The following is a 56,750-nucleotide window of genomic DNA, read 5'->3' on the forward strand; positions in this document are numbered from 1 at the left end:
CGTGATGCATGCGCGCACGGGCAACACCGTCTTCCTGTCCGGCCACCTGGCCAAGAAGGATGGCAAGGTCTGGGTTGGTCAACTGGGCAAGGACGTCACGACGGAAGAAGGCAAGATCGCCGCGCGCGGCATCGCCATCGAACTGATCGCCACCCTGCAAGACGCGTGCGGCGGCGACTTGAACAAGGTCAAGCGCATCGTCAAGGTCATGAGCCTGGTCAATTCCACCTCCGAATTCACGGAACAGCACCTGGTGACCAATGGCGCCTCGGAACTGTTCGTCGAAGTCTTCGGCGACAGCGGCAAGCACGCGCGCTCCGCCTTCGGCGTGGCGCAAATCCCGCTGGGCGCTTGCGTCGAGATCGAGCTGATCGCCGAACTGGCCTGACGCAGTGGTCTGACCACATGAGCATGCCGGCGCTTGCCGCCGGCTCGCCTTTTCCTCCTTTCCAGCAAGAGCGGAACCGCCATTGGGGTGGAGGGATCGGTGTATTCAAGAAAAAAATGGAGACACGTAATGAAAACGAGTGAACAAGGCTTGCACCGCGGCCTGGGCGAGCGGCAGATCCGCCTGATGGCGCTGGGCGCCGCGATTGGCGTGGGCCTGTTTTTGGGTTCGGGTAACGCCATCAAGATGGCCGGTCCCGGCATCATGCTGTCGTACATCATCGGTGGCGCGGTCATCTTCATGATCATGCGCGCACTGGGCGAAATGGCCGTGCACAACCCGGTCGCCGGCTCCTTCAGCCGCTATGCCCAGGATTACCTGGGACCCCTGCAAGGCTATCTGACGGGCTGGAACTACTGGTTCCTGTGGCTGGTCACGTGCGTGGCGGAAATTACCGCCGTCGCCATCTACATGGGCATCTGGTTCCCCGACACGCCGCGCTGGATCTGGGCCCTGGCGGCCCTGGGTTCCATGGGCGCGATCAACCTGCTGGCCGTGAAAGCCTACGGCGAGTTCGAGTTCTGGTTCGCCCTGATCAAGGTCGTCACCATCATCCTGATGATCGTCGGCGGCACGGGCATGATCGTCTTCGGTCTGGGCAACGATGGCGTGGCCATCGGTATCTCGAACCTGTGGACGCATGGCGGCTTCTTCCCGAATGGCGCGCAGGGCGTGCTGATGTCGCTGCAGATGGTGATGTTTGCCTACCTGGGCGTGGAAATGATCGGCCTGACGGCTGGCGAAGCGGCCAACCCGAAGAAATCGATTCCAGACGCCATCAATTCCGTGTTCTGGCGCATTTTGATTTTCTATGTCGGCGCCTTGTTCGTCATCCTGTCGATCTATCCATGGAATGAAATCGGCACCACCGGCAGCCCCTTCGTCATGACGTTTGAACGCCTGGGCATCAAGACGGCCGCCGGCATCATCAACTTCGTCGTGCTGACGGCAGCCTTGTCGTCGTGCAATGGCGGCATCTTCAGCACGGGCCGCATGCTGTACAACCTGGCACTGCAAGGCCAGGCGCCGAAGGCGTTTGCGGAAACCACGGCCAGCGGCGTGCCGCGCCGCGCCATTCTCGTGTCCGTGTTTGCTTTGTTGCTGGGCGTGCTGCTGAACTACCTGGTGCCGGAAAAAGTGTTTATCTGGGTGACCTCGATTTCCACCTTCGGCGCCGTCTGGACCTGGGGCGTGATCCTCGTCACGCAGATCCAGTTCCGCAAGACCCTGACGCCACTGGAAATCAAGAACCTGGCCTTCCGCATGCCGTTCGCGCCGTATGGCTCCTGGATTTCGCTCGCTTTCCTGGCGCTGGTGATCGGCCTGATGGCGTATTTCCCCGATACGCGCATCGCCCTGATGGTGGGACCGGCCTGGCTGATCCTGCTGACGGTGCTGTACTACGTGCTGGGCCTGGCGCCGAAAGAGGGCCGCGACGACGTGCCGCAAGGCTACGAGGCAGGCTGGTCGCCGGCTGATGCGCCGCACGGCAAGAAGTAATTCAGCTGAACTGAGCTGAACCAGAAGCGCGCCCCTGCCCCTGCAGCGGCGCGCTTTTTCTTTCATCTCGGCAATCTCAGGCTCCGCTAGCGCCTATGCGCATTACGCGGCGCACGCCTGGCGTTGTTTCCATGCATCAAAGTTCTGTTTGGCTGTGCCGGTGAAAGCCCTATAATCGCTTAGTTTTGAAAATGGACGCGATCTTTCCGGTTTTTTGCCAGGTAGGGCCGGAGCGCTATTTGTTTTTACCCGTCATACGAATATGTGTGCCTCATAAAGGAATATTAGTGAGCCAAACCCTGGTCCAGAAAATTTGCCGCACCAAGCCGATCGATACCACGGTCGAATATGGTGAAGGCCTCAGCAGCAGTGGCTTGAGCCGGTCCATCGGCCTGTTTTCCCTCACCATGATTGGCGTCGGCGCCACCATCGGCACGGGCATTTTCTTTACCATGGTCGAAGCCGTGCCCAAGGCGGGTCCTTCGGTCGTCCTGTCTTTCCTGATCGCCGCCATCACGGCCGGCCTGACGGCCTTGTGCTATGCGGAGCTGTCGTTCCGCATCCCCGCCTCCGGCTCCTCGTATTCGTTTGCCTACGCCACCGTCGGTGAGTTTCTTGCCTTCATCATGGCCGCCTGTCTGCTGCTCGAATACGGGTTGGCGGGCAGTGCCGTGGCCATCGGCTGGTCGTCCTACCTGAACAATTTCCTGGAAAATGCGTTTGGCTGGCATATTCCCGAGATGCTGCGCACGCCGATGATCGTTTCCGGCCCGCATGGCATGGAGTTTCATGCCGGCCACATCAACCTGCCGCCGATCTTTTTGATCTGCATGTGCGGTTTCCTGCTGTTGCGCGGCGCCAAGGAATCGGCGCTGATGAACGCCATCATGGTCATCATCAAGCTGTCCATCCTCGTATTCTTCATTGCCATTGCCTTTTCCGGTTTCAACGCCGACAACTTCGTGCCGTTCTTCAATACCGACAATAGCAAGGGCTTTGCCGGCATGACGGGCGTGACGGCCGCGGCCGGCACCGTCTTCTTCTCCTTCATCGGCCTCGATACGGTGGCGACGGCGGGCGACGAAGTGAAAGACCCCAAGCGCAATGTGCCGCGCGGCATCCTGTATGGCTTGCTGATCGTCACCGTATTCTATTTGCTGGTGGCCGTGGCCGCCCTCGGTGCGCAACAGGCCAAGCTGTTCGAAGGCCAGGAAGCGGGCCTGGCGGTGATCCTGCAAAACGTGACGGGCAAGACCTGGCCCGCGCTGGTGCTGTCGGCCGGCGCCGTCATTTCCGTCTTCAGCGTGACCCTGGTGACGATCTATGGCCAGACGCGCATCCTGTTTGCCGTCAGCCGCGACGGCCTGATCCCGAAATCGTTCCAGAAGATCCACCCGCGCACCCTGGTGCCGGTCAGCAATACCATCATCGTTTGCCTCGTCGTGGCCGTGGTGGCGGGTTCCATCGATGCGACTTACCTGTGGGACATGGTCAGCATCGGCACCCTGACGGCTTTCATGGTGGTGTCGATCGCCGTGCCCGTGCTGCGCCACAAGCAGGGCGCGAACCGCATCGAAGGCTTCAGCGTGCCGTTCGGCCCGTACGTGATTCCCGGCCTGAGCGTACTCGCCTGCCTGTACATCATGCGCGATTTGCCGCATACGACGTTTGTCGTGTTTAGTATCTGGATGACGGTGACGGTGGCCATTTACTTCCTGTACAGCATGCGGCATTCGCACCTGGGCAAGAAGGCCCGCTAATGCAGTCTGTTCCATCCAAAACCGCCGCGCTTGCCGGCGGTTTTTTTTATTTCTAACCGGAATTTACATGATGAAAATAACTGATCTGGCCGCCTGCGGCTTGCTGGCAAGCAGCCTTCTGGGCACCACGGCACACGCCGCCGCTGCAACCGGGCCGGCATTGCGCGATTACCGCGCTGTGGCCCTGTCGGCCAATGGCCAGCGCATCGCCGCCATCGAATCGAACAAGGCCGGCGAGCAAGCGCAGCGCCCGCACGCTGCCATCGTCGTGCGCGACGCCAATGGCGCCATCGTGCAGCAATTCGACCCGTGTGCCGTGTGTTCCTACGATAAGCCCAGCTGGTCGCCAGATGGAAAACAGCTGGCCTTCATCGGCTACGACGCCAAGGCGGGCACGGCGCAGCTCTACCTGGCCACCCTGTCGCAAACGCCAGTCCGAACGTTGACCAGCATCAAGGGCGTGGCCAGCACGGCGCTCTGGTCGCCGGACGGCAAGCAGTTGGCCTTGCTGGCCACGGTGGGCGCGCGCAAGCTGGCCGGCGCCGTCGAGGCGGGCGCGCGCCAGGTGGGCGAAGTGGGCAGCGAAGACGATGCCCAGCGCATCGCCGTCGTGCCGGCCAGCGGCGGCGAGCCGCGTCTGCTGTCGCCCGCCGACACCTATGTGTATGAATACAGCTGGACGCCCGATGGCCGCGGCTTTGTCGCCACCAGCGCGCAGGGCAATGGCGACAGCAACTGGTGGGTCGCCAAGCTCAGCCATATCGATGCGGCCACGGGCGCCCTGCGCGTGATCGCGTCGCCGGCCATGCAGCTGAACCTGCCTTCGGTCTCGCCCGATGGCAAGACAGTGGTCTTCATCGGCGGCCTGATGAGCGATTTTGGCTCCATCGGCGGCGATATCTATACGGTGCCGCTGGCCGGCGGCACGCCGCGCAATGTGACACAAGACTATCGCGGTACCTTCAATGGCGTCGTCTGGCGCGGCGCCCGCTTGCTGGCAACGGCCCTGATCGATTCGCAGCTGGCGCTGGTGCCCGTCGATGCGCAGACCGGCCCCAGCCAACCTGTGCTGCTCGGAGAAATCAGCAGCAGCGGCAGCGATGGCCGTCTGTCGTTCAGCGCCGATGGCTTGCAAGCGGCCGCCGCACAGGAAGATTTTACGCACGCTTCCTACCTGGTGGCCGGGCCGGTGGCCCAGCTGAAAAAGATCACGCGCGACAATGACGGTTTTGCGCCGCAGCTGACGGTGCAAAACGTGGGCTGGAACAACGAGCAATACAAGGTGCAGGGCTGGCTGCTGGGGCCGTTGAAGACGGACGCCGGCAAGCGCCACCCGATGGTCGTCAACGTGCATGGCGGTCCTGGCGCGGCAGCTTCGCCCCGTTACGTGGGCGCGGGCACCCTGATCCACGAATTGACGCAAAAAGGCTATTTTGTCTTCCTGCCCAATCCGCGCGGCAGCTTTGGCCAGGGCCAGGCTTTTACGCGTGCCAACATGGCGGACTTTGGCGGCGGCGACTGGCGCGACATTCTTGCCGGCATCGACGCCGTGCAAAAAGTGGCGCCCGTCGATGGCGAGCGCCTGGGCCTGATCGGCCATTCATATGGCGGCTTCATGACCATGTGGGGCGTCACGCACAGCGACCGCTTCAAGGCGGCCGTGGCGGGCGCTGGCGTGTCGAACTGGATCAGCTATTACGGCCAGAACGGCATCAACCAGTGGATGATCCCGTTCTTTGGCGCCTCCGCCTATGACGATCCGGCCGTCTACCGCAAGGCGTCGCCGATCGAATCGATCAAGGCGGCCAAGACGCCAACCCTGATCTACGTGGGCGAGCGCGACGTGGAAACGCCGGCCGCCCAGTCGCTGGAATTCTGGCACGGCTTGCGCGCCATGGGCGTGCCGTCCAGCCTGTTCATCTACGACGGCGAAGGCCATTCCTTCCGCAAGCCCGAGCACCAGCGCGACTTGCAGAAGCGTACTATCGGCTGGTTTGAGCGCTACCTCAAGTAGCTCGCCTATACATCCAGGCGCAGCTGCAAGCCCGTTGCCGTGTACGTCGGCGTCACCTTGAAGCCCTCGGCGGTGATGCTGTCGAACTTGCCTTTCAGGCTGGCGGCCTGCAGCACGGTCAGGGTGTCGCCGGCGGCCGGCTTGTAGCCGTTCTGGAACGTCACCTTCAGGCTGCCGCCCGCCACCGTCATCTGGCCCGCCACGCTCAGGCGGCCTTGCTGTCCGCTGCCCAGCTTTAATTCCAGGTTGCCGTTGGCCAGCTGCGTGTACTTGCCGGCCAGCGCCAGGCCGGACGGTGCATTGCTGACCAGGGTGCCGCCGCTGACATACACGTCGCCCTTGCCGAAGGCCGTGGCCGACAAGCCTTCCAGGCGGCCCCCTTCCAGCTGCGTGCCGCCGCTCCAGCTATTGTTGCCGCCCAGCTTCAGGGTGCCCGTGCCTTGCTTGTTCAGCTTGCCCGTGCCGCCGATGTCGTTGCGCCAGCGGTCGACGGCGTAGAAGCCGCCCTTGGCCGCATCCATGCTGATGAGGACATTGCCCGTGAAGACGGCATAGCCGTCGGCGGCGGCAAACAGGTTCAAGCGGCCCCAGCCTTCAGCATCGTCCATCACCGGGTAGCCCGATGGCAAGGCCGTTGTTTTCAGCACCACGCGGCGCTGTGCATCGGACAGATACGGCAAACGCGTTTCCAGCAGCACTTCCGCGCCTTTCGGCACGACGGCTGGCGCGTTGGCGGCGCCCGTCTGCGCGAAACCGAAGGTCAGGCGGCGGATATAGGCGGCCTTGGTGCTGGCGTAGTCCGAAAAGCGGTCGTTGGCGCCGGTGCCCGAGTGGGCATAGTCGTAGAAGGTGTCGGCCGTGGTGCCGGTTTTCGCCATCAGGGTCGTGTGCGCCTGCGTCACGGCGGCGGCCTTGGTGGCGGCCGTTGCCGGGTCGAGCAGGTTGGCGGCGACGATGGCTTGCGCCTGCACGCGGCCGCTGATCACGTCGAGCGGCGAATGCATGCCGGCGATGATGCGGTTTTCACCGAGTTCCAGGCCCCGCGCCACCATTTCCTGGTAGCGCTCGGGCAAGGTATACGCCATGCCCAGCGCACCGCGCACGGCTTCGGCCGAGTGGCCGCTGGTAAAGCCGCCATCGGTGGCGGGCGTGGCGCTCCGGGCCGGCAGCAGGGCCGGGATCACGGCTACGTTGCTGCTCCAGCGGAACGGGCGCGCATATTTGTAGAAGCGCTTGGCCGGTTCCGTCGAGCCATTGTTGCCCATGGCGTTGACGAGGCCCACCACGTTGCCGAACTCGGCATTGGCGCTGCCTGCCACGCCCGTGTTGCTGCCGCTATCGTTGTAGAGCTTGCTTGTCGCGTCCGGCGCGATGTCGGTGATGCTGGTGGTCTGGCGCGCCGCGCTGCGCCAGGCGTCCGTCAGCGGACCCATGCCGTCGGTGATGCTGTAGCCCTTGCCGCGGCGGTCATCGAGGTAGGCGGCCAGTTCCTGCGCCGGCGTGCGGCTGGTGGTGGCTTTGACGACGAAATCGATGTTCGCATTGTGCACGCTGGCATTGACGATGGTGCCGCCCGGCGTGCCATCGTTGGGCACGCCCGTCCAGGCGGAAGGCACGACCGCAGGGAAGCCGTCCACGGCTGGCGCCGAGACGCCGGCATCGACGATTTCCGTCAACGGTTTCCAGATGTCGAGCATGCCGGCCAGTACGCGCACGCCCGCATTCGTGGCGGCCGTGGCGTAGCGCGCGTCGCCGCGCTGGTTGCTGGCGATATTGTCGACAAAGGGGATGGCCGTGGCCGATGGCGGCGCCGTGTCGGGCGCGCCCTGGTCGGCGGGCGCGGCGGGAATGACGAGCGCCGTTTCCTGGTGGTCGGAACCGCCGCAGGCGGCAAGGGCGAGGGCGGCGCTGATGGCCAGCGCCAGCGGCAGGCGCCGGCTCAGGGGAAATGCGTGCATGGATGACCTTGGCTGGAAGTGGAAAAACCATGGCAGCATAGAGAGGCCAGATGACCTCCTGATGACACCACTTGCGCCAGGGCATCCTCAGAAAATTATCTGGGGGCCACGATATGCACGATCGCCGCGCTATGCACCACGATCTTGTCGGCATCGGCCTGCAACAGGCGGATGCGTCTTTTGACCAGCGGCCAGCCCGACCAGTCCACTTCGCTCACGGGCGGTGCGGCAGGGGCCGCCAGCGGGGCGCTGATGGCGGCCTTGTTGTCGAGCTGGTCCAGCGCGCGCGACAGGGTCAGACACACTTGCGTATGGCTGTGGCCAAGCAGGGCGTTGACGGGCGCGACGGGCAGCTGGCTGGCATGGCGCCCCAGGATCGAGCGCAGCGCCGCCACGTGGGCGACCAGCAAGTAATTTTGCACGATGAACAGGTTGATGTCTTCCACGGCCCGCTGCTTGCTGGCCGGTTCGTCGAGCATGCGCACGAGTGCCGAGCTGAGCGCGGCCAGGCTGTCCATCAAGCGCTTGCGCTCGATGCGGTAGGCGAAGTCATCGAAACACTTTCCCTGCAGCAGCGCGAAGCTGGCCTGCATGTATGACAGGTTCACGTTCAGCACCTGGCGCACGAGGCGCGGCAGGCTCTGGTATTCCCAGTTGGCCAGCACGAAGCTGAACACGGTGGCCACCGCCGCGCCGATCAGGGTGTCGATCAGGCGCTCGCTGACGAGGTTCGGGTTGCTGGGCGCCACCAGATGCATTTGCAGCAGAATCATCAGGCTCACGGCAATGGCCGTGTAGCGGTAGCGCAAATAGATGAAGGTGGGCGTGGCCACGATGGAGAGGAACAGGATGGCCATCAGCACGATATTGCTGTGCACGTAGCGGATCACGATGGCCGTGACCACGCAGCCGATGATGGTGCCGATGATGCGGTCGGCGCGGCGCTGGCGCGTCATGCTGAAGGTGGGGCGCAGGATGATGACGATGGTGAGCACGATCCAGTAGCTGTGCGCCGCATACGGCAGCCAGTGGCCGATCAGCAAGCCAACGGAAATGGCCATCGACACGCGCAGGGCAAAACGGAATACGGGCGAGTCCAGGCGCAGATTCGACAGCAGGGTCTTCAGTTCGTATTTCTGCTGCGACAGGAATGGCGCCATGTCCGCTCCGCTCCAGAACGGCACGTTGTCGTAGACTTTTTGCGTGGCAAGGTGCAGTTCACCGATCATTTTCAGAATGGCGCGGATCTTGTTGCGCTGCGCGCGCAGGGTGGCCAGCGCTTCCTGCGCAGCGTCGCCCTTTGCCTGCAGTCGGGCAATTTCCGCTTCGATGTCGGCCCATTCCTTGTCGTAGCTGATTTGCGCATACGAGGCGCGCTTGCGCGTGATGGCGTAGGCGACGGCTTCGATGTCGCGCGCCGCCTTGTAGGCCAGGTCGTGCAGGGATTTCAGCACGTCGGAGTCGGCCAGGTGCTGGCGCAGCAGCGCGTAATCCGTGTGCGTCGAGAGTATCAGTTCATACAGATCGAGCATGCACACGTGCACCTGCACGACGATGGCGTCCTTGCTGTTCTTGTGGCTGCGCAAGATCAAGTCGCGCGACGCCTGCTGGCGGTCGGCTAGGATGCTTTGATGGCGCACCAGCTTGTTGAATTGCTCCGTTAAATTGAAACGCGTATCGTAGAAATCGGCCTTGATGTCGATGTAGGCGGCCAGTTCGAACAGGGCTTCGGCCAGCACTTGCTGCTTGATGCGGTGGCGCAAGACCCAGGCGATGGCCATGGCATAGGCCAGATAGATCAAGCCGCCCAGCATGAACAGGCCCGCGTGGTGAAACGATTGCTGCCACGTCATCTGATGCTCCATCGACATGGTCATGATGAACAGGGCGGCCAGTTGCAAGGGCATGGATTTCTTGCCGTACACCACCATCATGCTGGCGAGAAAACTGACGAGCACGAGCACCGTCATCAACAGCCACTGCACGGGCCCGCACAGGCTGATCAATAAGGTCACGGCGCTGCACAGCAGCACGGAAGCGAGCATTTCGTTGAACTTGTGGCGCAGCGGGCTGGGCATGTCCATCAGGGTCGTGCACAGGGCGCCGATGCACACGGTCATGGCCGTGGCGCTGTCGCTGATTTCCTGGGTCAGCAAGGCCAGGCCGACCAGGCCGACGGCCACGCGCAAGCCCAGATAAAAATAATGGCTGTAAATAAAGGTGCGCAGGTTCAGTGCGTAGTGCATGGGATTACCTTGTGGGCAGGGCACAGAAAGAGGCGCCGCACCGGGGTCTCCGATGCGGCGCCAGGATGTTGCAGTCGCTACAGCCCCGAGTTACATCAGGGCGATCACAGGATAGCGCCGCCATTCCGGCTCGGCAAAGCGCTGGCAGTGTGCAAAAATGAAGTCGAGCACGGCTTCCTGATTGCTCAGCAAGGCCGGGTTGGCCGCTTTCCAGTCGGCGAACTTGGCGGCCAGCGCCGGCTCGTCGCGCAGCAATTCGGATGCCATGTCTTCGAACACATAATCGGAAAACGCTTCTTTCTTCTCCAGCACGCTGTTGAAGAAGCCCCAGCGGAAGAAGCTGTCGTGCGCCTGCGGTTCCAGGGTTTCCACGGCGTAGCGCGCGTTGTCCTGGGCCAGGCTGATCACATAGTCGCCCGCTTGCACGGTGAACTGGCCCGTGCGCGCTTCCAGTTCCACCGTGTCGTGGAACATGTGGCCTTCGTAGGCCGTGGCGCGCGTACCGACGCTGGTGATGTGGTAGTAGCGCGCCGTTAGCGTCTGTTCGGCGGTGATGCGGCTCATTTCGACACCGTTCCAGCGCAAGCGCTCGATGACTTCGCGCCACGCTTGCGGCACGATATAGGCTTTCGGCGCGGCCACGGTGACGTCCGCATCGAAGCGGTTGTAATACTTGATATCGCGTTCCCACGGCTGCGAGCGGTCGTAGGACAGGCGCTGGTAATCGCCGAGGATACTTGGCGTGTATTGCGCCGCATAGCCCTTGAAGGGGAAGGTCGACGGCTGTTCTTCGTTCATGCTCCAGTGGATGGGCCACTCGGCTTGCGTGCGTCCCGCCGCCTTGGCTTGCGCGCGCAGTTGCTTGATCTGTTCGCCATGTTTGACCGTGAACGCCATGGTGATGTCGAGCAGGGCGCGCATGGAGGCGTAGCGGTCGGCAAACGGTTTCAGCATGTGCGTTTCCGGCATGAAACCGATGACGTGGTGCAAGGCCGCAAAGCCGGTCGAGAAACGCGGTACTTCGAGGAACTCGGCGATGCCGTGGTCGGGGCTGTCCTTGACGGGGTTCACATACGGGCAGGTGGGCCAGCCGGCCTGTTCCATCTGCGCAAAGATGTGCGGCAGCATGGTGTCTTGCAGGAAGGGGCCGAGGCCATTGCCCAGCTTGTCCGTCTGCGTGTGGATCAGGGTCATCGTGTACGGGTAGTCGGCGCCGTTCGACGTGTGCGTGTCGACCATTACGTCCGGGTCCCAGCTGGCCAGCAAGCGGTTGAACACTTGCGCGTTCAGGCTGTCGCACTTGATGAAGTCGCGGTTCAGGTCCAGGTGGCGGCTATTGCCGCGGAAACCGAATTGCTCCGGGCCATCCTGGTTCACGCGCGACGTGTTGGCGCGGTTCAGGCTGCCATCGACGTTGTAGATCGGAATGAACAGCAACACGGTGCTGCCCAGCGCCGCCAGGCGTTCCGGCTGCGTGCACAGGTCGCGCACGATGGCCATGCAGGCGTCGATGCCTTCCGGTTCGCCCGGATGGATGCCGTTGTTGTTGAAGAACACGGTGCGGCCCGCGCGCTTGATCTGTTCACGGTCGAACACGCCGTCCGCGCTGACGACGCCAGCATGGATGGGCACGCCCGAGTCGGACAGGCCGATCTGTTCGAAATGCAGCACTTGCGGATAGCGTGCGGCGAGATCTTGATAGAAGGTGATGCATTCCAGCCAGGTCGTGGTCTGGTTGTGGTTACCGAGTTCGTAGGTCGTGCGCAAGTCTGGTGGCATAGCGGTCTGAGTCTGGGAGGGGGAAGGCGCGCTGGGTAAGTACGCCCGCTAGGGGCCAATTGTAGCACCGGCGTTGGCGCCTTGAGGCGCGGCAGAGGGGGCGGGCCGCACTTGTGTTATGAATAGGTTTCACGCACGAGGGAGGCGGCATGGGCAAGATGGCGATGGCGGTGCTGCTGTGGTGGGCTTGGCTGGCGGCACAGGCGGCACCATTGCGCTTGCCAGCGGGCAAGGGACCCCTGGCGCAGGGCGGCTCCGTCACGGCCGCCGCGCAGGGTGCGCTGATACGCTACCGAGGCTGGCTGCTGGCCGTCGATGGGGCCGTATCGGAGGAGCGGTCCGATGTCGTGCTGACGTCGGCGCAGGCGGGCCACGCGCCGCAGCTGCAGGCCGGGGCCACACAGCGCAGCTTGCCCCTGTGGTCAGCCTTCGAGCTCGTCAAGGGTAGCGCGCGCCTGCGCATCACGGCGCTGCCGGGGCCCGATGAGCTGCCCGCGCTGCTGCTGGACTTTGGCGATGGCGACTACCGCATCGTGATTCCCGCCGCCCCCATCGCGCGGCAAGCGTATCCGCTGCTGGCGCCGCGTTTTCCCGGTGCCGACCTGGCCTTGCTGCTGCACGATGGCCGGCGGGTGATGCTGCCCTTGGGAAATGGCCGTGCGCAGGTGTTTGGCGAGGAACAAGCCGTGCCGTACCGCTTTACCAAGGTAAAACGCTAGGCGAAAAAAAGCCACTCCCGCAGGAGTGGCTCAGGCTAAAGCGCCCGTTGCCGGGTTATTGCTTCTTGTTATTCAGCGCCCATTTCTTTCAGCAGGTTGTCTGCGTGGTCGATGTGTTTCATGTTCCACAGCATGTAGCGCAGGTCGACCTGGATCGAACGGGTGTTGGCCTTGTTATAGTCCCAATCGGAGATGATCGAGTCCAGGGTGCCATCGAAGGCCAGGCCGATGAATTCGCCTTTGGCGTTCAGCGCAGCCGAACCGGAGTTGCCGCCGGTGATGTCCAGGGTCGCCAGGTAGTCGACCGGTACGGTTTTCAGCTTCGGATCGACGAATTTACCGAAGTCCTTGGCTTTGATCGCGGCCAGTTGATTTGCCGGTGCATTGAACTCGCCCTGGCCCGTGGCTTTGGCGGCGACGCCATTGACGGTGGTGAAGGCAGACCAGGTGGTGCCGTCGGCGCCATGGTCGCGGCCGGCTACTTTGCCGAACGTCACGCGCAGGGTGCTGTTGGCGTCAGGATAGACGGCTTGGCCCTTGCTCTTCATGAAGGCGATTTTTGCTTTCATGTAGTTGGCGTACGCCTGCTGGATCTTGCCGGCCAGTTCTTCGTCTTCCGCTTCGTTTTTCAGCGAATCCGGGTACATGGCGACGGCTGCCTGGATGAAGCTGTCCTTGCTGGCCTGGAATTCAGCTGGCGTGCGTTTCAGCCATGCTGCGCGTTCGGCCTTGTCGGCCAGCTTGCTGCCTGCATACAGTTTGTCCAGGGCGGCGGACAGGTCGGCTGGCGACATGCCATCCTTGATGCCGATGGCGGCGTCAAAGCTGGCGCGGCGCTGTGCTGCCGGCTGCGCGGCGTACTTGGTCAGGCTGTTCAGTACCAGCGCCTTGTCGACTTTTTCATCGTAGGTGCGCTCGACCGAAGTGATGCCCGCTTCCAGGCGTGGCAAGTCGCGCGTCTGGTAGCCGGACTTGCGTTCCGTATCGGCCTTGGTGCCTTCGTTCGACAGGCGGTACAGGCTGCGTGCCGTGTTCAGCAGGCGCGGCTGTGCGTAGCTGAGGAAGAAATCGCGCTTGGTGTCGGCATCGCGCTCGGCGATCAGCTTTTCCACTTGCTCGATGTCGCCGGCAAATTCGGCCTTGCGTGCCGGCGTGGCGTTGACCCAGGTCTTCAGGGCTTCATGTTCCGCCGTCTTGCGCGCCAGGAAGTCGCTGCCGGCGTACGAGTCCAGCATGCCTTGACGGTTCTTGTAGTAATTGTTCACGCCGGCAACTTGACCCGCGTATTTCAGGGCAACATCCTTGTTGTCCTTGGTTTCGCGCGCGATGATGGCCAGGGTTTCGCCCGACGCTTTCACGAAGGCCGGGTAGTTCCAGTCAAACGTGTACGCCACTTCCGATGGCAGACGATGACGGTTGGTGCGGCCAGGATAGCCCAGGACCATGACGAAATCGCCTTCTTTCAAGCCATCCTTGGCCAGTTTCAGCACGTGTTTTGGCTGGTACGGCACGTTGTCCTTGCTGAAGTCGGCCGCTTTGCCGTCCTTGCTGACGTAGGCGCGGTAGAAGCCGTAGTCGCCCGTGTGGCGTGGCCACATCCAGTTGTCGGTGTCGCCGCCGAATTTACCGACGCCCGCTGGAGGCGCGTGCACCAGGCGCACGTCGCGGATTTCCAGTTGCTTGATCAGGTAGAACTCCAGGCCGCCGTAGTAGGCCGACACGGTGCAGCGGAAGCCCGCTTCTTTTTCGCATTCGGCGACCAGTTTCTTCTGGTTTTTCTCGATCGCGTCGATGCGTGCCTTGCCTTGCAGCTTGGCCACGTCGGCGGTGATGATCTTGTCGCTGACATTCGTCACGGCCGAGGTGACGAAGATGCGGCTGCCTGGGGATGCTGGCAATTCTTCAGCGAAAGTCTTGGCCAGGAAACCGTTGGCCAGCAAATCGCGCTCTTTGGTCGAATTGACCGCCACGCTGTTGTAGACGCAATGGTGGTTGGTGGCAACCAGGCCTTGCGGCGAGACGAACGATGCCGAGCAGCCGCCCAGGCTGACGATGGCGCCCATCGGGAATTCGGTCAGTTTGGTCAGGTTGGTCGGATCGAGTTTCAGTCCGGCCGCTTTCAGTTCCTTGGCTACTTGTGGCAGCTGTTGGGGCATCCACATGCCTTCGTCGGCGTGTGCGAAGTTGCTCAGGATGGCGAGCGCGATGAGAGATTTTTTCATTCGAGTTCTGTTCTTTTACATTGTAGGGAAGTCGGAATCAGCGGAGTACCCGCTGATTGTGCAGCGGGCGACATAGAGTATCCGTATCGAACTCGCACTAGTCAATCACATTTTCCGGGCAGCATGTTCGTATGTGCTTGTTTGAATGATATTATTTTGAGTGGCGCAGGGGCGGGAACCGGCTGCCAGCGCGCATTTTTCCGTGCGCCGGCTGTGGTATTTGTACATACGTGTCCTGGCGGCAATGAAAAATGGCCGGGCGCTTGCGCGGCCCGGCCATGTGTTGCTGCGCTCTTTTTGACTGCTTAGCGTATTTTGCCGCGGCGCAAAAGATTCACGATGCCCAGCAGGATCACGGCGCCCAGGAACGAGACCAGCAGCGAAGCCAGGCTGAAATTGTCGCTATTGATGGTGCCCGTGCCGAACAGCGGGGCCAGCAGCCAGCCGCCCAGGAAGGCGCCGACGATGCCGACGATGATATTGAGGAAGATGCCCTGTTGCGCATTGGTTTTCATGACCATGCTGGCCAGCCAGCCAATGACGCCGCCAATAACGATCCAGATAATGAAATTCATGTAGTCCTCCGCGCGATGGATAAGTAGGTGTGCCATGTCAGAACAACATCATGCCAATGGATAGTGATGCCGCACGATAGAAAAGTCCAGCGGATTCGCATGGCGCATGCAAAAGCCCGCCTGGCTGCGGGCAGCGAGGCGGGCTTGTCATGCGGCAAGGCCGTGTTTAATCGGCCTTGATCGCTTCTACCTGGATGGCCAGCTTGACCTCCGGCGAGAACGCCGGCATGCCGTAGTTCAGGCCAAAGTCGCTGCGCTTGAATTCCGCCGTGGCGTCGGCGCCGCACACTTCACGCTTGTAGCGCGGGTGCATGATGCACTTGAACTTGCTCACGTTCAGCTTGACGGGCTTGGTCACGCCCAGCAGGGTCAGTTCGCCATCGACTTCCACCAGCTGATCGCCGTTGAACTTGAGCGATTTGCTCTTGTAGGTGATTTCAGGGAATTTCTCGACGTTGAACATGTCCGCTTTTTTCGCGTGCGTATTCATGGCGTCGAGGCCGAAGTCGATCGAATCGGCATCGATGACGAGGTCCAGGCTACCCGTCTTGGCGGCGCGGTCCAGGGTGACCGTCCCCTTGGTCTTGTTGAACTTGCCGCGCCACACGGACATGCCCATGTGATCGGCTTCAAAGCTGGGGAAGGTATGCGTCGGGTCGAGGTTGTAGGTGTCGGTAGCGGCCATGGCCGAACCCGCGCCGGCGGCTGCCAGCACGGCGATCATCAAGTGCGAAAATTTCATGCAGATCCTATAGTTGAACAGGTTTTGGGGTTGTTTTTCATAACGCATGAAAAACGTTCAGGGCAAGGCGCCTTGCCGAAGGCAGTACGAATGTACGACGAGGCAAGAGCAACGCAGCCATGGACGTTTTCTCAGGTGTTATTGAGCGGCAACGTGGAATTTAATTGTGACCTCGTCTGCAACCATGCTCGTGTCCTTCCACTCGCCTTCTCCGATGTTATAGGTCAGGCGCTTGATCGGCAGGGCGCCGTCAAATGCATATTTGCCGCCATCGGCTTTCACCGCCAGGGGGAAGGTCACGTCGCTGGTCTTGCCTTTGATGCTCAGCTTGCCGGTCACCGTCAGCTTGCCCGCGCCGGCCGCCTTGATGCTGCTCGAGACGAAGGTGGCTTTCGGGAACTGGGCCGAGTTGAACCACTCTTTCTTGGCCACTTCCTTGTTGTACTCGGGGTCGCCGATATCGATGCTGGCCGTCTCGATTTCCACCGATGCCTTCGAGGCGTCCGGCGCGGCCGGGTTGTAATCGATGGCGATATTGAATTTCTTGAACTTCGCTTCCACGGGCACGTTCATTTGCTTGAACACGGCCGACACGCTGGTCTTGGCGGGATCGACTTTCAGCAAGGTGGCGGCGGTGGCGGCCACGGACAGGCCCAGCAGGGAAGCGAGGACGATGCGTTGGGTGGTTTTCATCTTGTTTTTTTCCTGTAGTTTTTCAGTGAGCAAGGGGAAGTCGGTGCTACGGCAGCATGCGCTTGAGCACGCCATCGCGGTCGATGAACTGGTGCTTCAGCGCGGCCAGCACATGGGCGGCCACGGCGGCGGCCATCGTCATGTTCAGAACATAATGAATTTCTTTTAAAAGCGGCTTAAGTTCCGGGTTCGGCGCCATGATGACCGGCAACTGGAACAGGCCCAGGTAGACCACGGGCACGCCGGCGGCCAAGGTGTACAGGTAGCCGGAGACGGGCACGGCGAAGATCAGGATATACAGCAGCACGTGCATGGCGTCGGCCGCCTTCTTTTGCCAGGCAACCATGCTGGCCGGGTGCGGCGGCGGCACATTGGCCTTGCGCCACAGCAGGCGGATGGCGGCGATGGCCAGCACGGTCACGCCCAGCCATTTGTGCCAGGAGAAATATTTGAGCTTGGTGGGCGTCAGGCCGGGAATATCGACCATGACCAGGCCCATGACGAAGGCGCTGATGATCAGCAGGGCGGTCAGCCAGTGCAGGATGATGGCGGTGGTGGTGTAGCGTTGCATCGATGGCTTTCTTGAAAGTAGTACGTATTAGGACTAATTCGGCCTAATATACCAAAGAAAAGCAAATTGCGCTGCGTGCCGGAGATTCTACAAGAAAGATTGCCGGAAAAACCGCGGGGCGGGCAGCATTTGTGTGCTGGCCGCCCCGCGGGAGTGGGATAGCAGGATCCCCATGTGGAAACTGCTTAGATGGCTTTGGCCAATTGCGCCGCGATGCCGATGTAGTTCGCTGGCGTCATGGTCAGCAGCACGTCCTTGGCATCCTGCGGAATGGCCAGGCCATTGACGAAGGTTTGCAGCGCTTCTTTCGAGATGCCCTTGCCGCGCGTCAGCTCTTTCAGCTGCTCGTACGGGTTTTCGATGCCATAGCGGCGCATCACGGTTTGTACGGGCTCGGCCAGCACTTCCCACGTCGCGTCCAGGTCTTGCGCCAGGCGCGCGTGGTTCACTTCCAGCTTGTTCAGGCCGCGCAGGCAGCTGTCATAGGCGAGTAGCGTATAGCCCAGGCCCACGCCGATATTGCGCAGCACGGTCGAATCGGTCAGGTCGCGCTGCATGCGCGAGACGGGCAGTTTTTCCGACAGGTGTTTCAGCACGGCGTTGGCCAGGCCCAGGTTGCCTTCCGAGTTTTCGAAGTCGATCGGGTTGACCTTGTGCGGCATGGTCGACGAACCGATTTCGCCCGCTTTCAGCTTTTGCTTGAAATAGCCCAGCGACACATACGTCCAGATGTCGCGGTTCAGGTCCAGCAGGATCGTGTTGGCGCGCGCGAAGGCGTCGAACAGTTCGGCCATATAGTCGTGCGGCTCGATCTGGATGGTGTACGGGTTGAAGACCAGGCCCAGGCGCTGTTCGATGACGGCCTGCGAGAATGCCGGCCAGTCGAAGCCGGGGTAGGCGGACAGGTGGGCGTTGTAGTTGCCGACGGCGCCATTCATCTTGCCGAGGATTTCCACTTGTTCGATGCGTTTCACGGCGCGCTGCAAGCGGGCCACGACGTTGGCAAATTCCTTGCCCAGGGTGGTCGGGCTGGCGGTCTGGCCGTGCGTGCGCGACAGCATCGGCACGTCGGCATTGTCGTGCGCGATCTGCGTCAGCTTGGCCACCAGGCCGTTCAATGCCGGCAGCATCACGCCATCACGCGCGGCTTTGAGCATCATGCCGTGCGAGGTGTTGTTGATGTCTTCCGAGGTGCAGGCGAAATGGATGAATTCCGACGCCGCCACCAGTTCCGGCACGTCCGCCACTTGTTCCTTCAGCCAGTACTCGACCGCCTTGACGTCATGGTTGGTCACCGCTTCGATGGCCTTGATGCGGGCCGCGTCGGCTTCCGAGAAATCGGCTGCCATCTTGTCGAGCAGGGCGCTCGCTTCTGCCGAGAACGGCTTGATTTCAGCGAAACCGGCTTGCGACAGCGCTTGCAGCCAGGAGATTTCCACTTTCACGCGGTGGTGCATGAAACCGGCTTCGGACAGGATCGGGCGCAGCAGATCGGTCTTGCTGGCGTAGCGGCCATCGAGCGGAGACAGGGCCGACAGCGTGGAATACGGAGTAGTAGAAGTCATGAGAGCGGACGCAAGTTAAAGAAACGGTTGGCGTGTGGCGCGCGGGGAGGGCGGGGCTATTGCAATACAGCAACACTGACGGCGCCACAGTAAAGGGCGATTTTACCACCGCTGGCCGCTGGCCAGCCGTCCGTCGGCTGCGGATAGCCCCCATGTTGGCCGAATCCGGCCCCGATGCGGCGTGCCTGCCACACACTGGAGGCCGCCGGGCGCGTGCTGCCAAACACCGCTGCCGCCGATGCTATACTGCTAGCTGCTCCTTTACCTTAAAGTACCTATGAAACTGATCGGTTCCCTCGCCAGCCCGTATGTCCGCAAAGCCCGTATCGTGCTGGCGGAAAAAAAGCTCGACTATGTCTTCGAGCTGGAAAACGTGTGGGTGCCGGAAACCCGCATCGCCCAGGCCAATCCTCTGGGCAAGGTACCCTGCCTGGTGATGGAGGATGGCAGCACGCTGATCGATTCGAAAGTCATCGTCGAATACCTCGACACCCTCACGCCCGTCTGTAAACTGCTGCCGGCCGGCGGCAATGGCCGCGAGCGGGCCGATATCAAGAACTGGGAAGCGCTGGCCGACGGCATCCTCGACGCGGGTGTGCTGGTACGCCTGGAGCGTACGCAGCGCCCGCCCGAGCAGCAAAGCGCGGCGTGGATCGCGCGCCAGCTGGACAAAGTCACCCTGGGCCTGGCGGCGCTGGAAGCACGCCTGGGCGAGAGCGCCTATTGCGCCGGCAAGAACTACACCCTGGCCGACGTGGCCGTGGGCTGCGCCCTGGGCTGGCTCAGCTTCCGCTTCCCGGAAATCGACTGGCGCGCGGAACATCCGGCGCTGGCGCGCCTGTTCGACAAACTGTCCGAGCGCCCATCGTTCAAGGACACCGCGCCGCAGTGAGCGCACGATGACCGGCAACGATTCGAAGGCGCAGCAGCGCCTGCAGATGGCCGATATCGCGCGCCTGGCCGGCGTGTCCACGTCGACCGTGTCGCGTGCGCTGAGCGGCAGTTCGCTGGTCAATGAAGAGACGCGCGCGCGCGTCATCGCGCTGGCCCGTTCGCTCAAATATTCCATCAATATCGGCGCGCAAAACCTGCGCCTGAAACAGAACCGCACGGTGGGCGTGGTGGTGCCGTATGACGCGGCCACGCGCCAGCACCTGTCCGATCCTTTCTTTCTCAGCATGCTGGGCAGTCTGGCCGATGCGCTGACGGAACAGGGCTTCGACATGCTCATTTCGCGCGTGGATGCGGAAACGCTCGATGCGGCCGCCCTGTCCTTCGACAGCGGCCGCGTGATCGGCATCATCCTGATCGGCCAGTGGCGCCACCATGAACAACTGAACCAGCTGGCCGCGCGTCAGGTGCCCATCGTCGTGTGGGGCGCGCAATTGCCGCAGCAGCTGTATTGCACCGTGGGCGGCGACAACGTCGCCGGCGGCAGGCTGGCCACGGAGCACTTGCTGGCGGCCGGGCGCCGGCGCATCGCCTTCTTTGGCGACGCCAAGCTGCCCGAAGTGGCGCAGCGCCACGCCGGTTATGTGCAGGCGCTGGCCGCGCAAGGACTGGCGCCGGACCCGCAACTGTACGTGGCCGGCTCCTTCCTGCCGCAGGGCGGGGCGACGGACGTGCAGGAACTGCTGGACCGCCAGCTGCCGTTCGACGCCATCTTTGCCTGCAGCGACTTGCTGGCCATGAGCGCAATCAATGCCCTGCGCGCGCGCGGCGTGGCCGTGCCGGAACAGGTGGCCGTGGTCGGCTACGACGATATCGAACTGGCCGCGTATTTCCATCCGCCGCTGACCACCGTGCGCCAGCCGATTCGCGCCGCCGGACGCGCGCTGGTGGCTTCGCTGCTGGCGCTGGTCGATGGCGCGCCTGCGCCATCGCAGCAATTGCCAACCGAGCTGATCGTACGCGCCTCGGGCCGTTGAAACGCATTGGCAAGGCATTGCAACCGATTGCAATAATTTCAAATTTATCCGTGAATTTTCATGCTGCACAGCAGCATGAAAAAGCCTGGCATCACGTCGATCCCCGCCTGTTTCCCTCTATATTGCCCGTAATATTCCCTTAAAAACAACAACATTTTCATGTTGCAGTGCTCGATTGCAATCGATTGCAATAAATTCTTATTCGTTCAATAATGACGTACCGGCTCAGCCAGCGCGCCACGGCATGCGGCGGCCAGTACCCATAACAAGCGGATACCTCGATGTATCGGCATACAACACTGGAGACAAAATGAACGCACATACTGCACAACGCGGCTGCATGGCCGCCGCCGTCGCCCTGGCCATGCTGCAACTGGGTGCCGCCCACGCGCAATCGGCCGCCGACACCGCCAGCGCCGCTCCCGCCGATGGCCTGAACCTGGAACGCATCGTCGTCACGGGTACCACCGGCGGCACGTCCAAAATGAAATCGAGCAATTCCGTCAGCAGCATGGAGCTCGATACCATCCTGCACAACGCACCGACCAGCGCGGCCGAAGTCCTGCGCTCGGTACCTGGCTTGCGGGCCGAATCCTCGGGCGGCGAAGGCAATGCCAACATCACCGTGCGCGGCCTGCCCATTTCCGCTGGCGGCGCGCGCTATGTGCAGATCCAGGAAGACGGCTTGCCCGTGCTGCAGTTCGGCGACTTCAACTTCACCACGCCCGACAGCTTCGTCAAGATCGATTCCACGCTCGACCACCTGGAAGTGGTGCGCGGCGGTTCGGCTTCCACCCTGGCCACCAACTCGCCGGGCGGCATCATCAATTTCATCAGCAAGAACGGCAAGGAGAAGGGCGGCAGCGTGGCCCTCAGCCGTGGCCTGGGCTACGACCAGACGCGGGTCGATTTTGATTACGGCGCGCCGGTTTCGGAGCGCACGCGCTTCTTCATCGGCGGCTCCTGGCGCACGGGCGAAGGCATCCGCCACAGTGGCGTCAACAGCGAAAAGGGTGGGCAGATCCGCGGCAATGTCACGCATGAATTCGACAGCGGCTTCGTGCGCCTGTCGTTCAAGCATCTCGACGACCAGTCGCCCACGGCCTTGCCCGTGCCCGTCAGCGTGCGCAATGGCCGCATCGGGGAAATCGCCGGCATCGACCCGCGCAAGGCCAGTTTCTATTCGCCGTACTGGGTGCCCGACACGGTGCTGAACAAGAATAACCAGCGCGTGGCCACCCGCGTCAACGACGGCTTGCACGTCAAAAGCGATACCGTGGGCCTGGAAGCATCGTTCAAGCTGGGACAGGGCTGGAGCGTGAGCGAAAACTTCCGTTACGCCGACAATTCGGGGCGCTTCACCGGCGTCTTCCCGTCGAATAATGGCAGCGACGGCAGCTATGTGTTTGCCAGCGGCCCGAACCAGGGCAAGCCTTACACGGGCCGTGCGTTTTCCGCCGTGGTGTTCAACACCTCGATCGACGACGCCAGCAATACCCTGAGCGACACCAAGCTGGCCAAGACCTTTGTGCTCGACAGCGGCAAGCTGACCACCACGGCCGGCCTGTATTTGTCGCAGCAAAAGCTGGGCCTGACCTGGAACTTCAATGAATACCTGATGCAGGCCACGGGCGACCAGCCGGCGCTGCTGCAAACGGCCAGCGGCACGCCAGGCTATATCGGTCCGGCCTTCGGCGCCTGCTGCTCGCGCGCCGTCGACATGGAATACCGCACGACCTCGCCCTACCTGAATCTGGCCTGGGAAAGCGGTGCGCTGAACCTCGACGGCGGCCTGCGGCGCGACCGCCAGCATGCGAGCGGCACGGCCAACCAGGCCACCGGCGCGCAAGCGTATCTGCCGTCGACGGTGCAGCGGGTCGACTATACCTTGGGCCACACCTCGTACTCGCTGGGCGCGAACTACAAGCTGCAGGGGAACCTGGCCGTGTTTGCCCGCGTCAGCGAAGGCGTGGCCTTCAATGCCGACCGCATCCTGTTCGGCACACCGCTCGATGGCAGCGTGCCCGTGGCGATCAATACCGTGCGCCAGCTCGAAGGCGGCGTGAAATGGCGGCTGGGACCCCTGAGCACTTTTGTGACCGTGTTCCAGGCCAAGACCAAGGAAAGCAATTACGAAGCGACCACCCAGCTGCGCACGGCCAACAGCTATGAGGCGAAGGGCGTGGAGCTGGAAGCGGCCTACAGCGCCGGCGACTTCCGCATCAATGGCGGCCTGACGTTCACGGATGCCGAGATCACGGGCACGGCGGCGGCCGACGTGGCGCTGATCGGCAATACGCCGCGGCGCCAGGCGCGTGTCGTCTACCAGATCGCGCCCACCTATGAATGGGGGCAGGCTACCTTGGGCGCGAGCCTGGTCGGCACGGGCAAGTCGTGGGGCGACGATGCGCACACGATCACCTTGCCCGCCTACCAGGTGCTCAATGCCTTCGTCAATTACCAGCTCACGCCGCAATTGCAGGTAGCGCTGACGGCGAACAATCTGCTCGACAAGATCGGCTACACGGAAGTCGAGGGCGATGGCCATGCGGCCCGCTCGATCACGGGGCGCACCGTCAAGGTCAGCCTGAAATACGCATTTTAAGCAAGGATAGGATTCATGATGTCGATACGCAGCCCCCTGGCGCGCCTGCTGGCGCCGCTCCCCACGCACTTGCGCGACGATGCGGCGCACCGCTATGCGCGCCAGGAGGCGGTCTTGCTCGACCGCCTGGGCAGCCTGTATGGCCAGCGGCCGGACTTCCTGCCCTGGCTGGGCGACCTGATGGAAAGCGTGGGGCGGCTGTACGCGGCGCGCGCCCCCGAGCTGCGGCGCCAGGATGCGCAGCGCGAAGCGCAGCCGGACTGGTTTGTCAGCCAGTCCATGCTCGGTTACAGCGCGTATGTGCAGCGTTTCGGCGGCAGCTTGCAGGGCGTGGCGGCGCGCATTGCCCACCTGCGCGAACTGGGCGTGACGTATCTGCACCTGCTGCCGTTCTTGCGCCCGCGTGCTGGCGAAAGCGATGGCGGTTTTGCCGTCGCCAGCTTTGAGGAAGTCGATCCCGCGCTGGGCAGCAATGCCGATTTGCTGGCGTTGACGGCGCAGCTGCGCGCGGCCGGCATCAGCCTGTGCTCGGACCTGATCCTCAACCACGTGGCCGACGACCATGCGTGGGCGCTGGGCGCCAAGGCCGGCGATCCGCTGCTGCGCGATTTTTTCCACACCTATCACGACCGCGTGCAGCCGGACCGCTACGAGCGCACCGTGGGCCAGGTCTTCCCGCAGGCGGCGCCCGGCAATTTCACCTTCGTGCCGGAGCTTGATCGCTGGGTCTGGACCACGTTTTACCCGTACCAGTGGGATTTGAATTACGCCAATCCGGCCGTCTTCGCGGCCATGGCCGGCGCCATGTTGGGCCTGGCCAACAAGGGCATCGAAGTGTTCCGCCTCGATTCGACGGCCTTCCTGTGGAAGCGCGAAGGTAGCGATTGCATGAACCAGCCCGAAGCCCACAGCCTGCTGCAGGCGTTGCGGGCGATCGCCGCCATCGTCGCGCCGGGCGTGCTGCTCAAGGCCGAAGCCATCGTGCCCACGCCCAAGCTGCCCGCCTATTTCGGCAGCGATGCGGCGCCCGAATGCCATATCGCCTATCACAGCAGCCTGATGGCCGCCGGCTGGGGCGCGCTGGCCGAGGAAAGCACGGATTTGCTGCAGCAGGTGATCGCGGCCACGCCGCCGCTGCCGCCGGCCGCCAGCTGGCTCAGTTATGTGCGCTGCCACGACGACATCGGCTGGAACGTGCTGCTCAATGAAGCGGGCGCGAACGGGCCGGTGCGCCTGGCCCGCATCGCGCGGTTCTTTGCCGGCGCGCCCGGCAGCTATGCGCGCGGCGCCGCCTTCCAGAGCAGCAGCGCGGACAAGGCGCATGGCAGCAACGGCATGGCCGCCTCGCTGGCCGGCCTGGAAAGCGCCGCCACGGTGCAGGAGCAGGAATACGCGTTGCGGCGCCTGCTGCTGCTGCATGGCCTTGCCTTGAGCTTTGGCGCCTTGCCCGTGCTGTACATGGGCGATGAACTGGGCATGACCAACGATCACAGCTACACGCAGCGGGCCGACCGGGCGATGGACAGCCGCTGGCTGCAGCGTCCCGCGTTCGACGACAGCCTGCTCGCATGGCGCCACGATGGTGTGAGCGCCAGCGGACGGCTGTACCTGGCGCTGCGCCAACTGGTCGATGTGCGCAGGCGCTTGCCGGCCCTTGCCGCCGCCGCGCCACGCAGCGTGCTGCCCGCCGATACGCCGGCCGTGCTGGCGCTGTTGCGTGGCGACGCGTTTCTCAACCTGAGCAATTTCAGCGGCGCCAGCCAGCGCTACACTTTACCCCCGGGCGAATGGCGCAACAGCCTCGATGGCAGCGTGCTGTCCGGCACGGTGGGCTTGCAGCCCTGGCATATGCTGTGGTTGGAAAGGGAAGCAGCATGAGCGACGCCGGCGCGCACCGTCCGCATCTGTCGTTCTGGCAGATCGTCAACATGAATGTCGGCTTTTTCGGCATCCAGTTCAGCTTTGGGTTGCAGCAAAGCAGCATGAGTCCCATCTACAAATACCTGGGGGCCGATGAAGCGAGCCTGCCCTACCTGTGGCTGGCCGGTCCCATGACGGGCCTGCTCGTGCAGCCATTGATCGGCGCCATGAGCGACCGTACGGTGACACGCTGGGGCCGCCGCACGCCGTATTTCCTGATCGGCGCCATCCTGTGCAGCCTGGGCCTGCTGGCCATGCCGTTCAGTCCGACTTTATGGATGGCTGCCAGCCTGCTGTGGATACTCGACGCGGCCAACAATGTGACGATGGAGCCCTACCGCGCCTTTGTCAGCGACAAGCTCGACAAGAAGCAGCACTCGCTGGGTTTTCTCACGCAAAGCGCATTTACGGGACTGGGGCAGACGCTGGCCTACCTGACGCCGTCGCTGCTCGTCATGCTGGGCATGAACAAGGATGCCGTCAACGGCAGCCATATCCCGCACATCGTCATCGCCGCCTTCCTGATCGGCGCCGTGTTCTCGCTCGCCTCGGTGTTGTGGACCTTGAAGACGACGCCGGAAAACCCGCTCACGGCGGCCGAGCTGGCGGCCATTCGCAGCCGTCCGCCGGGCTGGCGCCACACGCTGGCCGATATCGGCGCGGCCCTGCGCGACATGCCGCCGACGATGAAGCAGCTGGCCCTCGTCAACCTGTTCCAGTGGTACGCCATGTTTTGCTACTGGCAGTACATCGCGCTGTCGCTGGCGGCCACGCTGTTTCACACGACGGACCCCGCGTCACAAGGCTTTCGCGACGCGGGCCTGCTGAACGGGCAGGTGGGCGCCTTCTACAATTTCGTCGCCTTTGTCGCCGCCTTCGCGCTGGTGCCGTTCACGCGCCGCTTCGGTCCCAAGCGCATGCACAGCCTGTGCCTGTGCGCGGCCGGCGTGGGCATGCTGGGCATCCCGCTGATCCACAGCCCGGCGCTGCTGTTGCTGCCGATGCTGGGCGTGGGCCTGGCCTGGGCCAGCATCATGGGCAATCCCTACATCATGCTGGCCGGCTGCATTCCGCCCGAACGCACGGGTGTCTACATGGGCATTTTCAATATGTTCATCGTCATCCCGATGATCATCCAGATATTCACCTTGCCGCTGTATTACCGCAGCTGGCTGGGAGGCAATCCGGAAAACGTCATCCGGCTGGCCGGCGCCCTGCTGCTGTGCGCGGCGGTGGCCGTACTGTTCGTCAAGCTGCGCCCGCCGCAGACCGGCAAGGCTTGACGGCAGGCGAAAAAAAAACCGGCGCTGCCGGTTTTTTTTATCTGCCTCGAAGAACAATTATTCTTCAATCGCCATCTGGCTTTGCAGGTAGTTCTGGATGCCGACCTTGGCGATCAGGTCGATCTGCGTTTCGAGCCAGTCGATATGCTCTTCCGTGTCTTCCAGGATCATCAGGAACAGGTCGCGCGAGACGTAGTCGCCCGCTTTTTCGCTGATGGCGATGCCTTCCTTGACGGTGGCGTGCGCGGCGCGTTCCAGCTTCAAGTCGCATTCCAGCATTTCCGGCGTGTTCTCGCCGATCAGCAGCTTGTGCAGCGCTTGCAGGTTAGGCAGGCCGTCGAGCATCAGGATGCGGTCGATCAGCTTGTCGGCGTGTTTCATTTCGCCGATCGATTCTTCGTATTCCTTCTTGCCCAGCTTTTCCAGGCCCCAGTGCTTGTACATGCGCGCATGCAGGAAGTACTGGTTGATGGCCGACAGTTCGTTGGTGAGCTGTGCGTTGAGCATGCGGATGACTTCTTTATCGCCCTTCATGGGATTTCCTTTGTTCTGTGTCGCGTTCGATGATGAAACCGCAGGCTGCTGGCGTTCACTGCCGGGTGGCGTTGGCTGCCTGGTGGCGCGCAGGTTGCCGGTTTCGCTATGCCCGCATGATAGCGCAAAATGCCGGCGATTTCCGGTGCTAAACGGCATTTTTCCGTCTTTTTAACGTAAATATCGTGCGAATAAAACCCATTCTCAAGTGGATTGCCCACTTGCGCCGTTTTTTATTTGTTAAGGAAAATGAAGGCCATTCTCATTCGCGTTTCCAGCGCTGTTTTGCCGCTGCTGGCGCGCGTGCATGGCCGTGCTGAAAAGGCGCGAAATGTTCGTCCGTTCTTGCTTTTGTGCCTTCTTGGCCGACGCTGGCGATGCGATAATCGGGCAGCGATATTTACCGAAAAAAGGATAGCAAGATGATGCTGCATATACCCGGCGTGCTGACGCCGGAACAGGTGACGCATTTCCGCCAGCGCCTGGCGCAGACGGACTGGGTCGACGGACGCGCCAGCGTCGGAGCGCAAGGCGCGCAAGTCAAGCGCAACCGCCAGCTGGCCGAAGGTTCGCCGCTGGCGCTGGAGCTGGGCGAGATCGTCAGCCGCGCGCTGATGGCCAATCCGCTGTTCTTTGCCGCCGTGCTACCGCTGCGCATCCTGCCGCCATTCTTCAACAGCTATGCGGGCGGCGAGCACTATGGCCTGCACATCGATGGCGCCATCCGCACGCCGAAAAACGGCATGCAGTCGATGCGCGCCGACGTCTCGTCGACCGTATTCCTCAGCGAGCCGGAGGAGTACGAAGGCGGCGAGCTGGTGGTGGTCGATTCCTACGGCACGCACGAAGTGAAACTGCCGGCCGGCGACGTGATCGTGTATCCGTCGAGCAGCGTGCATCAGGTGCTGCCCGTTACCAGCGGCGAGCGTATCTGCTCCTTCCTGTGGACGCAAAGCATGGTGCGCGAGGACTGGAAACGCAGCATGCTGTTCGAGCTCGATCAGAATATCCAGAGCGTGCGCGCGGCGCATGGCGATTCACCGGCGACGGTGGGACTGACGGGGCATTATCACAATCTGCTCAGAATGTGGGCGGAGATGTAAGGCTGGGGTCAGACCCCCGGCGACGTTGGCGCTGAACTGGGCGTTGGCGGTGTTGAGGGTCTGACCCCATAGCAGGCAAAAAAAAGTCTGCCTGGCCCGGGGATGTAGGCTGGCAGACTGAAACAAGCAAATCGCTTGACTAAAACGGGCGCAAAAAAGCAAGCAGGGCACAGGGTGCGGTGCTTGCGGGCTGGCAGCGGCGCAAGTGCCGCCGGAAGGCTAGCTCAGTTGGAAGGTCAGCGGCACGAGCACGTACACGGGTACGGGCTTGCCGTTTTCGATCATCGGCTTGAACAGCGCGCGCTGGGCGGCCTGGCGGCCCGCTTCATCAAGGTTGTTGTAGCCGGTCGATTTCTGGATCAGGATTTGCTCGGGCAAGCCTTTTTCATTGATCAGGATGCGCAGCACGACGGTGCCGCTTTCGCCCAGACGGCGCGACAGATTCGGGTAGATCAGTTGCGGCGCCTTGATGTATTCGACGCTGCTGACGGTGCGCGGTGTCGAAGGTGCTGGCGGCGTCGGCGATGGTGCCGCTGGCGCTGTTGGTGCGGCGGTGGCGACAGGTGCTGCTTCGGCGCGCGTCGGCTGCGGCGGCGTGATCGTCGGTTCGCTTGGCGCCACGGCGATCAGCGGCAGCGGCGGGATCACGGCGCGCGGCACGGGCGCGCTCAGTTCCACGGTTTTCGGTACGGACGGCGCCGGCGGTTTCGGCGGCGCCGGCGGGGCGATGATGCTGATGGTCGTGATGGTCGGCATGGCCGCCGTGACGACGCGGCTCAAGAGCCCGCTCTGGATCGCGTAAAAGCCGGCGATATGCAGGACGACGATGGCCATCAGCGGCGCGAATTTGTTGCGCTTCTTGTCGAAGTCGGCAAATTGCTGCACGGCCTGCACCGTTACGGGCGGGGGCATCATCGTCATGGCATTCATCGCTTTCTTAGTTTGTCAGTACAGCTCGCATCAATACGGTTTCTTGCAGCGCCACGGTGGCGTTCAGGTGATCGTTCAGCACTTCCCGCGCGCAGGTGTGGCATTTGCCGCAGCAAGTGGCCACGCCCAGGTCGCGGCGCAGTTCGGCCATGCTGGACAGGCCAAGATCGACGGCTTGACGGATTTCACGATCAGATATGTTGTTGCAGACACATACAATCATTGATACACCTTCTGGCTGGAGGATGAACAGACACTAGTGCTTGGAAGCATTGTTGCTAGTGTTTTAATGAGAATCATTATCATTACGTTTCATTGTCGCGCAAAGTGCGGGACAATGCAAGCGATTTTGATCAAGTGTGCGGCAGTTGGCGGCCTGGCGCGGCGCATCGATATGCCATTTTTTCGGATGGTGCAGCCCTTGATGGGGGCGGCTCTCCGGGCTAAATAAAAACTATTCGCATTCATGTTTATAATGCTGGTATTGTCTCGGACGGTCGCCGTCCGGACAGTTTGAAAGGCCGCTTGTCGGTAATGCGCAACAGTTGCGTTTTACCTCACAACACCCACGTCAAACACGATGCGCCACGCGCAGCAGTCTGTCCCCGGTGTTCTTAATTTGAACGGAATTTGCTCATGACTCTAGTTCCACCCATGATGACGCTCGACGCGCTGGCAGTTGGCCAGAGCGGCACGGTGTTGCATATCACGCCCCACACGGCAGGACAGACGGAGGACGGCGTCGACCTTGTCCGCCGCCTGATGGAGCTGGGATTCGTTCCCGGCGAACGCATCCGTATGCTCAAGCGCGGCATTCCCGGCGGCGATCCGCTGGCCATCAAGGTGGGCAATGCCACGTTCGCGCTGCGCCGCTTCGAAGCGGCGCTGATTACGATTCAACCGCTGCTTCAACCGGAATGACCATGGGTGCTGTCGAAACAATCGTCGATGCGGGCGTGCACAAGCCGCCGCATCAGCCACAAATTGCCTTGCTGGGCAATCCGAACTGCGGCAAGACCGCCCTGTTCAACCGTTTGACGGGCGCGCGCCAGAAAGTGGCGAACTACGCCGGCGTCACCATCGAGCGCAAGGAAGGCCATTTCACGTCGCCAAACGGCAAGCCCGTGCGCGTGCTTGACCTGCCGGGCGCCTACAGCCTGTCGGCCACCACGCCCGATGAAGCGATCACGCGCGACGTGGTGGGCGGCTTGCGCCGCGGCGACCCGCGCCCGGACGCCATCATCTGCGTCGTCGACGCCACCAATTTGCGCCTGAATCTGCGCCTGGTGCTGGAAGTCAAGCGCCTGGGCCTGCCCATGCTGCTGGCGCTGAACATGACGGACGTGGCGCGCAAGCGCGGCATGCTGATCGACACGGCCAAGCTGTCGGCCGAACTGGGCATGCCCGTGGTGGAAACCATCGCGGTGCAGCACGATGGCGAAAAAGCCCTGCTCGACGCCATCGACGCCATGCTGCCGCTGCCGGTGGTGGAAGCGAAACCGCTGGCGGCCATCGATGCCGTCAGCGTCGAAGAAACCCAGCGCGAAGTGCGCCGCATCCTGGCCGCCGTCAGCAACGACACGCGCGACAGCGGCAACCTGACGGAAAAGATCGACGACGTGGTGCTGCACCCGGTTTTCGGTCCCATCATCCTGGCCGTGCTGATGTTCCTGATCTTCCAGGCCGTGTTTGCCTGGGCCGCCACGCCGATGGAAATGATCACCGATGGCGTGGGCCACCTGGGCGCCCTGCTGACGGCAAACATGCCTGACGGCCACCTGAAAAGCTTGCTGGTGGAAGGCATCATCGGCGGCGTCGGCAGCGTGCTGGTCTTCCTGCCGCAGATCCTGATCCTGTTCTTCTTCATTCTGAGCCTGGAAGACTGCGGCTACCTGCCGCGCGCGGCCTTTTTGCTGGACCGCCTGATGGGCGGCGTGGGCCTGTCGGGCCGCGCCTTCATCCCGCTGCTGTCGAGCTTTGCCTGCGCCATTCCCGGCGTGATGGCGGCGCGCACCATCCAGAATCCGCGCGACCGCCTCGTCACCATCATGATCGCGCCGCTGATGACATGCTCGGCGCGCTTGCCCGTGTATGCGCTGATCATCGCCGCCTTCATTCCGGAACGCCAGGTGTGGGGCTATTTGAGCCTGCAAGGCCTGGTGCTGTTCGTCTTGTACTTTGCCGGCATCATCTCGGCCATGGCCGTGGCCTGGGTCATGAAGCGCAGCATGGGCGTGCGCGGCAACCAGCCGCTGCTGCTGGAACTGCCGGCCTACCACTGGCCGCATTTGCGCAACCTGGCCGTCAGCCTGTGGGAGCGCGCGAAGATCTTCCTCACGCGCGTCGGCACCATCATCCTGAGCCTGATGATCATCCTGTGGTTCCTCAGCACCTTCCCCGGCCCGCCGGACAACGCGATCCACCCGCCGATCTATTACAGCCTGGCCGGCATCCTGGGCCGCGGCCTGGAAGTGATCTTCGCGCCGATCGGTTTCAACTGGCAGATCTGCATCGCGCTGGTGCCGGGCATGGCGGCGCGCGAAGTGGCCGTCGGCGCCCTGGGCACCGTGTATGCGCTGTCGCAAACGGGCGACGCGCTTGCCACCACGCTGGAGCCGCTGATCGCCCATTCGTGGTCGATGGCCACGGCGCTGTCCCTGCTGGCCTGGTATGTATTTGCGCCGCAGTGCCTGTCGACCCTCTCCGTGGTGAAACGCGAGACGGGCGGCTGGCGCTATCCGCTGCTGATGGCCGGCTACATGTTCGCCCTGGCGTATGCCGCCTCGTTCATCACGTACCGCGTCGCCCTGTTGCTGGGCGCTTAGGAGAAAAGCATGTGGCAAACCCTCATCGTCGCCCTGATCGTCGCAGCCGCGCTGCTGCATTTTTCGACCAAGTACCTGCCGGCGGGCGTGCGCCGCGCCATCGTGCGCGGCCTCGTGCGCTGCGGCCTCGATGAGGCGAAGATGTCGACCTTCTTCAAGGTGGCGCCCGGTTGCGGCAGTGGCTGCGGTTCCTGCGGCTCCTGCGACAGCCCGCCGCCGCCGTCTGCCACGCCACCGGCCGACGGCAGCAGCAAGCGTGTGATCCTGATGCAGGTGCAGCGCTAGGGCTTGTATTTCAGTGTAGCCACGGGCGCGCCTGTGGGCTACACTGGGCTTTCCGCATGGCAAGGAGTGGCAATGGCGATACTGTTGATCTTCATGTTTCTGTTTGCGGTCGCCACCTGGCTGCTGGCCAGCCGGCGCGGCCGCCACGGGGGACTCTGGTTCGGCATCGGCCTGTTCCTCGGTCCGTTTGCCTTGCTGGCGGTGGCGGCCCTGCCGCCCGTTGCGCCAAGCTGAATGAAAAAAACCCGCGCATGCGGGTTTTTTTACGTCTGCAGCGCTGCGCTTACGCTTTGCCGGCCAGCTTGTCGACCACCGGTACCAGCGCGGCCGGGCGGCAGCCGAAGGCGGCCAGGCGGCCTTGCGCGTCGGGCGCCAGGTCCAGGTCATACGGCAGACGGCCCGCCACCAGCCACAGTTTATCGTGCGGCAGGGCCTCGACCAGGCGGCGCTGGCCGTCGACGAACATGGCGTTATACGTTTGCAGCACGATCTGCCGCGCGCCTTGCGCAAAGGCGATGGCTTCATTGACCTCGTCGTCCAGCGCCTCGGCCGACAAGGCATATTCGCGCACGTCCAGGCCCGCTTCGAGCAGCGCAGGCAGCATCGAGCTGCGCGCTTCCTTGTTGCGGCCCAGCGCCACTTCGTCGATTTCGCTGCGCGAGCGCACTTCCACCGTCAGCAGGGTCACGGGCAGGCTGGCGTCGAGCGGGCGGTAGTCGCCCTGCACGCGCAAGGCGGCCTTTTGCAGCAGCTGCGACAGGGCCATGGCGGCCGGCTGCATCAGCGCCGGCGGGGTGACGGGGCGTGTGCGCCAGTCGCGCACGGCGCGGTTGCGCTTGAGTTCCGCCACGCGCGCGCAAGCCGCGTCGATGCGGGCGATGGCAATGTCGCCGCGCTCCACGGCGGCGATGACGGCGTCGATGGCGGCCGTCTGCTGCGCTTCGCGGTGCGAGATGAGGACGATGTCGGCGCCAGCCTGCAAGGTGGCGATGGCGCCCTGGGCGATGCCGATGCCGTCGGCAATCGCCGCCATCTCCAGGCAGTCGGTGATGACGACGCCCTGGTATTTCAACTCGCCGCGCAGCAGGTCCGTCAGCACGCCTTTCGACAGGGTGGCCGGCACACTGGTATCGGCCTCGAAAGCGGGGAAGACCACGTGCGCCGTCATGATGGCATCGACGCCGCCGGCAATGGCCGCGCGGAACGGCGCCAGTTCCACGGCGCGCAGGCGTTCCTTGTCGTGCGGGACCAGGGCCATGGCGTAATGCGTGTCGGTGGCCGTGTCGCCGTGGCCGGGGAAGTGCTTGGCCGTGACGGCCACGCCGTTGGCGCGCTGGCCGCGCATGGCCGCCATGCCGTAGTCGATGACGGTGGCGGCATCCTCGCCATACGCGCGCACGCCGATGACGGGGTTGTTGCGGTTGTTGTTCACGTCCAGCACGGGCGCGAGCAGCATATTGATGCCCACCTGGCGCATTTCATCGCCACTGATCTGGTTCATGCGTTCGCAGTCGTCGATGGAGCCGGCCGCCTGGAAGGCCATTGCCGCAGGAATCGGCGTGACCCCCTGTTCGATGCGCATCACCATGCCGCCTTCCTGGTCGATGGAGATCAGCAGCGGGGTGTCGGACACTTCCGCGTTGATCTCCTGCAGTTCGCGGCACAGGGCGGACACTTGCGCGGGCGTATGCACGTTGCGGCGGAACAGGATCACGCCGCCCACCTTCTTTTCGCGTATCAAGGTCTTGATATGCTCGTCCGCCTGCAGGGCGTCGAAGCCCACCATGAATAGCTGTCCTATTTTCTCGCGCAAACCCTGTTCCATGCTGCAACTCCTCCGGTATTCATTCTGATGACGACAAGTCCGTATTCTGGCCCCTGGTGACGCGTCTGGACAATCACCGGAAAAGCTGCCTTGGTTTTATACTTATTTTGGTATTGTATTGGATTTGGATATTTGCGCAAGTGGTTATTAAGTGGTATTGCTAAACTTGCGCAACGGCGCCGTCAATCGAGGCGCTGGAACGAGACCGATTGCGCCTTTGGCCAATACAGGCCGAACACGGGCGGCAGTTGCGGCAGCTGGCTCGGGTCGAGCAGCTGACCCGCTTCCAGGAACGGCAGCAGGGCCGACGCCAGTTTCACCTGGTTCGGCGAAATGCGCCGCACCAGGTGGTGCGGGCGCAGCTCCTGCGGGTGCGCCAGGCCGGCGGCGGCGATCAGTTCGGCCAGCGCCTTCATGGTGTTCTGGTGGAAGTGCGCCACGCGGGCGATCTTGTCGGGCACCACCAGCGCGCGCTGGCGTTGCGGGTCTTGCGTGGCCACGCCTGTGGGGCAGCGGTCCGTGTGGCAGCTTTGCGACTGGATGCAGCCCAGCGCGAACATGAAGCCGCGCGCCGAATTGCACCAGTCGGCGCCCAGCGCCAGCAAGCGGGCGATGTCGAAGGCCGTGATGATCTTGCCCGAGCAGCCGATCTTGATCTTCGCGCGCAGGTTGGCGCCCACGAGGGTGTTATGCACGAGCACCAGCGCTTCCTGCAGCGGCGTGCCCACATGGTCCGTGAATTCCAGGGGCGCGGCGCCCGTGCCCCCTTCGCTGCCGTCGACGACGATGAAGTCGGGCGTGATGCCCGTTTCCAGCATGGCTTTGACGATGGCGAAGAACTCCCACGGATGGCCGATGGCCAGCTTGAAGCCCGTCGGCTTGCCGCCGGAGAGCGTGCGCAGGCGGTCGATAAAGTGCAGCATTTCCAGCGGCGTGGAAAAGGCGCTGTGCGCGGCCGGCGAGACGCAATCCTCGCCCACCATCACGCCGCGCGTGGTGGCGATCTCGATCGTCACTTTCGGGCCCGGCAGCACGCCGCCGTGGCCGGGCTTGGCGCCTTGCGACATCTTCAGCTCGATCATTTTCACCTGTTCCGAGCTGGCGTTGGCGATGAAGCGTTCTTCGGAAAACGTACCGTCCTGGTTGCGGCAGCCGAAGTAGCCGGAGCCGATTTCCCACACCAGGTCGCCGCCGTTTTCGCGGTGGTAGGGGCTGATGCTGCCTTCGCCCGTGTCGTGCATGAAGCCGCCGCTGCGCGCGCCGCCGTTCAGGGCCAGGATGGCGTTGGCCGACAGGGCGCCAAAGCTCATCGCCGAGATATTGAAGACGCTGGCCGAATACGGCTTTTCACGTCGGCAATCCGGATGGTTGCCGATCTCGATGCGGAAATCGTGGCCCGTCACCTTGGCGGGCGCGATGGAATGGTTGATCCATTCATAGCCCGCTTCATACACGTCGAGCTGGGTGCCGAACGGACGCTTGTCCGTCTGTTCCTTGGCGCGCTGGTAGACGATGCTGCGCTGGCTGCGCGAGAACGGCGTCGCTTCGCTGTCGCTTTCCAGGAAATACTGGCGGATTTCGGGGCGGATGCTCTCAAAAAAGAAGCGGAAATGCGCGAGGATGGGGTAATTGCGGCGCAGGGCGCGCTTCGTTTGCAGCAGGTCGCTGATGCCGACCAGGGTCAGCGCACCGGCCAGCACGGGCAGCCAGTAATGATCGTAGTAAAACAGGGACAGGACAAAGATGGCTGCCGTCGCAATGAAGGTCAGGTAGCGAAATGGTACTAGGTGCATGGGCACTCCGGTGAAGTCAGACTGGTAAAGCCGAGTCTACCTTCGATTCGCCGAACGTGCTGGAGGGAAAGAAAGCGGCGCCCGGTGGACGCCGCGTGAAGACTTAGCGCTGTGCGGCGCGGATACGCTCGACACGCTCTGCGCTGGCCGGATGGCTAGACAGGTAGGGCGTGCCGTGATCCAGCTTGCCCAGGGCGACAAACACTTGCGCCAGGTGTTCCAGTGGAATAGCGTTCTGGCGCAGCATGGCAATCGCGTAGTCGTCCGCCTCGCGCTCGACGTCCCGCGAATACTTCAAGTCCAGCAGCAACGGCGGCAAGGTCGCCACCACGGTTGACACGTCGCCGAACAGCAGCGCCGCGCCGGCGCCCACGGCCGACGTCTGGATCAGGCGGCGCGTCAGGTGGCGCTGCTGCAAATGGCCCAGTTCATGCGCCAGCACGCCCATGATGGCATCGTCGTCCGGCATCAGTTCCACCATTTCATCGGTCAACACGATGTCGCCGGACGGCAGGGCGAACGCGTTCGGACCGATCTTGCTCTTGCGGAAAACGATGCGGTGCTCGGGCGTGCTGTCGCCGGGCGTGGCCAGGCGCGCGAACCGGGCGCGCAAGGCTTGCTGGCGCGCGTCAGCGAGCTTGCTTGCCTCAAACACGTGTTCGTCGAGGAAATCGAGCACGCCCTGGCCCAGCTGGCGCTCGACGGACTGGGGAATCGCATACGCGACGCCCTTCGCCACGACCGGCAGCAGGTACTGATAGCTGAGCCACAGCGCCAGCACGGTGGCGACCGTGGCCAGCAGGGCGCCGCGCCAGCTTTGCTGCAGCCGCACCACCCAGCCATCGCGGTGGCCCGTGTCATGCAGCATGTCGTTGAAGGCCGCCTGGTCGGCGATCTCCAGATAGGCGCCGTCGGGAAAGCTGACCTTGCGCACGGCATGGCTGCTGCGTTCGGACACGTGCAGCTCGCCCAGCGGGGAGCTGCGCTCGATATCGCCGGCCAGCACGGCCATGCCATCGCGCACGCTGAGCGTGACGTGGTACAGGCGCGAGGTCTGGCCGTCGAAATAGCGCGCGGGCACGGGAGCCGCGCCCGGCGCTTGATTGTCGAGCGTCATGCTACAGCGACAGGTCGAAGTCCAGCAGGTCGACCATGCCTTCGCCCGTGGCCGACACTTGCTCGCCGGTGGCGGCGACAAAGGCGTCGAGGCTGCCATGCACCAGCATCGAGGTCGCTTCCAGGCGGTACTTCAGCCAGCGCACGTGGGCGAATGGCGAAAACAGGCCCAAGGTGACGACGATGCCCAGCAGGTTGGTCAGCATGATGAAGGTGGTGCGGCCCCACGTCAGCTGCGACTGGAACTGGTGCTGCTGCAGGCGCGTATGGTTCCAGATCAGGTTCTGGATCATGGTCAGGAACAGCGGCAGCACGATAAAGGCCCAGGCATACAAGGCGGCCACGGCGCCGAAGATGCTGCCGGCCTTGGTGACATCGTTGGCATTGGTGGCAAACGTGGCGAAGACGCTGGCGAAGACGACAAAGATCAGGACCAGGAAACCGGCCAGCAGCAGGGCGAAGAACAGCAGGTACGTCTTGTAGAAGCTGCCGACCGAGGCGTCGAAGCTGAAGTTGCTGCTGCCGAAGCGGCTTTGCGTGTGCTGGAAGCGCTTCAGGCGCTGGTGCAGGAACGGCGTCATCAGGCCAGCCGTGAAGGTGTTCAGGATGGGCAGCCACAGGAAGTATTTGTAGGCTTCTTTGGCGCTGCCGTCAAAGCCGAAGCGGATGCCGCGGTAGCTGGTGTTGTACAGCTTGAATTGCAGGCTTTTCCACACCAGCCATGGCAGCACGGCCATCATCAGCACGAGCATGATCAGGCCGATGATGGGCGAGATCTGGAAGGCGATGTTGTAGCCGCCGATCAGTACGACGGCCGCGATGCGGCCCTTCAGGATGGCGACGGCATTGCCGTGGTATTCGAAGCTGCTGCCAGCCAGGTGGGTGCTGGAATAGAAATAGCGGTTGCGGCGCACCTTGGCCCAGGCGGAATAAATGCCCAGGGTGACGATGCTCAGCAGCAGGTTGACGATCCAGATGCGGAAGTATTCGCTGCCCGTGGCGCTGAAGGTGATGGCTTCGCGCTTGGGCGTGGTGTTGTTGGTGTCGAAATCCACAGGGGGTTTCCTTACTTATTGGAAACAAAACAAGATAAGGGAAGATTGAAAAGTTATCAATTGAAAATACTGTTTTTCGCAATTTTTTTTGCAGATTCCCTTGCGCCGCCCCGATCCGGCCGTCCCGGCTATACTGGAACTCAACCATCGCTTAACGGGAAAACCATGATCGTCGTCCATCATCTGAACAATTCGCGCTCGCAGCGCGTGCTCTGGCTGCTCGAAGAACTGGGCCTCGATTACGAGGTCAAGCGCTACCAGCGCGACCCGAAAACCATGCTGGCGCCCGCCTCGCTGAAGGCCGTCCATCCGCTGGGCAAGTCGCCCGTGATCACCGATGGCGCCAACACCATCGCCGAATCGGGCGCCATCATCGAGTATCTGGTCGAGCGCTACGGCAATGGCCGCTTGATCCCGGCGGCCGGCACGCCGGAGAAGCTGCGCTGGACCTACTGGCTGCATTTCGCGGAAGGCTCGGCCATGCCGCCGCTGCTGATGAAGCTGGTGTTCGACAAGGTCGAATCGTCGCCGATGCCGTTTTTCGTCAAGCCAATCGCGCGCGGCATCGCCAGCAAGGTCAAGAACAGCTTTATCCTGCCCAATATCAACAGCCAGCTGGCCTACATGGAAGCGGAACTGGAGAACAGCAAATGGTTTGCCGGCAATGAATTCACGGCGGCCGACATCCAGATGAGCTTTCCACTGGAAGCGGCGGCCATGCGCGGCGGACTCGACGAGCGCCTGCCGAAGCTGACGGCGTTCCTGCAGCGCATTCATGCGCGGCCAGCCTATCAGCGGGCGCTCGAACGTGGCGGGCCCTACGATTTCGCCAAGTGAGAACGCCTAACCAAACCTACTGCGCGTCGCGACTTGCGGCCTGCGATGCTCACCGTACTTGAGTACGGTTGCGCTTCTTAGCCACAATTCACTTCCGCTCGCTACGGTTTTGTTAGGCGTTGTTACGCCGCGTAAAACCTGCCAAGCGGAATTCGCGGGGAATAGTGCTTGCTCCATACGGTAAAATGATCGATTCAACCAGTATCCATTTACCGCATGGCCAGACTCCTCGCTATCGACGGCTTGAATATCGTACGCCGCGTCTACGAAGCCAGTCCTGAACCCGATTCCGACCTGAAGGCGGAGATCGCGCTGCGCCATGCGCTGTCGTCGTTCCGCACGCTCATCAACGACCACGAGCCGACGCACATCCTGCCGGCCTTCGACTTTGGCGGCCCGACCTGGCGCCACGCCCTGTATGCCGGTTACCGCGAGGGGCGCCAGCCCATGCCGCAGGTGCTGCGCGACGCCTTGCCTGGCTTCTACGCCACCCTGGCCAGCTTCGGCATGCACGTGGTCAGCATTCCCGAGGTCGAGGCCGACGACGTGATCGGCACGGCCGTCATGCGCTGGCTGCACGAGGGGCGCGGCGCGGCCGTCATCGCCACCACCGACAAGGATTTGCATGGCCTGATCGCCCATGGCGCCCTGGTGTGGGACCACTTCAAGGGCGTCTGGCACGACCACGCCTGGGTCGAGAAAAAGTTCGGCGTGCCGCCGGAACTGCTGCCCGACCTGCTGGCACTGATGGGCGACGTCACCGACAGCATCCCCGGCGTATCGAAGATCGGCCTGAAGACGGGCGCAAAACTGTTGCGCGCCTACGGCAATATCGACGCCGTGATGGCCGGCGCGGGCATTTTGCCCGGTGCGCTCGGTGAAAGCCTGCGAAAAGAGCGGGAAATACTGTATCTTTCAAGAAAGTTAGTTGCGCTCAAGACGGATGTCACGTTGGGCGTCACCTGGAACAAGCTGGTGTGGGAAAAGTAGAGCGCCCAAAAAAAGCTCATGGCGTTGTTGCCTTGCCTCGTCGTACATTCGTACTGCCTTCGGCAACGCGCCTAGCCCTGAGCATTTTGATGGGCGCTCTCTGAGTGGAACTCGCAATAAAAAATCAAGCAAGGGAAGTAAATCATGATGTTAAAGACAGTCCTGATCGATAGCAGCGCCGTGGCGCGCGGCCTGCTGAACACGGTCCTGACCGATGGCGGCTACGATGTCTGCGGGCAGACGCATACGAGCGCGCTGGGGCTGGCGCTGCTGGTCAAGCACCATCCGCATTTCGTCTGCATCGCGCGCGAGCAGGTGGAAGACGGGACCAACGTGGTGCAGACCATCCGCGCCCAGTATCCGAAGACGCTCATTTTCATGGTCTCGGGCGGCATCGACGCCACCTCGCTGCAGGCGGCCCTCGCCATGGGCGTGTCGGGCTTCATCGTGAAACCGTTCATGGCCGACACGGTCCTGAAAACCGTGCGCAATACGGTGATCGCCATGGTGCGCAAGCAGCAGGCTTTGGCCGCCGCCGCGCAAGGCAATAGTTAGACGCCAGCCAGGCCCGTCGCGCTGGCGATGATGCCGCCGCCGAGGCACACGTCGCCGTCGTACAGCACGGCCGACTGGCCAGGCGTGACGGCCCATTGCGCCTGGTCGAAGGCCAGGCCGAAGTGTTCATTCCCATCCGGCAGCAGCTGGCAAGCCACGTCGGCCTGGCGGTAGCGCGTCTTGGCGCTCAAGGCGCCCGCTTGCGGCGCCACACCGGCTACCCAGCTGGCCTGGTCTGCCGTCAAGGCCGGCGACAGCAGCCACGGGTGGTCATGACCCTGCACCACCCACAGGGTGTTGTTGGCGATATCCTTGCGCGCCACATACCAGGCGTCGCTGCTGCCGTCCGCGTTCTGGTACGACTTCACGCCGCCGATGCCGATGCCCTTGCGCTGGCCCAGGGTATAAAAACTCAGTCCCACATGTTCGCCCACGGTCTTGCCGTCGGCCGTTTTCATCGGGCCCGGCTTGTACGACAGGTAGCGGTTCAAGAATTCGCGGAACGGGCGCTCGCCGATGAAACAGATGCCCGTCGAATCCTTCTTCTGCGCGTTCGGCAGCGCCAGTTTTTCAGCGATCTTGCGTACTTCCGTTTTCGGGATTTCACCGAGCGGAAACAGGGTTTTCGACAACTGCGCCTGGTTCAGCCGGTGCAGGAAGTAGCTCTGGTCCTTGCTGGCGTCGACGGCTTTCAGCAGTTCATAACGGCCTGCGTCGGTCGGCGCCTGGCGCACGCGCGCATAGTGGCCGGTGGCGATCAGGTCGGCGCCCAGGGTCATGGCGTGGTCAAGGAAGGCCTTGAATTTGATTTCGGCGTTGCACAGCACGTCCGGGTTCGGCGTGCGGCCGGCCTGGTATTCGCGCAGAAAATCGGCGAACACGCGGTCCTTGTATTCGGAGGCGAAATTGACGGCTTCGATATCGACGCCGATGACGTCGGCCACGCTGGCCGCGTCGATCCAGTCCTGGCGCGTGGAGCAGTATTCCGAATCGTCGTCATCTTCCCAGTTTTTCATGAACAGGCCGATGACTTCATAGCCTTGTTCCTTCAGCATCCATGCCGCGACCGAGGAATCGACCCCGCCCGACATGCCGATAACGACTTTCTTCTTGCTCATCTTGCTTTCCAGTGTACTTTAGATAATGTTGCTATGCGCTATTGAAAACGGACGCATGCGTGTGCAGCAGGGCCAGCGGCGCGCGCCTGCCAGCCAGGTATTCGTCCACGCACTGCAGCACCAGCGGGCTGCGGTGGCGCTCCTGGCACGCGGCCAGCTCGTCGCGCGTCATCCACAAGGTGCGGATGATGCCTTCGTCCAGCGGGCGGTCATGCTCGGCGCCGGCCGTGCCGCAAAAGGTGAAGCGCAGATAGGTCACGTCCTCGCCCGTGCGCAAGGACTGATAGCGCGACATGTACATGCCGACCAGTGCCGTGGGGATGAAATCGTAAGCCGCTTCTTCCAGCGTTTCGCGGATCACCGCCTGCTCCAGCGACTCGAACGGGTCGAGGTGGCCGGCCGGCTGGTTGATCTTGATGCCTTCGCTGGTCTCTTCTTCAATCAGTAAAAACAGGCCGTCGCGTTCGACGATGGCGGCAACGGTGACAGAGGGTTTCCAGATTCTCGGCATGATTCCATCCTTGAAAGAGCCGACATTTTATCTTGTTCTGCGCGCGCGGTTTGAAGCCGGCCTTTTGTTGCGCGGACATATTGATAAATGACAACGTTTTAGCAAATAGCGGTGGGAGGTACTTACGTCTTTCCCGGGGAGCGCACTAGCATGGGGGCTTAGTCGGCAAGAGGGTAGCAAGCGCCCGCTAATATAGGCTTTCCCTGTGGTCAAAACAAGCGCGTACGCGTGCTCGACTGTGGTGAGATTGACACACCTTTCCCACAATATGGTCGCCATACCGCATGGCGGAACAAGGATTGGTATTACGGGTAAATTAGTGTCGTACGACTAAAAGTTGCTGCTTCACAAACGTTTAACGCGCTGCTTTCCGTGTTAGATTCTAGTCAGTTTATCAATTAGCGGAGGCATCATGAGGATAGGCATACCGGCCGAAACACGGCCTGGTGAAACGCGGGTGGCGGCAACGCCCGAGACAGTCAAGAAGCTGGCAGCCAAGCATCAAGTCGTCGTGCAGTCGGGAGCGGGCCTGCAAGCCTCGATTCCCGACGACGCCTATGCCGCCGCCGGCGCGCAGATCGGCACGGCCCAGGAAGCCTATGGCTGCGCCATCGTGCTCAAGGTGCGCGCGCCCGATGCCGATGAACGGGCCCTGATGGCCAGCGGCACGGTGCTGATCGGCATGTTGAACCCGTTTGACGCCGACAATATCGCCGCCATGGCCACGGCCGGCCTGTCCGCCTTCGCCCTGGAAGCCGTGCCGCGCATTACGCGCGCGCAGTCGATGGACGTGCTGTCCTCGCAGGCGAACATCGCCGGCTACAAGGCCGTGCTGGTGGCCGCGAATACCTATCAGCGCTTCATGCCGATGCTGATGACGGCGGCCGGCACCGTCAAGGCGGCCCGCGTGCTGATCATGGGCGTGGGCGTGGCAGGACTGCAGGCGATCGCCACGGCCAAGCGCCTGGGCGCCGTCATCGAAGCGTCCGACGTGCGCCCGCCCGTCAAGGAACAAGTGGAGTCCCTGGGCGCCAAATTCCTCGACGTGCCTTTCCTCACCGATGAAGAAAAAGAGATCGCCAAGGGTTCGGGCGGCTATGCGCGCGCCATGCCGGCCGACTGGATGCGCCGCCAGGCCGAACTCGTGCACGAACGGGCGAAACTGGCCGACATCATCATCACCACCGCGCTGATTCCCGGCCGCGCCGCGCCCGTGCTGATCTCCGAAGAAACGGTGAAAGCCATGAAACCGGGCTCCGTCATCGTTGACCTGGCCGTCGAGCAGGGCGGCAATTGCCCGCTGTCGGAACTGGGCAAGACCGTGGTCAAGCACGGCGTCCACATCGTGGGCGAGCCGAACCTGGCCACCCTGGTGGCGGCCGACGCTTCGGCCCTGTATGCGCGCAACGTGCTGGACTTCTTGAAGCTCATCATCGACAAGGACGATCAATTGCTGATCGACCGCGAGGATGAAATCATCAAGGCCAGCCTGGTTTGCGCAGGCAATGACATCCTCAGAAAATAACGCGGCGCCGGAGAGAACAACATCATGGAAATCAGTCACACCATCACCAACCTGATCATCTTCGTGCTGGCCATTTATGTCGGCTACCACGTCGTCTGGACCGTCACGCCGGCGCTGCATACGCCGCTGATGGCCGTCACCAATGCCATTTCCGCCATCATCATCGTCGGCGCCATGCTGGCGGCCGGCCTGACCGATGGCCCGCTGGCGCAAGTGGCCGGCACCCTGGCCGTCGCGCTGGCCGCCGTCAACGTGTTCGGCGGCTTCCTCGTCACGCAGCGCATGCTCGAGATGTTCCGTAAAAAAGAACCGAAGGCCAAGCAAGGAGCAAAAGAATGAGTCACGCCATGAGCTTCGTCACCATGAACCTGGTGACGATGATGTACCTGATCGCCTCGGTGTGCTTCATCCAGGCCCTGAAAGGCCTGTCGTCGCCATCGACGGCGCGCCGCGGCAATGCCTTTGGCATGAGCGGCATGGCCATTGCCGCCGTCACCACCGTGGCGCTGATCCTGAAACTGAAGGAGCAGCAAACGGGCGGCATGGGCCTGACCCTCGTCATCATCGGCATCGTCACGGGCGGCGCCATCGGCGCCTACCTGGCGAAAACCGTGGAAATGACGAAGATGCCGGAACTGGTGGCGGCCATGCACTCGCTGATCGGCCTGGCCGCAGTGTGCATCGCCGTGGCGGCCGTGTCGGAGCCGTGGGCCTTCAATATCGCCAAGCACGGCGAGGCGCTGCCCATCGGTAACCGCTTCGAACTGTTCATCGGCACCTTTGTCGGCGCCATCACGTTCTCCGGTTCCGTGATCGCCTTCGGCAAGCTGTCGGGCAAATACAAGTTCCGCCTGTTCCAGGGCGCGCCCGTCAGCTTCAAGGGCCAGCACATGCTCAACCTCGTGCTGGCGCTGGTGATGGTGGGCCTGGGCCTGGCGTTCTGCTTCGCCGATGGCGTCGAACCGGCGTGGACGCCGTTCATCGTCATGACCCTGATCGCCTTTGCGCTGGGCGTGCTGATCATCATCCCCATCGGCGGCGCCGACATGCCGGTGGTGGTGTCGATGCTCAACAGCTACTCGGGCTGGGCTGCGGCCGGCATCGGTTTTTCGCTGAATAACTCGATGCTGATCATCGCCGGTTCGCTCGTGGGATCGTCTGGCGCGATCCTGTCGTACATCATGTGCAAGGCGATGAACCGCTCGTTCTTCAACGTGATCCTCGGCGGCTTCGGCGGCGATGCGCCGGCGGCCGGTGTGGCAGGTGCGCAGGAACAGCGTCCCGTGAAATCGGGTTCGGCCGACGATGCCGCCTTCATCATGAGCAATGCGGAAACCGTCATCATCGTGCCCGGCTACGGCCTGGCCGTGGCGCGCGCGCAGCACTCGCTGAAGGAACTGGTGGAAAAACTCACGCACAAGGGCATCACCGTCAAGTATGCGATCCACCCGGTGGCGGGGCGCATGCCGGGCCACATGAACGTGCTGCTGGCCGAGGCGGAAGTACCATACGACCAGGTCTTCGAGATGGAAGACATCAACGGCGAATTCGGCCAGACGGACGTGGTGCTGGTGCTGGGCGCGAACGACGTCGTCAACCCGGCGGCGAAGGACCCGAAATCGCCGATCGCCGGCATGCCGATCCTGGAAGCGTATAAAGCCAAGAGCATCATCGTCAACAAGCGCTCGATGGCGTCCGGCTATGCGGGCCTGGACAACGACCTGTTCTACCAGCCGAACACGATGATGGTGTTTGGCGACGCCAAGAAGGTGATCGAGGATATGCTCAAAGCCGTCGAATAAGCACGGCTTGCAGCGACCGGACGGCCCGCCTTGCGCGGGCCGTTTTTATTGGGCCGCCACTACCTTGTTGCGGCCCTGGTGCTTGGCCGCATACAGAGCCTTGTCGGCATCGGACATGGCCGCATCCAGCGTGGCGCCGGCCGTCAGGGAGGCCACGCCGATGCTGATGGTCACCTGCAGTTCGCCGCCATCGGGCAACGGCGTGATGGCGGCGGCCACGGCGGCGCGGATGCGTTCGGCCACCCTATGCGCCTGCTGCAGGCTGGCGTCGGGAAACAGCAGGCCGAATTCCTCGCCACCGAGGCGCGCCGCCACGTCGGTGATGCGTCCCGTGTCGCGCAGCGCCTGCGCCACCGTGCGCAGTACGGCGTCGCCCACGGCATGGCCGTAGCGGTCGTTGATCTTCTTGAAATGGTCGAGGTCGGCCACGCCCACGGTCAAGGCGGCGCCGCTGCGCGCCGCGCGCGCCATCGCCTGCTCGGCTTGCGCTTCATACGCGCGCCGGTTCGGCAGCGACGTTAGCGCATCGTGCAGCGCCTGCTGTTCCAGCTGCGCCAGCAGGCTGGCGTTTTTGGCCGCCAGTTCGCGCCGTTCGCGCACATCGAGCAAGAAGGCGCCGAAATAGCGGATGCCGTCGACCACGCCCAGGTCCATCGCCTTCATTTCGATGGGGATCATCTGCGTGTCGCGGTGGCGGATGGCGAATTCGCGTATCTTGCCCAGCACGCTGGACGTGCGCGAGCTGCGGATGTAATTGATCACGTGATTGTCGTGCTGCGCGCCGACGGCGTCGGGTAGCAGGCCGTTCAAGGTCTGGCCCAGCAATTCCCCGCTCGCATAGCCCGACAATGCCTGCATGGCGCCATTGATATAGCGGATGCGGCAATGCTCGTCGATGATGATGACGGCGTCGAGGGCGTCTTCCAGCAGGCGGGAAAAGAGCACTTCGGGAAGAGCGGCAGGCGGTGCTGCGGGCAATACATCTGTCATGGAACGGTCGCCAAAAGCCAGGTGACAGCCATTGTCGCATCCGCGGGCCGTTTATTCCATGCCGGATATGTTCCCTGTTTCTTTTTCGCCCCAGCTCTTTCCTTATTGTTAAGCCTTATCGGCGGCCGTACATCATCAGCCCAGCCAGTGCCTTGCGTGCAGGGGAAAATACGTCCAGCAAACCCAGCGACAGGCCCAGCAAGCCTTGCGTGGGGGCGCTGCCCGTGAAGATGCGCGCCATGGTGTCGGTGACGCGCACGGTCAGCCCCCGGTCGGTCTGGCGCAGGCTGGCGTAGCGTTCCAGCCCGGCCGGACTGCCGTCCTGCGCCAGCACGCGGGCCAGCACGGCGGCGTCGCGCAAGCCCAGGTTCAAGCCCTGTCCCGCCACCGGGTGCAGGGTTTGCGCCGCATTGCCGATGGCGACCGTGCGCGCTGTGCCGTTCGCCTGCGCGTTCAGGCCCAGCGGATAGGCCAAGCGTGGCGTCGTATGCGTAAAGCGTCCCAGGCGGCTGCCGAAGGCGGCGCCCAGGCGGGCCAGGAAGGCAGCGTCGTCCAGCGCCAGCAATTGCTCGGCGCGCGTGGGCGGCACGCACCATACGAGCGCGTAGCCGTCGTCCTGCGGCAGCAGGGCCAGCGGGCCTTCGTCGGTGAAGCGCTCATACGCGCGGTGCGCGATGGGAGCACTTGTGCGCACATGGGCGATGATGGCGCTCTGGCCATAGTCGCGGCTGACGGTCCGTTCCGGCTGCTGGCCGAACAGGCCACCCTCGGCTTGCACCAGCAGGCTGGCGCGCAAGCTCGACGCGGCACCGGCCTGGTCGATCTGCACGCTGACGCCATCGCCATCCTCCACGCTGCCTGTCATCAGCGCCGGGCGCAGGCTGGCCACGCCCAGGCGCTCGCATACGTCGGCCAGCGAACTGACGACGGCGCCGTAACGGGCCACATAACCGAGCGCTTCGACGCCATGTTCGCTGCGGTCCATCAGGCTGCGCCCGAACTGGCCGCGGCGCGAGACGTGGATTTGATGGATCGGTGTCGCTTCCACGGGCCAGGCGCCCGCTTCCTCGAGAATCTGGCGGCTGCCGTGCGACAGGGCGATGGTGCGCGGATCGCGCCTCGCTTGTTCGATGGATTTGGCGTCGAGCAGGACGATGCCGGCGGCGCGGCTGCCGCGCTGTACCAGCAGGGCGGCCAGCGCCATGCCGACGGGGCCGGCGCCGCAGATGGCGAGATCGAAAGTGGGCGGTGTATGCATGCGGCGGCGTTAATCCTGTGACATCAGTTGTTCGATTTCAGCGACGCTCTTGGGCGCCGTGCTGAAGACTTCATGGCCTTGCGGCGTGACCAGCACATCGTCTTCGATGCGGATGCCCGTATGCCAGAACTGCTCCGGCACGCCCGCGCCGGGGCGCACATAGATGCCCGGTTCCACCGTCAGCACCATGCCCGCTTCGAGCGCGCGCCACGGCTTGCCGGGGGTATCCGTGTCGCGGTAGGCGCCCACGTCGTGCACGTCCATGCCCAGCCAGTGGCTGGTGCCGTGCATGTAGAAGGGCATATAGCTCTTGTCGGCGATGACGTCCTGCACACCGCCGCTTTTTTGCCGGTCCAGCAAACCGAGGTCCAGCATGCCCTGCGCCAGCACCTGCACGGCCGCTTCGTGGATGGCGCTGTGCGGCAAGCCGGGGCGCACCATGTCCAGCGACGCTTGCTGCGCGGCCAGCACCAGTTCATACAGCGCCCGCTGCGGGCCGCTGAAACGGCCGTTGACGGGCCAGGTACGCGTGATGTCCGAGGCGTAGCCATCGAGTTCGCAGCCGGCGTCGATCAATACCAGCTCGCCGTCTTGCAGGACCGCGTTATTGGCGCTGTAGTGCAGGATGCAGGCGTTGCCGCCGCCGGCCACGATGGAGGAATACGCGGGGAACTGCGCGCCGCTGCGCCGGAATTCGTACAGCAGCTCCGCTTCGAGCGCATATTCGTGCATGCCGGGACGCGTGGCGCGCATGGCGCGCACGTGGGCGGCGCTGGAAATGGCGGCCGCGCGGCGCATCAGGTTTTGTTCTTCCGTGTCTTTCAGCAGGCGCATGGCGTCGAGCATGCCATGGATGTCATGCGCGATGGCGGGCGCCGTGACGCCGCTGCGGGCCTTTTGCCGCACATTGTTTCGCCACACCTTGACCTGTGCATCGAGGCTGCCGCCCAGCGCATGGTAGATGGCGGGGGCGTCGGCCAGCAGGCGTGTCATTTCCACGTCGAGTTCCTCGATGGGGAAGGCGCTGTCAAAACCGAAGCTGGCGCGGGCCGCTTCGGGGCCGTGGCGGAAACCGTCCCAGATTTCGCGCTCCGTGTTCTTGGCGCGGCAAAACAGGATGGCGCGCGCGGGCGCCGTGGCGCTGGCGGCCACCAGGGCCACGGCGCTGTCGGGTTCCGTGAAACCGCTCAGGTAATAGAAATAGCTGTCGTGGCGATATGGATAATCGCAATCGCTGTTGCGCGGCACTTCGGGCGCCGTGGCGAGGATGGCCACGCTGCCCGGCAGCATCTGCGCCAGCAGCGCCGCGCGCCGTGCCGCGTAATTGGCCATCATGCCGCAGGCGCCTTCGCTGCCACGCCATTGAGCGTGTCGAGCTGTGCCGGCGTACCCACATTGGTCCACTCGCCGGTATAGACTTCACCGCCCACGCGGCCCTGGTCCGCATACCGGCGCAGCAAATCTCCGAGTTTGGCGTGGCTGCCGGGCGTGATGCCGTCGAACATTTCAGGACGGTACACGCCGATATTGGCGAAGGTCCACCTGGTGTCGTCCGTATTGTTGATCGCGAACAAGGTCAGGCCGAAGTCGCCCTTCGGGTGGAAGTCGGGATTGGGCACCAGATAGGCCCAGGCGATATCGCGCTGGTCGGCCGGGTACGGCGTGCCCAGCACATCCTTGTCGGCCAGCACGTCGAGCACCTGCTTGAAATCGAAATACGGGCAATAGATGTCGCCGGAAATGGCGAGGAACGGTTCCTCGCCCAGCAAGTGGCGCGCTTGCGCGATGCCGCCCGCCGTTTCCAGCGGCGTGGTCTCGGGCGAATACGCGATGCGCGCGCCGTACGCGCTGCCGTCGCCCACGGTTTCCTCGATCAGATGGCCCAGGTGCGAATGGTTGATGACGATGTCCGTGATGCCGGCGCGCACCAGGTTCAGCACATGCCAGACGATCAGCGGACGGCCGCGCACTTTCAGCAGCGGTTTGGGACAGGTATCGGTAAGCGGACGCATCCGTTCACCGCGGCCTGCGGCAAAGATCATGGCTTTCATGGAATACTCGTTTTCTGATTCATTGTAAATTGCTCTGAAGTGATCAGAAGGTGTAACCGACTTGCGGCGTTTTGTTCTCGAGGGCGTCCAGCAAACGCACCAGCGGCTTGAGTTCCGTATAGCGGTTGGCTGTCTTGCGCACGTAATCGAGCACGGTTGGCAGGTCGCCCATGTACAGATCCTTGCCGTCGCGGTAATTCAGGCGTGCGAACAGGCCGAGGATTTTCAGGTGGCGCTGCAGTGCCGTGAATTCGAAATCGCGGTAGAAGGCGTCGATGTCCGGATTGACTGGCAAGCCCAGCTGTTTGGCGCGCTGCCAGTAGCGGATCACCCAGTCGAGCACCAGTTCCTCATCCCACTGGATATACGCGTCGCGCAGCAGCGAGGCGATGTCGTAGGTGACGGGGCCAAAGACGGCGTCCTGGAAATCGAGGATGCCGGGATTCGGGATGGAACCATCGTTGATGTGCATCAGATTGCGCGAATGGTAGTCGCGGTGCATGAATACTTGCTGCTGCGACAAGATGTTCGCCGTGATGGCTTCGAATACCTTGTCCAGCTGGGTTTGTTGCACATCCGTCAAGGTGGCGCCCAGGTGCTTGCCGATAAACCATTCCGGGAACAGATTCATTTCGCGCAGGATGAAGGCACGGTCGAATTCGGGCAAGACGTCGGGCTGGCTGGCCAGCTGGATTTTCATCAACGATTCCAGCGCTTCGGCGTACAGCACGCTTGCGTTGTCGTGGTTCAGGGCGTCGAGATACGTGGTCGTGCCCAGGTCGGAGAGCAGCAGGAAGCCCTGCTCCAGGTCTTGCGCGATGATCTCGGGCACGGACACGCCGGCGCCTTTCAGCAAGCCGGCCACCTTGACAAAGGCGGGCACGTTTTCGCGCTCGGGCGGCGCATCCATGGCGATCAGTGTACTTCCTGGCAATGTTGTGTTGCCTGGCAGCACATCGAGACGGTAGTAGCGGCGGAAGCTGGCATCGCTGGAAGCGGGGCGGGCGGATTCGGGCGCGACGAGGTTAAGCGAGGTCAACCAGGCTTTCAACAGGGTCAGGCGAGCGTCGGCGGAGGCCGGCGCGGCGGAGGAATTGGGGGAGAATGACATTAAGCGGCCTGTGGAATCGGGTTGATGGTGCAGATTCCCATATAATAAGGGATTCAAATCAAAAAATCGCCTGTCAATGGTGCTTGCCCCTTCCAATTCATGAGCTGGTTTTCGGCCTCCCCCCCTTCGCAGCGCTGGGCTTTCGCCATCAGCGCGCTCGTCGCCGCCACGACGGTGCCTGTCCACGCCCAGAAAGCACCGCGTCCCGTGCATGTGGAAGATCCCGACGCGCCCACCGTCATGACGGCGAACAGCATGAACGGACGACCGGAAAGAGAGATCAATCTCGACCAGAATGTCGTGATTGAGCGCGGAAAAACCACAAAAATGACGGCCGATACAGCTTGTTACAAACAAGTTGAAGATCAGTTCGACGCCGAGGGCCATATCAAGATGTGGCGTTTCGGCGATTACTACACGGGCGACGTCCTGAAGCTGAACATGGAGACCGGCAAGGGTTTCCTGCTCAACCCGACCTATCGCTTCGAAGTGGGCGGCGGCCAGGGCAAGGCCGAGCGCGTCGACTTCATCAATCCAGACGAAGCCACTGTGATCGACGGCACGTACAGTACCTGCGAAGGGCCGAATCCGGACTGGTACCTGAAATCGAGCACCTTGAATCTCGATACGGGCCGCGACGTGGGCACCGGCAGCAAGACCATCATCTATTTCAAGGACGTGCCGATCCTGGGCACGCCGGGCATTTCGTTTTCGCTGTCGGGTGCGCGCCGCTCGGGCTGGCTGGCGCCCACGCCGGGCTTTGCCTCGAAGAACGGCTTCGAGCTGCTGATGCCGTATTACGTGAACATCGCGCCGAACCGCGACCTGACCCTGTTCCCGCGCTACATCCAGCGGCGCGGCATCCAGCTCGGTGCGACGGGCCGCTACATGGGCGAGACGGATGCCGGCTTGTACGGTGGTGAAACGTCGTTTGAGTTCTTGCCTAACGACAAGCAAACCAAGACCAACCGCTACATGATCAAGTCCAAGCATGAGCAGGCGCTGGCCAAGGGCTGGACTTACAGCTGGGATCTGCGCGAGGCGTCCGATAATAATTACCCGAACGATTTCTCGAAAACCGTCGCCTCCGCCACCGAGCGCCAGTTGCTGCGCGAATTGCGCACCGATTACCGCACCGAGGACTGGAGCCTGACGGCGCGCGTGCAGAATTACCAGGTGCTGCAGGATCCCGATCCCAATGTGGTCGTGCCACGCCCGTATGACCGCTTGCCGGCGGTGAACTTCCACGCAGGCAAATACGACGTCTGGGGCGGTTTCGACTGGACCTTCGACGCGGAAGCGACGCGCTTCGCGCATCCGACCCTGGTGCAAGGCTCGCGCCTCGTGGCCGTGCCGCAGGTGAGTTTTCCCATCATGCGCCCTGGCTATTTCATCACGCCCAAGCTGATGCTCAATGCCAGCGCGTATCAGCTCGACAATGACGCACGGACCAAGGCGCTGTTTAAGGACACCTCGTTTACGCGCGCCGTGCCGACCTTCTCGGTCGACAGCGGCCTGGTGTTTGAGCGCGACACGAATCTGTTCGGCGCCAAGGGTGGCACGCAAACCCTGGAGCCGCGCCTGTTCTACGTCTACACGCCGTACCGCGACCAGTCGCAGTTCCCGAACTTCGATACGGCCGATGGCACGTTCAACCTGACGCAGATCTTCACGGAAAACCGTTTTGTCGGCAGCGACCGCATCGGCGACGCCAACCAGGTCACGGCCGCCGTCGTCTCGCGCTTCCTGCAATCGGATGGCACGGAGCGCATGCGCCTGACTTTCGGCCAGCGTTTCTATTTTGCCGACCAGCGTGTACAGCTCAATTCGACGACGCCCGTCAACCAGTCGCGTTCGGATATCCTGCTGGCCGCGACGGGCCGCGTGTCCGAGACTTGGACCGCCGATAGCCTGTTGCAGTACAATCCCAGCGATCGCCGCCTGATGAGCTACAACTACACCTTGCAATATCAGCCAGGGCCGAAGAAGGTATTGAATTTCAGTAACCGTTTTCAGCGTGACGTCCTGCGCAATGCGGAAGTGTCGACGCAATGGCCGTTGACGGACCGGCTGTATGGCGTCGGCCGCATCAGTTACTCCATCAAGGATCGCAGCATGCTGGAAAGCCTGGTCGGCCTGGAATACAAGGGCGACTGCTGGGTGTTCCGCATGGGCGCGCAGCGTTTCGTGACGACGACCAAGACTGTCTCGACGCCGATCTTCTTCCAGCTGGAATTGACGGGCTTGTCGAATGGCCTGGGCCTGGGTGCGAATGGCCTGGAAACTTTTACAAAAACCATCCCTGGTTACCAGACATTGAGCCAGCCACTCCGTTAAGATAGGCTCCGTTGCCGCCGCCGGTGTTCCCGGCGCTGGCACAAACCGGTTTTTTTATTCACCTGAACTCATGAGCGCTCTACACATTATGCGTAATGCCAGTATGCACCAACTCAAAATTGCAACGGTTTTGTTGTGCGCCATTTCCGGCGCCACGACCAGTAGTGTCTGGGCGCAACAGGCTGCGCCAGCTCCTGCGGCCAAGCCCGCTGCTGCTGCCCCAGCGCCGGTCAAGGGATTCACTCCCCCCGCGTCGAGCAGTGGCCAGACCATCGATTCCATCGCCGTCGTCGTCAATGACGATGTGATTACGCGCAATGAAGTGGCGGCCCGTATCAAGAGCGTGGAGCAGCGCATGAAGGCGCAGAACGTGCCCTTGCCGGATCCTGCCGACCTGCGTCGTCAACTGCTCGAGCGCATGATTGTCGAGCGTGCACAAATGCAGCTGGCCAAGGAAATGGGCGTCCGCGTGGATGACCTGACCTTGGACCGCGCGATTGGCCGTATTGCTGAACAGCAAAAGATGACGGTGCAAGAGCTGCGCAACCAGATGGAAAAAGAAGGCACGCCGTTTGCGACCTTCCGCGAAGAAATCCGCGATGAAATCATCATGCAGCGCCTGCGCGAGCACGAAGTCGACGCGAAGATCCAGATTTCCGATTCCGAAGTGGATAACTTCCTGGAAGCGGAAAAGGCGGCCGCCAGCGAACAGGTGGAGCTGAACCTGGCGCAAATTCTCGTGCGCATTCCGGAAAACTCGAGCCCTGAACAAATCGCCGCGCGCCGCGCGCGCGCCGAAGAAGTCAGCCGCCAGCTGCGCACGGGCGCCGATTTCGCCAAGATGGCCGCCAGCTATTCCGACGCCAGCGATGCGCTGAGCGGCGGCGATATCGGCTGGCGCAATAGCGACCGCCTGCCGCCCCTGTTCACGGAGCAATTGCTGAAATTGAAGCCGGGCCAGATCACGCCTATCATCAAGAGCAACACGGGCTTCCATATCCTGAAACTGGTGGACCGCCGCAGCGCTGCCGAGGCGCAAGCCGTCGCCGCCGTGCAGCAGACGCATGCCCGCCACATCCTGCTGAAAGTGACGCCGACCCTGTCGGCGGCCGAAGCCAAGCGTAAATTGCTTGAGCTGAAAGAGCGTCTCGACAACAAGGCTGCCAAGTTCGAAGACCTGGCCCGTTTGTTCTCGAACGACGGCTCCGCGGCCAAGGGCGGCGACCTGGGCTGGCTGTATCCAGGCGACACCGTACCGGAATTCGAAACGGCGATGAATGCGCTGAAACCGGGCGAGGTGAGCGAACCGATCGAATCGAGCTTTGGCTTCCACCTGATCGAAGTGCTGGAACGCAAGAGCGATGACGTCTCGAAAGAGAAGCAGCGCGCTGCCGCACGCAACGCCTTGCGCGAACGCAAGCTGGAAGAAGCGACGGAAAACTGGGCGCGCGAAGTGCGCGACCGTGCCTACGTCGAATTCCGCGCGGACGACCAGTAATGCTGCTGACTGATTGCGCATGAGTAACTTGCCTGTTGCCCGCCGCCCGGCCATCGCCATTACCTGTGGCGAACCGGCCGGTGTCGGCCCGGAAATTTCGATCCGCGCCGCCTGGGCCATGCGGCAGGAGGTCAACTGCATCCTGCTGGGCGACGCCGCCTTCCTGGCGCTGACGGCCAGCCTGATCGACCCGGAGATCCGTCTGGCGGCGCTGTCGCTGCAAGCCGTGCGCAACAGCGGCTTGCCCCAGTTCGGACCCGGCCGCCTGGCCGTGATCGATATTCCCACCGTGAACAATGTCATTCCCGGCGTGCTGGACAAGGAAAACGGGCGTTCCGTGCTCGCCACCCTGGACGCGGCCGTGGAAGGCATCGAAGCCGGCTGGTTTGGCGCCATGGTCACGGCGCCCTTGCAAAAGAGCACGATCAACGACGCCGGCGTGGCTTTTTCCGGCCATACGGAATACCTGGCAGAAAAAACCGGCACGCCGCAAGTGGTGATGATGCTGGCCGGTGAACCCGGCCATGGCGAACCGACCCTGCGCGTGGCGCTGGCCACCACGCATCTGCCGTTGAAGGACGTGTCCGCTGCCATCACCATGGACAGCCTGGCCGTCACCCTCGATATCCTCCAGTCGGACCTGCAACAGAAATTCGGCATCGCCGCGCCGCGCATTCTCGTCACCGGCCTGAACCCGCACGCGGGCGAGGGCGGCTATCTGGGACGCGAGGAAATCGATGTCATCGCTCCGGCGATTGCGGCGGCGCAAGCGCGCGGCATCGATGCGCGCGGACCGTATCCGGCCGACACCCTGTTCCAGCACAAATACCTGGCCGATGCCGACTGCGTGCTGGCCATGTACCACGACCAGGGTTTGCCCGTGCTGAAATACGCGACCTTCGGGCGCGGCATCAATATCACCCTGGGCTTGCCGTTGATACGCACCTCGGTCGACCATGGCACGGCGCTGGACCTGGCCGCGCAAGGGCTGGGGCTGGCCGACAGCCACAGCATGGAGCAAGCGCTGCAAACGGCGCTCGACATGTTGCGCGCCAGCACCCCGACCAGAGCATAGAGCGTAGGTCGGGTTAGCCGGCACGGCGTAACCCGACACTGTCTGCTCAACCGATTCCGCCGGCCTGTGCCGGCTTTACCGCATTAATAGAAAACACATTATGAAACACGTTGCCCGCAAACGCTTTGGCCAGAACTTCCTGCATGACCGCTTCGTCCTCGACGACATCACGGCCGCCATCGGGCCGCAGCCGGACGATGCCATGGTTGAGATCGGCCCCGGCCTGGGCGCCATGACGGAGCAGCTGCTGCGCCATTTGAAGCAGATGCATGTGGTCGAGCTGGACCGCGACCTGATCGTGCGCCTGGAAAAAACGTTCAATCCGGCCAAGCTGACGATCCATTCGGGCGACGCGCTGAAATTCGATTTCGCGCAAATCCCCGTGCCGGCCGGCCAGAAGCTGCGCATCGTGGGCAACTTGCCGTACAACATTTCCAGCCCGCTGCTGTTCCACCTGGCGGACTTCGCGCCGCTGGTGCAGGACCAGCATTTCATGCTGCAAAAGGAAGTGGTCGAACGCATGGTGGCCGAGCCGGGCAGCAAGGCGTATGGCCGCCTGTCCGTGATGCTGCAGTGGCGCTACAAGATGTCGCTGCTGTTCATCGTGCCGCCGACGGCCTTCGATCCGCCGCCGAAAGTGGAATCGGCCATCGTGCGCATGATCCCCGTGGCCGAGCGTCTGGCGTGCGACCAGGCAACGCTGGAAGCCGTCGTCATGAAGGCCTTCTCGCAGCGCCGCAAGGTGATCCGCAACTGCCTGGCCGGGATGTTTACGGAAGAGCAGATCAAGGCGGCCGGCATCGACCCGACCTTGCGTCCGGAAACCGTGGGCTTGGAGCAATACGTGGCTTTGGCGAACTTGCTGAAGGCACCTGCTTAAGTATTAACTTAAAACCACTGGTCGACCTGCTGCAGGTCTTGCCGCAGCGCTGAAAAACAGTCGTCCACATGGTGGTTGCGGCTGATTTCATTGCGCCGCATCAGGGCGATCTTGCGCTTGCACGTGGGTTGGCGCAGGGGCGCCACGTGCAGGTCCTCGTCGTTGAGGAAGGTCGTGTACAGGCTGGGCATGATGCCCACGGCGATGCCGGCGCGTAC

The 56,750-nt window shown here is 62.8% G+C and carries 49 protein-coding genes (2 of these 49 cut by a window edge); 25 read left to right on the top strand and 24 right to left on the bottom strand.

All coding sequences use genetic code 11. The annotated features are described in order from the left end of the window. The 4 genes from JAB6_RS11080 to JAB6_RS11095 form a co-directional block, all read left to right on the top strand. On the top strand, positions 1 to 388 hold the 3' portion of the coding sequence (locus tag JAB6_RS11080) for a RidA family protein (RefSeq protein ID WP_034745569.1). Its footprint begins 71 nt before the window's first position; 388 of the gene's 459 nt are visible here — the last part of the coding sequence; its start codon lies beyond the left edge, outside the window; its stop codon occupies positions 386 to 388. Between the two features lie 129 nt (positions 389 to 517). Next, entirely contained in the window at positions 518 to 1,948 is a 1,431-nt protein-coding gene (locus JAB6_RS11085; RefSeq protein ID WP_070302846.1) for an amino acid permease, read from the top strand. Between the two features lie 287 nt (positions 1,949 to 2,235). Further along, the gene (locus JAB6_RS11090; RefSeq protein ID WP_034745575.1) at positions 2,236 to 3,708 is read left to right on the top strand and encodes an amino acid permease; all 1,473 of its coding nucleotides are present in this window, start codon (positions 2,236 to 2,238) and stop codon (positions 3,706 to 3,708) included. Between the two features lie 67 nt (positions 3,709 to 3,775). Beyond that, a complete protein-coding gene (locus JAB6_RS11095; RefSeq protein WP_254671567.1) occupies positions 3,776 to 5,722 on the top strand; it encodes a S9 family peptidase in 1,947 nt (648 codons plus the stop codon). Positions 5,723 to 5,727: 5 nt separating this feature from the next. Here JAB6_RS11095 and JAB6_RS11100 read toward each other — a convergent pair whose 3' ends face one another. From JAB6_RS11100 to JAB6_RS11110, 3 genes are all read right to left on the bottom strand, one after another. Next, entirely contained in the window at positions 5,728 to 7,680 is a 1,953-nt protein-coding gene (locus JAB6_RS11100; RefSeq protein ID WP_070302847.1) for a phosphatase PAP2 family protein, read from the bottom strand. A 95-nt stretch (positions 7,681 to 7,775) separates the two neighbouring features. Beyond that, the gene (locus JAB6_RS11105) at positions 7,776 to 9,926 is read right to left on the bottom strand and encodes an FUSC family membrane protein (protein WP_070302848.1); all 2,151 of its coding nucleotides are present in this window, start codon (positions 9,924 to 9,926) and stop codon (positions 7,776 to 7,778) included. A gap of 90 nt (positions 9,927 to 10,016) precedes the next feature. Further along, on the bottom strand, positions 10,017 to 11,705 hold the full coding sequence (locus tag JAB6_RS11110; RefSeq protein WP_070302849.1) for a M14 family zinc carboxypeptidase: 1,689 nt from the start codon (positions 11,703 to 11,705) through the stop codon (positions 10,017 to 10,019). Between the two features lie 149 nt (positions 11,706 to 11,854). Between JAB6_RS11110 and JAB6_RS11115 the strand changes: the two genes are divergently transcribed. Further along, positions 11,855 to 12,424 (top strand): hypothetical protein, encoded by a 570-nt coding sequence (locus JAB6_RS11115; protein WP_070302850.1) that lies wholly within the window; start codon positions 11,855 to 11,857, stop codon positions 12,422 to 12,424. Positions 12,425 to 12,492: 68 nt separating this feature from the next. Here the strand turns inward: JAB6_RS11115 and JAB6_RS11120 are convergent, their stop codons facing one another. From JAB6_RS11120 to purB, 6 genes are all read right to left on the bottom strand, one after another. Continuing rightward, positions 12,493 to 14,646, bottom strand: coding sequence for a S46 family peptidase (locus JAB6_RS11120; RefSeq protein WP_034745584.1), 2,154 nt, complete (start codon positions 14,644 to 14,646; stop codon positions 12,493 to 12,495). 305 nt (positions 14,647 to 14,951) lie between these two features. After that, on the bottom strand, positions 14,952 to 15,221 hold the full coding sequence (locus tag JAB6_RS11125) for a GlsB/YeaQ/YmgE family stress response membrane protein (RefSeq protein WP_034745587.1): 270 nt from the start codon (positions 15,219 to 15,221) through the stop codon (positions 14,952 to 14,954). A gap of 166 nt (positions 15,222 to 15,387) precedes the next feature. Next, positions 15,388 to 15,963, bottom strand: coding sequence for a YceI family protein (locus tag JAB6_RS11130; protein ID WP_034747598.1), 576 nt, complete (start codon positions 15,961 to 15,963; stop codon positions 15,388 to 15,390). A 138-nt stretch (positions 15,964 to 16,101) separates the two neighbouring features. Further along, complete coding sequence (locus JAB6_RS11135; protein ID WP_034745589.1) at positions 16,102 to 16,656, bottom strand: YceI family protein; 555 nt, start codon at positions 16,654 to 16,656, stop codon at positions 16,102 to 16,104. Between the two features lie 46 nt (positions 16,657 to 16,702). Next, positions 16,703 to 17,227: a cytochrome b gene (locus JAB6_RS11140; protein WP_046684510.1), complete on the bottom strand. Its 525-nt coding sequence runs from the start codon at positions 17,225 to 17,227 to the stop codon at positions 16,703 to 16,705. A 185-nt stretch (positions 17,228 to 17,412) separates the two neighbouring features. Continuing rightward, positions 17,413 to 18,792: an adenylosuccinate lyase gene (gene purB, locus JAB6_RS11145; RefSeq protein WP_070302851.1), complete on the bottom strand. Its 1,380-nt coding sequence runs from the start codon at positions 18,790 to 18,792 to the stop codon at positions 17,413 to 17,415. 277 nt (positions 18,793 to 19,069) lie between these two features. Here purB and JAB6_RS11150 point away from each other — a divergent pair, with 277 nt between their 5' ends. The 5 genes from JAB6_RS11150 to JAB6_RS11170 all read left to right on the top strand — a co-directional run bounded on the left by JAB6_RS11150 (position 19,070) and on the right by JAB6_RS11170 (position 26,528). Beyond that, positions 19,070 to 19,684, top strand: coding sequence for a glutathione S-transferase N-terminal domain-containing protein (locus JAB6_RS11150; protein ID WP_046684508.1), 615 nt, complete (start codon positions 19,070 to 19,072; stop codon positions 19,682 to 19,684). 7 nt (positions 19,685 to 19,691) lie between these two features. Next, positions 19,692 to 20,720 (top strand): LacI family DNA-binding transcriptional regulator, encoded by a 1,029-nt coding sequence (locus JAB6_RS11155; RefSeq protein WP_070302852.1) that lies wholly within the window; start codon positions 19,692 to 19,694, stop codon positions 20,718 to 20,720. 310 nt (positions 20,721 to 21,030) lie between these two features. Further along, positions 21,031 to 23,325 carry a TonB-dependent siderophore receptor gene (locus tag JAB6_RS11160; RefSeq protein WP_034745603.1) on the top strand — a complete coding sequence of 765 codons (2,295 nt, stop codon included), beginning with the start codon at positions 21,031 to 21,033 and terminating at the stop codon, positions 23,323 to 23,325. Positions 23,326 to 23,340: 15 nt separating this feature from the next. Then, positions 23,341 to 25,203, top strand: a complete 1,863-nt coding sequence (locus JAB6_RS11165) for an alpha-amylase family glycosyl hydrolase (RefSeq protein WP_254671569.1) — start codon at positions 23,341 to 23,343, stop codon at positions 25,201 to 25,203. Further along, positions 25,200 to 26,528 (top strand): MFS transporter, encoded by a 1,329-nt coding sequence (locus tag JAB6_RS11170; RefSeq protein ID WP_070302853.1) that lies wholly within the window; start codon positions 25,200 to 25,202, stop codon positions 26,526 to 26,528. The genes JAB6_RS11165 and JAB6_RS11170 overlap by 4 nt, the downstream gene beginning before the upstream one ends. 57 nt (positions 26,529 to 26,585) lie before the next feature. On the opposite strand, the gene bfr is transcribed toward JAB6_RS11170, so the two are convergent. Continuing rightward, a complete protein-coding gene (bfr, locus tag JAB6_RS11175) occupies positions 26,586 to 27,062 on the bottom strand; it encodes a bacterioferritin (RefSeq protein WP_034745609.1) in 477 nt (158 codons plus the stop codon). A 422-nt stretch (positions 27,063 to 27,484) separates the two neighbouring features. Between bfr and JAB6_RS11180 the strand changes: the two genes are divergently transcribed. Continuing rightward, positions 27,485 to 28,165, top strand: a complete 681-nt coding sequence (locus JAB6_RS11180) for a Fe2+-dependent dioxygenase (RefSeq protein WP_070302854.1) — start codon at positions 27,485 to 27,487, stop codon at positions 28,163 to 28,165. Between the two features lie 219 nt (positions 28,166 to 28,384). On the opposite strand, the gene JAB6_RS11185 is transcribed toward JAB6_RS11180, so the two are convergent. Both JAB6_RS11185 and JAB6_RS11190 read right to left on the bottom strand, forming a co-directional pair. Continuing rightward, complete coding sequence (locus tag JAB6_RS11185; protein ID WP_051990857.1) at positions 28,385 to 29,086, bottom strand: energy transducer TonB; 702 nt, start codon at positions 29,084 to 29,086, stop codon at positions 28,385 to 28,387. A gap of 16 nt (positions 29,087 to 29,102) precedes the next feature. Beyond that, on the bottom strand, positions 29,103 to 29,318 hold the full coding sequence (locus tag JAB6_RS11190; RefSeq protein ID WP_034745611.1) for a bacterioferritin-associated ferredoxin: 216 nt from the start codon (positions 29,316 to 29,318) through the stop codon (positions 29,103 to 29,105). 413 nt (positions 29,319 to 29,731) lie between these two features. Here JAB6_RS11190 and JAB6_RS11195 point away from each other — a divergent pair, with 413 nt between their 5' ends. From JAB6_RS11195 to JAB6_RS29310, 4 genes are all read left to right on the top strand, one after another. Then, complete coding sequence (locus tag JAB6_RS11195; RefSeq protein WP_034745614.1) at positions 29,732 to 30,016, top strand: FeoA family protein; 285 nt, start codon at positions 29,732 to 29,734, stop codon at positions 30,014 to 30,016. A gap of 2 nt (positions 30,017 to 30,018) precedes the next feature. Next, positions 30,019 to 31,920 (top strand): ferrous iron transporter B, encoded by a 1,902-nt coding sequence (locus tag JAB6_RS11200; protein WP_070302855.1) that lies wholly within the window; start codon positions 30,019 to 30,021, stop codon positions 31,918 to 31,920. 9 nt (positions 31,921 to 31,929) lie between these two features. Beyond that, positions 31,930 to 32,205 (top strand): hypothetical protein, encoded by a 276-nt coding sequence (locus JAB6_RS11205; RefSeq protein ID WP_070302856.1) that lies wholly within the window; start codon positions 31,930 to 31,932, stop codon positions 32,203 to 32,205. Positions 32,206 to 32,277: 72 nt separating this feature from the next. Then, entirely contained in the window at positions 32,278 to 32,439 is a 162-nt protein-coding gene (locus JAB6_RS29310) for a hypothetical protein (protein ID WP_157814699.1), read from the top strand. A 49-nt stretch (positions 32,440 to 32,488) separates the two neighbouring features. Here the strand turns inward: JAB6_RS29310 and nagZ are convergent, their stop codons facing one another. From nagZ to JAB6_RS11225, 4 genes are all read right to left on the bottom strand, one after another. Beyond that, positions 32,489 to 34,030, bottom strand: coding sequence for a beta-N-acetylhexosaminidase (nagZ, locus tag JAB6_RS11210; RefSeq protein WP_070302857.1), 1,542 nt, complete (start codon positions 34,028 to 34,030; stop codon positions 32,489 to 32,491). Between the two features lie 182 nt (positions 34,031 to 34,212). Continuing rightward, positions 34,213 to 35,823: an FMN-binding glutamate synthase family protein gene (locus tag JAB6_RS11215; protein WP_070302858.1), complete on the bottom strand. Its 1,611-nt coding sequence runs from the start codon at positions 35,821 to 35,823 to the stop codon at positions 34,213 to 34,215. Between the two features lie 103 nt (positions 35,824 to 35,926). Beyond that, complete coding sequence (locus JAB6_RS11220; RefSeq protein WP_070302859.1) at positions 35,927 to 36,940, bottom strand: M48 family metallopeptidase; 1,014 nt, start codon at positions 36,938 to 36,940, stop codon at positions 35,927 to 35,929. A 1-nt stretch (position 36,941) separates the two neighbouring features. Next, positions 36,942 to 37,994, bottom strand: a complete 1,053-nt coding sequence (locus JAB6_RS11225) for a YjgN family protein (RefSeq protein ID WP_051990721.1) — start codon at positions 37,992 to 37,994, stop codon at positions 36,942 to 36,944. 165 nt (positions 37,995 to 38,159) lie between these two features. On the opposite strand from JAB6_RS11225, the gene JAB6_RS11230 reads away from it, so the two are divergent. The 3 genes from JAB6_RS11230 (at position 38,160) to JAB6_RS11240 (ending at position 40,376) form a co-directional block, all read left to right on the top strand. Further along, complete coding sequence (locus tag JAB6_RS11230; RefSeq protein ID WP_070302860.1) at positions 38,160 to 38,831, top strand: glutathione S-transferase family protein; 672 nt, start codon at positions 38,160 to 38,162, stop codon at positions 38,829 to 38,831. Between the two features lie 216 nt (positions 38,832 to 39,047). Next, on the top strand, positions 39,048 to 39,821 hold the full coding sequence (locus tag JAB6_RS11235) for a 5'-3' exonuclease H3TH domain-containing protein (protein ID WP_034778849.1): 774 nt from the start codon (positions 39,048 to 39,050) through the stop codon (positions 39,819 to 39,821). A gap of 147 nt (positions 39,822 to 39,968) precedes the next feature. Then, positions 39,969 to 40,376, top strand: coding sequence for a response regulator (locus JAB6_RS11240; RefSeq protein ID WP_070303021.1), 408 nt, complete (start codon positions 39,969 to 39,971; stop codon positions 40,374 to 40,376). Here JAB6_RS11240 and mnmA read toward each other — a convergent pair. Both mnmA and JAB6_RS11250 read right to left on the bottom strand, forming a co-directional pair. Continuing rightward, on the bottom strand, positions 40,373 to 41,494 hold the full coding sequence (gene mnmA / locus JAB6_RS11245; RefSeq protein ID WP_070302861.1) for a tRNA 2-thiouridine(34) synthase MnmA: 1,122 nt from the start codon (positions 41,492 to 41,494) through the stop codon (positions 40,373 to 40,375). The genes JAB6_RS11240 and mnmA overlap by 4 nt on opposite strands. Before the next feature lie 31 nt (positions 41,495 to 41,525). Beyond that, positions 41,526 to 42,005, bottom strand: a complete 480-nt coding sequence (locus JAB6_RS11250) for an NUDIX hydrolase (protein WP_034745637.1) — start codon at positions 42,003 to 42,005, stop codon at positions 41,526 to 41,528. 412 nt (positions 42,006 to 42,417) lie between these two features. Between JAB6_RS11250 and JAB6_RS11255 the strand changes: the two genes are divergently transcribed. From JAB6_RS11255 to JAB6_RS11265, 3 genes are read left to right on the top strand one after another with little or no spacing between them, the layout of a single operon-like run. After that, the gene (locus JAB6_RS11255) at positions 42,418 to 43,530 is read left to right on the top strand and encodes a Re/Si-specific NAD(P)(+) transhydrogenase subunit alpha (protein WP_070302862.1); all 1,113 of its coding nucleotides are present in this window, start codon (positions 42,418 to 42,420) and stop codon (positions 43,528 to 43,530) included. 24 nt (positions 43,531 to 43,554) lie between these two features. After that, the gene (locus JAB6_RS11260; protein WP_034745644.1) at positions 43,555 to 43,869 is read left to right on the top strand and encodes an NAD(P) transhydrogenase subunit alpha; all 315 of its coding nucleotides are present in this window, start codon (positions 43,555 to 43,557) and stop codon (positions 43,867 to 43,869) included. Positions 43,870 to 43,877: 8 nt separating this feature from the next. Then, positions 43,878 to 45,332 carry an NAD(P)(+) transhydrogenase (Re/Si-specific) subunit beta gene (locus JAB6_RS11265; RefSeq protein WP_058048033.1) on the top strand — a complete coding sequence of 485 codons (1,455 nt, stop codon included), beginning with the start codon at positions 43,878 to 43,880 and terminating at the stop codon, positions 45,330 to 45,332. A gap of 45 nt (positions 45,333 to 45,377) precedes the next feature. Here the strand turns inward: JAB6_RS11265 and JAB6_RS11270 are convergent, their stop codons facing one another. From JAB6_RS11270 to JAB6_RS11290, 5 genes are all read right to left on the bottom strand, one after another. Then, complete coding sequence (locus tag JAB6_RS11270) at positions 45,378 to 46,322, bottom strand: sensor domain-containing diguanylate cyclase (protein WP_081368390.1); 945 nt, start codon at positions 46,320 to 46,322, stop codon at positions 45,378 to 45,380. Between the two features lie 115 nt (positions 46,323 to 46,437). Then, entirely contained in the window at positions 46,438 to 47,580 is a 1,143-nt protein-coding gene (locus tag JAB6_RS11275) for a UbiH/UbiF/VisC/COQ6 family ubiquinone biosynthesis hydroxylase (RefSeq protein ID WP_070302864.1), read from the bottom strand. Positions 47,581 to 47,589: 9 nt separating this feature from the next. After that, entirely contained in the window at positions 47,590 to 48,912 is a 1,323-nt protein-coding gene (gene pepP / locus JAB6_RS11280) for a Xaa-Pro aminopeptidase (RefSeq protein WP_034747621.1), read from the bottom strand. Continuing rightward, positions 48,912 to 49,631, bottom strand: a complete 720-nt coding sequence (gene murU / locus JAB6_RS11285; RefSeq protein WP_070302865.1) for an N-acetylmuramate alpha-1-phosphate uridylyltransferase MurU — start codon at positions 49,629 to 49,631, stop codon at positions 48,912 to 48,914. Before murU ends, pepP begins: the two co-directional genes overlap by 1 nt. A gap of 43 nt (positions 49,632 to 49,674) precedes the next feature. Then, entirely contained in the window at positions 49,675 to 50,742 is a 1,068-nt protein-coding gene (locus JAB6_RS11290) for an aminoglycoside phosphotransferase family protein (RefSeq protein ID WP_070302866.1), read from the bottom strand. Positions 50,743 to 50,841: 99 nt separating this feature from the next. Here JAB6_RS11290 and JAB6_RS11295 point away from each other — a divergent pair, with 99 nt between their 5' ends. From JAB6_RS11295 to rsmA, 4 genes are all read left to right on the top strand, one after another. Beyond that, on the top strand, positions 50,842 to 53,079 hold the full coding sequence (locus tag JAB6_RS11295) for an LPS-assembly protein LptD (protein ID WP_070302867.1): 2,238 nt from the start codon (positions 50,842 to 50,844) through the stop codon (positions 53,077 to 53,079). Positions 53,080 to 53,182: 103 nt separating this feature from the next. Continuing rightward, the gene (locus JAB6_RS11300) at positions 53,183 to 54,577 is read left to right on the top strand and encodes a peptidylprolyl isomerase (RefSeq protein WP_254671579.1); all 1,395 of its coding nucleotides are present in this window, start codon (positions 53,183 to 53,185) and stop codon (positions 54,575 to 54,577) included. Positions 54,578 to 54,596: 19 nt separating this feature from the next. Next, positions 54,597 to 55,652, top strand: coding sequence for a 4-hydroxythreonine-4-phosphate dehydrogenase PdxA (gene pdxA, locus JAB6_RS11305; RefSeq protein WP_070302868.1), 1,056 nt, complete (start codon positions 54,597 to 54,599; stop codon positions 55,650 to 55,652). A 100-nt stretch (positions 55,653 to 55,752) separates the two neighbouring features. After that, positions 55,753 to 56,532: a 16S rRNA (adenine(1518)-N(6)/adenine(1519)-N(6))-dimethyltransferase RsmA gene (gene rsmA, locus JAB6_RS11310; RefSeq protein WP_034745667.1), complete on the top strand. Its 780-nt coding sequence runs from the start codon at positions 55,753 to 55,755 to the stop codon at positions 56,530 to 56,532. An 8-nt stretch (positions 56,533 to 56,540) separates the two neighbouring features. On the opposite strand, the gene JAB6_RS11315 is transcribed toward rsmA, so the two are convergent. Beyond that, positions 56,541 to 56,750, bottom strand: partial view of a LysR family transcriptional regulator gene (locus tag JAB6_RS11315; RefSeq protein WP_034745670.1) — the end only. 708 nt of this gene lie beyond the right edge of the window; 210 of the gene's 918 nt are visible here — the last part of the coding sequence; its start codon lies beyond the right edge, outside the window; it ends in the stop codon at positions 56,541 to 56,543.

It is taken from the genome of Janthinobacterium sp. HH104, from assembly GCF_001758715.1.
Classification (GTDB): domain Bacteria; phylum Pseudomonadota; class Gammaproteobacteria; order Burkholderiales; family Burkholderiaceae_D; genus Janthinobacterium; species Janthinobacterium aestuarii.

Excerpts from the sequence above, each read along its gene's own strand:
- JAB6_RS11085 (WP_070302846.1), top strand. The coding sequence starts at position 518 with ATGAAAACGAGTGAACAAGGCTTGCACCGCGGCCTGGGCGAGCGGCAG.
- JAB6_RS11095 (WP_254671567.1), top strand. The coding sequence starts at position 3,776 with ATGATGAAAATAACTGATCTGGCCGCCTGCGGCTTGCTGGCAAGCAGC.
- JAB6_RS11100 (WP_070302847.1), bottom strand. The coding sequence starts at position 7,680 with ATGCACGCATTTCCCCTGAGCCGGCGCCTGCCGCTGGCGCTGGCCATC.
- JAB6_RS11105 (WP_070302848.1), bottom strand. The coding sequence starts at position 9,926 with ATGCACTACGCACTGAACCTGCGCACCTTTATTTACAGCCATTATTTT.
- JAB6_RS11110 (WP_070302849.1), bottom strand. The coding sequence starts at position 11,705 with ATGCCACCAGACTTGCGCACGACCTACGAACTCGGTAACCACAACCAG.
- JAB6_RS11115 (WP_070302850.1), top strand. The coding sequence starts at position 11,855 with ATGGGCAAGATGGCGATGGCGGTGCTGCTGTGGTGGGCTTGGCTGGCG.
- JAB6_RS11120 (WP_034745584.1), bottom strand. The coding sequence starts at position 14,646 with ATGAAAAAATCTCTCATCGCGCTCGCCATCCTGAGCAACTTCGCACAC.
- JAB6_RS11125 (WP_034745587.1), bottom strand. The coding sequence starts at position 15,221 with ATGAATTTCATTATCTGGATCGTTATTGGCGGCGTCATTGGCTGGCTG.
- JAB6_RS11130 (WP_034747598.1), bottom strand. The coding sequence starts at position 15,963 with ATGAAATTTTCGCACTTGATGATCGCCGTGCTGGCAGCCGCCGGCGCG.
- JAB6_RS11135 (WP_034745589.1), bottom strand. The coding sequence starts at position 16,656 with ATGAAAACCACCCAACGCATCGTCCTCGCTTCCCTGCTGGGCCTGTCC.
- JAB6_RS11140 (WP_046684510.1), bottom strand. The coding sequence starts at position 17,227 with ATGCAACGCTACACCACCACCGCCATCATCCTGCACTGGCTGACCGCC.
- purB (WP_070302851.1), bottom strand. The coding sequence starts at position 18,792 with ATGACTTCTACTACTCCGTATTCCACGCTGTCGGCCCTGTCTCCGCTC.
- JAB6_RS11150 (WP_046684508.1), top strand. The coding sequence starts at position 19,070 with ATGAAACTGATCGGTTCCCTCGCCAGCCCGTATGTCCGCAAAGCCCGT.
- JAB6_RS11155 (WP_070302852.1), top strand. The coding sequence starts at position 19,692 with ATGACCGGCAACGATTCGAAGGCGCAGCAGCGCCTGCAGATGGCCGAT.
- JAB6_RS11160 (WP_034745603.1), top strand. The coding sequence starts at position 21,031 with ATGAACGCACATACTGCACAACGCGGCTGCATGGCCGCCGCCGTCGCC.
- JAB6_RS11165 (WP_254671569.1), top strand. The coding sequence starts at position 23,341 with ATGATGTCGATACGCAGCCCCCTGGCGCGCCTGCTGGCGCCGCTCCCC.
- JAB6_RS11170 (WP_070302853.1), top strand. The coding sequence starts at position 25,200 with ATGAGCGACGCCGGCGCGCACCGTCCGCATCTGTCGTTCTGGCAGATC.
- bfr (WP_034745609.1), bottom strand. The coding sequence starts at position 27,062 with ATGAAGGGCGATAAAGAAGTCATCCGCATGCTCAACGCACAGCTCACC.
- JAB6_RS11180 (WP_070302854.1), top strand. The coding sequence starts at position 27,485 with ATGATGCTGCATATACCCGGCGTGCTGACGCCGGAACAGGTGACGCAT.
- JAB6_RS11185 (WP_051990857.1), bottom strand. The coding sequence starts at position 29,086 with ATGACGATGATGCCCCCGCCCGTAACGGTGCAGGCCGTGCAGCAATTT.
- JAB6_RS11190 (WP_034745611.1), bottom strand. The coding sequence starts at position 29,318 with ATGATTGTATGTGTCTGCAACAACATATCTGATCGTGAAATCCGTCAA.
- JAB6_RS11195 (WP_034745614.1), top strand. The coding sequence starts at position 29,732 with ATGACTCTAGTTCCACCCATGATGACGCTCGACGCGCTGGCAGTTGGC.
- JAB6_RS11200 (WP_070302855.1), top strand. The coding sequence starts at position 30,019 with ATGGGTGCTGTCGAAACAATCGTCGATGCGGGCGTGCACAAGCCGCCG.
- JAB6_RS11205 (WP_070302856.1), top strand. The coding sequence starts at position 31,930 with ATGTGGCAAACCCTCATCGTCGCCCTGATCGTCGCAGCCGCGCTGCTG.
- JAB6_RS29310 (WP_157814699.1), top strand. The coding sequence starts at position 32,278 with ATGGCGATACTGTTGATCTTCATGTTTCTGTTTGCGGTCGCCACCTGG.
- nagZ (WP_070302857.1), bottom strand. The coding sequence starts at position 34,030 with ATGGAACAGGGTTTGCGCGAGAAAATAGGACAGCTATTCATGGTGGGC.
- JAB6_RS11215 (WP_070302858.1), bottom strand. The coding sequence starts at position 35,823 with ATGCACCTAGTACCATTTCGCTACCTGACCTTCATTGCGACGGCAGCC.
- JAB6_RS11220 (WP_070302859.1), bottom strand. The coding sequence starts at position 36,940 with ATGACGCTCGACAATCAAGCGCCGGGCGCGGCTCCCGTGCCCGCGCGC.
- JAB6_RS11230 (WP_070302860.1), top strand. The coding sequence starts at position 38,160 with ATGATCGTCGTCCATCATCTGAACAATTCGCGCTCGCAGCGCGTGCTC.
- JAB6_RS11235 (WP_034778849.1), top strand. The coding sequence starts at position 39,048 with ATGGCCAGACTCCTCGCTATCGACGGCTTGAATATCGTACGCCGCGTC.
- JAB6_RS11240 (WP_070303021.1), top strand. The coding sequence starts at position 39,969 with ATGTTAAAGACAGTCCTGATCGATAGCAGCGCCGTGGCGCGCGGCCTG.
- mnmA (WP_070302861.1), bottom strand. The coding sequence starts at position 41,494 with ATGAGCAAGAAGAAAGTCGTTATCGGCATGTCGGGCGGGGTCGATTCC.
- JAB6_RS11250 (WP_034745637.1), bottom strand. The coding sequence starts at position 42,005 with ATGCCGAGAATCTGGAAACCCTCTGTCACCGTTGCCGCCATCGTCGAA.
- JAB6_RS11255 (WP_070302862.1), top strand. The coding sequence starts at position 42,418 with ATGAGGATAGGCATACCGGCCGAAACACGGCCTGGTGAAACGCGGGTG.
- JAB6_RS11260 (WP_034745644.1), top strand. The coding sequence starts at position 43,555 with ATGGAAATCAGTCACACCATCACCAACCTGATCATCTTCGTGCTGGCC.
- JAB6_RS11265 (WP_058048033.1), top strand. The coding sequence starts at position 43,878 with ATGAGCTTCGTCACCATGAACCTGGTGACGATGATGTACCTGATCGCC.
- JAB6_RS11270 (WP_081368390.1), bottom strand. The coding sequence starts at position 46,322 with ATGACAGATGTATTGCCCGCAGCACCGCCTGCCGCTCTTCCCGAAGTG.
- JAB6_RS11275 (WP_070302864.1), bottom strand. The coding sequence starts at position 47,580 with ATGCATACACCGCCCACTTTCGATCTCGCCATCTGCGGCGCCGGCCCC.
- pepP (WP_034747621.1), bottom strand. The coding sequence starts at position 48,912 with ATGGCCAATTACGCGGCACGGCGCGCGGCGCTGCTGGCGCAGATGCTG.
- murU (WP_070302865.1), bottom strand. The coding sequence starts at position 49,631 with ATGAAAGCCATGATCTTTGCCGCAGGCCGCGGTGAACGGATGCGTCCG.
- JAB6_RS11290 (WP_070302866.1), bottom strand. The coding sequence starts at position 50,742 with ATGTCATTCTCCCCCAATTCCTCCGCCGCGCCGGCCTCCGCCGACGCT.
- JAB6_RS11295 (WP_070302867.1), top strand. The coding sequence starts at position 50,842 with ATGAGCTGGTTTTCGGCCTCCCCCCCTTCGCAGCGCTGGGCTTTCGCC.
- JAB6_RS11300 (WP_254671579.1), top strand. The coding sequence starts at position 53,183 with ATGCACCAACTCAAAATTGCAACGGTTTTGTTGTGCGCCATTTCCGGC.
- pdxA (WP_070302868.1), top strand. The coding sequence starts at position 54,597 with ATGAGTAACTTGCCTGTTGCCCGCCGCCCGGCCATCGCCATTACCTGT.
- rsmA (WP_034745667.1), top strand. The coding sequence starts at position 55,753 with ATGAAACACGTTGCCCGCAAACGCTTTGGCCAGAACTTCCTGCATGAC.